The sequence below is a fragment of the Pseudomonas grimontii genome, from assembly GCF_007858185.1.
Taxonomy (GTDB): Bacteria; Pseudomonadota; Gammaproteobacteria; order Pseudomonadales; family Pseudomonadaceae; genus Aquipseudomonas; species Aquipseudomonas grimontii.
On sequence record NZ_VFES01000001.1, the window covers coordinates 792,025 to 847,359 of the forward strand.

Genomic DNA, 55,335 nt, shown 5'->3' on the forward strand with positions numbered 1-55,335 from the left:
CTTGACGAGCCCGTACCAGCGAATCACATCCTCGTTGGAGGGGGTGATGCGTCTGTCGATAACTTCAAAGCCGTTGTCCTCCAGCGCTTTTTGCAAGCTATCCGGTGTCTTGCGATGGCCTGAGGCGGCGCGATCCACCTTGTCGGGGATGAACGACTGGTAGGTCGCCAAGTCCACTGTGTAGAGACTCTCGGAAATGATCACCGTGCCGTCGGTGCGCATGCGTTGTGCCAGCGATTGCATGGTTTCTTGCAGCACCTGCGGTGTGAAGTGGAAGAGGCTGCCTCGGAAAATGGCGAGGTCGTAGGGCAGCTGCGGATCAGGTAGAGCACCGATGTCCTTGGCATTGCAAAGGTACAGCCGAATCCTGTCGGCCAAGTTGCGGGAGATCGTCTGGCTGGCAAACTCCAGCTGAGGGCGACTGACGTTGACACCGTCGATGCGCTCGCAGTGTGGGTAGCGTTTGGCCAGGAAACTAAGCACCGGCCCCCAGCCGCATCCGATGTCGATGGCCCTACGGATGGATTGCGAAGAGACGTCTGCACCAGCCTGTTCGGCCAGTTCGAACTGGTGCTCCATGTGCCGCCGCCCGGACGCGTCGAGCGCAAGGCTGTTCGGATCCATCTTCTCGTCGAACACGCCGTACTGATACCAGAACTCATTGCCTATCACCTTCCGCCATTCTTCTGGAGGATCGGCATAGACGCTTTCGATCTTGCTCTGGTAGTGGTCGGCTGTGGAGCTGCGGATGACGTCGATAGCGATCTTACTCTCGTGTGCTGGCATAGCGGGCTCTCCTGGAAGAGGGGTAGGGGCGCGCAATGACGCTATAGGTCGGTCACGTGATATGGCGGCGCGGCAGGCGAGCCTGCGCGGGTGGCTGCTGTGGTGTGCATCGATTTCTCCTATGAAGGATTCAGGGGTTGGAACGCGTGAGTCCACAATGGCGCTGCGTTTGTTCGACGCGGGGGTGTCAGACATTTGAACTCCGGTAATGAAGGGGCGTGATGACGAAACGCATTCGTTACGTGGCGTTGCGGGCAATGACGCTGTAGGTCGAGAACTGGTTCTTGATCAGCGCCACTGAGACATTCACCGCCATCACGCGCAGTTCTTCCAGCGGTGGCGGTATCGTCTGCGCGGTGAAATTCGCTTCGATGTTCTTCTTGACGTCCATGAACCAGCGCGCAACGTCAATATTCTCGGGCAGGACACGCATGTCCTCCACGCTGAGGCCGCTCTGTTCGATGACTTGGCGGAAATACTCCGGTGTCTTGCGATGTTTGCAGGCGAGGCGATCGACCTCGTCCGAGGTGTCTGACTGATATTGGTCGATCGGCAGGTTGTAGAGATTGTCGGAGATGATCACGGTTGCACCTGGCCTGAGCCGGGCAGCGAGTTTTGCCATCGCACGTTCGTAGAGATCATTCGGGAAATGCGATATGACACCCCGGATCGTGACGAGATCGTAGGGTTCGTCGGCGCCGGGCAAAAGATCGATGTCCTGAGCATTGCAGAGATACAGATTGATCCTTTCGCTCAATCCATGCTCAGCATGATATTGGGTGCAGTACTCCAGTTGCCTCTGGCTGACGTTGATACCGTCCAGCCTTGGGCAAGCGGGAAAGCGCTCGGCCAGATACTTGAGACCGAAGCCCCAGCCGCAGCCGACATCAAGGATCCGCTTGACCGGTCCAAAGTCGCCGCGATCGTAGCCTGCCAACGCCATCTGCTGATCGAAATAGCGCAGTCCCGACTCGTCGGGGGAGATCGGCGATTGCGGGTCTTTATAGATGCCAAACTGAAACATCAGACGATCGCCGATCGCCTTGCGCCAGTCTTCAGGACTGTCGTTATAGGTGTACACGACCTTTTCCTGGTAGGCATCGACGCTGTCCCCTTGGATGACCTGATAAGGCGGATGAATTTCATCGGTAATAACAGGCTGTTTCGCTTGTGTGCTCATTGGTCTCTCTCCTTGTGAACATTCACGTCAGGCTTGTGCCCGCAACCAGATATCGGTCGTTGTGCTACGGCGGTTGGAAAATCCCTTGTCATGGGTGCTCAAAAACGCCTCTATCGAACGGGTGATTCCAGGCGCGTCGAGCCAGCCTATGCTCAACAATTTCTCGGGTGCGCCGTGTTCGATGAACTGATCGCTGAAGCCCAATTGCAGCACTGGCGGTGAGTGGCCGAGTGCCGCCAACTGTTCGAGACACGCCGAGCCGACACCCCCCATTACGCAACCCTCTTCAAGGGTCACCAGCAAGTCGTGGTCCCGGGCCAATTGTTCAACGAGGGCCCCATCGAGCGGTTTGATAAAGCGCATGTTGGCGACAGTGGCGTCGAACGTTTCGGCGGCTTCAAGGGCAGGCAGCAGCATCGAGCCGAACGCCAGGAGGGCGATGCGGTAGCCGGTGGGTTGAGTCGAGGTTCGGCGGATTTCACCTTTGCCCACCGGCAGGGCATGCAAGGCCTGCGACGCAACGATCCCGCTACCCGATCCGCGTGGGTAACGTACGGCGCTCGGGCCGTTCAGGAGGAGAGCGGTGTGCAGCATCTGTCGGCATTCGTTTTCATCCGCCGGGGCCATGACGGTCAGGTTCGGTATGCAGCGCAGATAGGCGATGTCGAAGGCGCCTGTGTGGGTGGCGCCGTCAGCACCGACGATACCGGCTCGGTCGATGGCGAATACCACGGGCAGATTCTGGATCGCGATATCGTGAATCAGTTGATCGTAAGCCCGTTGTAAAAAGGTTGAGTAGATCGCCACCACCGGTTTCAAACCGTCGGCCGCCAATCCCGCGGCGAAGGTCAGCGCGTGTTGTTCGGCAATGCCGACATCGAAGTAACGGTCGGGGAAGCGTCGTTCGAACTCCACCAGTCCTGAGCCTTCGCGCATCGCCGGGGTGATGGCCACGACCCTTGGGTCAACAGCGGCTTCATCGCATAACCAGTCGCCGAATACTTGGGTGTACGTGGGATTGCCGGCCATTGATGGATCTATTCCGTGTGCCGGGTCGAATTTTCCTGGCCCGTGATACAGCACAGGATTCGCCGCAGCCGGTGTATAGCCGTGACCTTTTTCCGTGACGATATGCAGCAGTTGCGGGCTGCGCAGTTTTTTCAGGGTCAGCAGGGCAGCGAGCAATTCGTCGAGATTATGACCGTCGATGGGGCCGGTGTAATTGAAGCCCAAGGCTTTAAAAAAAGTCGCATCGGTGCCTGGCCCTTTTCCCTGCTTCAGTTTCCCGAAGTACTCGCGCAAGGCACCGACCGGCGACGAGATCGACATGTCGTTGTCGTTGAGGATCACCAGAAATGGCAATTCCTTATAGAGGCCGGCATTGTTCATCGCTTCGTACGCCATGCCGCCGGTTACCGCGCCGTCGCCGATCACCGCAATGCAATGACGCTGTTCCGATTGATTGCGAGCCGCCAGGGCCATGCCCAACGCGGCCGAGATGGCGGTGCTGGAATGCGCTGTGCCAAAGGTGTCGAATTCAGATTCGCAGCGGCGGGGAAATCCGGAGATTCCGCCGAGTTGACGGATGTTCGCCATCGCGTCACGTCGGCCGGTGAGGATTTTGTGGGCGTAGGCCTGATGGCCGACATCCCATACGAGCCTGTCGTTGGGCGTATCGAATACGTAATGCAGCGCGATACTCAATTCCACGGTGCCGAGGTTGGCCGACAGGTGCCCCCCGGTTTTCGCGACGCTGTGCAAAATGAACGCCCGCAGTTCGTCCGCGAGTGGGCCGAGGGCGGTGATGGGCAGTGCTCGCAAATCAATGGGGCTGCCGATGGCCTTGAGTAATTCGAACATGCTCGATTCCCTTCCGTGGATGTTGCTCCGGTGCGCTGGCTGAAGAAGCATTCAGTGCAAGCGGTTGATGACCCGATCGACCAGGCCATGCAGCGGGTCGGTTCTACCAGGCAGGAAGACCATCCGCTGGCGGTTGTTCATGGCGTGTTTCTTGTGATCAGGAAAAGGAAACAGCCCGACGGCGGAGTTCTGCGAGTTCTTTCCAGGCGCTGACCCTGGCAGTTCCAGTGGCCTTGAGTATTCGACGGAACCAGAAGGTGAAGCCCTCGGGGGCAGCGCCAATGCGCTCGGCGATTTGCGAAGTCGTCAGCCATTGCCAGGCATGGGCTTGCGCGGGGGTGGCAACGGGATTGCAATCGCTGATACCGGCGAATATGTGGTCGAACTCGTGTTCGATCAGTTGGTTTGAAACCTGTTCTCGGTAAAGCAGAGTGGAGACTTTACGCAGCGAGCAAGTCATGCCCATTTCTTCCTGCAAGCGGCGTTTTGCCGCCGCCGGTGTCCGTTCGCCAAGTCGAGGGTGTCCGCAACAGGTATTGGTCCACAGACCTTGAGAATGGTATTTGCCGAAGGCGCGTTGTTGCAGTAAGAGACGGCCGGCATGATCGAAAATGAAGATCGAGAACGCTCGGTGCAGAAGGCCTTGTCGATGGGGCTGTAGTTTGGGGACACAGCCCTTTTTGCGATCGCGCTGGTCGACCAGAATCAGTAACTCTTCCATAGCAAGACTCCATTTATGTCTTCGCTACTGGGCGTTACTGCTGGCCAGACTATCTAGGGAAATTCAGACGGTGTTCGTGTTGATTCGAATTTAGTTGGTGGTGTTGAGTGCCGCCATTTTTTTTTAGAACTTTTTGTTGAGTGGGATTGTTATAGATGACGTATCAAGTCTATCGACGTCTAACCGGCGGTTGTGACGCTTGCCCCTCCCACTTTAAATAGCAGCAGCCTTGGAAGCGGGAGCAGCCTGCACCGCCGTCTTGCGCCCGAGCATCACCGTCACGATCACCCCACAGGCAAACACCCAGGTAATCGGCTCGATATGTTCACCAAAGAACAACGCCGAAAACGCGATGGTGAAGAAGATCTGCAACAGCTGAATCTGGCTGACCCGCGCAATGCCGCCCATGGCCAACCCGGCGTACCAGGCAAAGAACCCCAGGAACTGCGAGAACAGCGACACATAACCGAACGCCCACCAGGTGCGCATGGAAATCGCGCCTTGGTGCTGCGCCGCCAGGTACCACACCGGGCCGATCAACACCGGAGTGGACAGCACCAGCGCCCAGCAGATCACCTGCCAGCCGCCCATTTCCTTGGCCAACCGGCCGCCTTCGGCATAGCCCAGGCCACCGACGGCGATCGCGCCGAGCATCAATAAATCGCCGGCCTGGATACTGCCGGCGCCGGTGATCAACGCATAACTCAACACCAGCGCACTGCCCAACGCCGCGCAGGCCCAGAAGGCTTTCGACGGCCGCTCATGGGACAGCCACGCCGCATACAGCGCCACGCACAGCGGTTGCAGGCCGTTGACCAGCGCCCCATGGGACGCCGGCAAGGTTTGCATGGCCCACGCCGACAACACCGGGAAACCGAGGATGACCCCGGCGATCACCAGGCACAGACCCCGCACCTGGCGCCAGGTCGGCCAGCGCTCACGGCGCCACAGCAACAGCGCTGCCGCCGGCACCGCCGCGAACAACGCACGGCCCAGGCCGTTGAGCAACGGGTGGATTTCCTGCACCACGATGCGGGTGAAGGGCAGGGTCAGGCTGAAGATGATGACGCCCAGCAGGCCGAGGGCCATGCCGGTGTTTTCGCGCGAGCTCATGGGAGGGATCCGAAATCCAGAGGGCTTCAAGGGAAGCCCATCTAGCCACACCCCCCGCCGATTGCGGGCCTACAGCTGGGTGCGGATTTATCCGTACAGTTTTTCAGAAGAAGCGCGTGACGCTGATCTTGGCGTTGCGCCCTTGGCTGTAGGCACGGTCCCCGCTGAGGGCGGGCCGGTAGTTGTTGTTGAGCAGGTTGTCGACAGTGAAGTTGACCTCGGTGCCTTTAAGACCGGCCTGCTGCGGTTTCCAGTTGGCGAACAGGCCCATGCTGGCGTAGGACTCGTTGGCGTATTGGTCGTAGAACGTGTCGCCCACCGAGCTGTTCAAGCCGCCTGAGTATCTATCGCTGGGCAGGCGGTCAGTCTTGCGCACGAACTGCGCTTGCCATCCGAACTGTGCGTCCCAGCTTGGGATTTTGTTGCCCATCATCACCACCCATTTGGCCGGTGGAATGTCCCGGGCCCAGACGTGGATGTCGGTGGCCCACGGGTTGGTGTAGGGGTTATCGCGTTTGCCTGTGGCGTAGGAGTAGGACACCGAGCCGAACAGGTAGGTCGAGTCGTAGTAGGCCTCAAGCTCGAAGCCCTTGATGGTCATGCCGCCGACGTTGCGGTAGTTGGTCTTGGCGGCCATGTCGGCGCTTGTGCAGACGCTGTCGATGCTCCCCACTACGGTGTTCTGACGGTCACAGCCGATGCCCGTCGCCTTGAAAATCTCGTCCTCGATACGGTTGTGGAATAGCGTCGTACGCAGTTGCAGGTTATCGCCACGGCCGATGAGGTTGGAGAAGTTGGTGACGTTGCCCGCGGTGATGGCGGTGATGCGCTCCGGGTCGAGGTTGAGGCTGGTGGAGGTGCGGCTGCCGACGCCCTGGACTTCGTACTGCTCGTCGATTACCGGGGCGCGCCAGGTCTTGTTCCAGCTGGCAAACATCGCCACGTCCGGCGTGATGTTCCAGTAGGCGGCCAGGCGCGGTGACCAACCGGTATAGGTGCGGTCGCTGTAGTCATGGCCGATGCTCGGGTCCGGGTTGCTGTAGTACGGCGCATCGTTGGCTTCGCCCCGGTTACGTACGTGGTCATAGCGCAGGGACGGCGTGATAGTCACGTCGCCGAGGGTCACCGCGTCCTGCAGGTAGAACGCATTGGTATCGACTTTGCCGTGGGGCATGAAGTACGGCTGGAAGTGCCCGTAGTTGTACTTGGCAGTGTTATAGGTCGCGCCGGGCATCCAGCTTTCGGTTTCACGCTTGTGCTTGCGTACCTGCACGCCGGTGGTCACGGCGTGTTCCAGCGGGCCGGTGCTGAACAGGCTGATGTTGCGCAGTTCCAGAATCTTGTCACCGTAGGCCGTGTCCATCTTGCGCCCACCCGTGGCCAGGGAGAACGACGCGTCGGCCTCGCGCTCATCGGTCTGGTCGGTATGGGACACCGAATAGCTGAGCTTCATGTCGATCAGCGGGTTGTCCAGCGGCTGGTAGAGGTACTTGCCCGAATAGGTGGTGTCGATGGTTTCACGGTTGGCGAGGAAGCGTTTCAAGGCGCCTTCGTAACCATAGCGGTCAATCGCGGATTGCAGCGGCGGGGTCGGATAGCTTTTGGCCGAGAACGGGGTCCATCGCTGGCTGTTGGACCGCGAGTAGGACAGGCCCACGCTGTGTTCGTCAGTGAGGTGGGCGTTGAACTTGAACAGTTTGCCGTCCACATTCTGCGCGCTGTTGGGCAAGCGCTTGGGGTTGATCGGGTAGCGGTTTTCGGGATCGGGCGGGGTGCCGGCCAGCTTCATGTCACCGCCATCGCGCTGGGTCAGGTAGGCGAGTGCATCGAAGCGGCCATCATCGGTACGGCCATACACCGCTGAACTGTAGACCTGTTCGTGGTCGTTGCTGGCGTAGCCATATTTGAGCATGGCCCCGGCGTTGCGGCCGTCCTCCAGCAGGTCTGGGGCATCCTTGGTTTCCATGATGATCGAGCCGCCGAAGCCACCGTTGCCGGTGAAGGGCGAGTAGGGCCCTTTTTCCACTTCGACGTTCTTGATCAGCTCCGGCTCGATAAACACCGTGCCCTGCTGATAGCGCTCAAAGCCACTTTTGGTGGCGCCATCCACCGACATCGGTACATCTTCGGCCTCGCCCATCCCGCGAATGTTGATGGTCTGGCCACCGGGTTTGGGCGAGCCGCCCATGAATACACCAGGCAGGTTCTGCAGCAGCGAGGGGATGTTGTTGGGCTGATAGCGGTCAATATCCGCCTGGTTCATGGTTGAGCGACCGACGGTGCTGGAGTCGACCTTGGTGCCGGTGCCGATCACGCTCAAGGTATCCAATTGTACGGCGCCGCTCTGGGTGGTCTTGGCCTCTTCGGGCCTTACCACGTAGGTGCTGCCGACCTTGATCAAAGTGAACTCGCCGTTTTTCAGCAGGCTGCGTATCGCCACTTCCGGGGTGAAGTCACCGTTGAGCGCCGGAGCCTGCACGTTCTTGAGCAGGGTTTCATCGAACAGCAGCTGGATTTTTGCCTGTTGAGCCACCTGGCTCAGGGACGTGGCCAGCGATTGGGCCGGCAGTTGCAGCTTGAATGACTCGGCCTGGGCGCTGAGGCTGAAGGCCAGGCAGGTGGCGATGAGGGTCGGTCGAAAAAACAGGTGCGAAGCGTGGCAAGGCGCGCGAAACATGAAATCCCCCGGTGCGGCTAAATAGCCAAAAAGGTGTGCGTGTCAAATGCAGACCAGAGGAAGACGGGGCAGGCAAAAAAAACCACACCTGCGAATGCAAAATATTCTCAAGTGTGGTTTTTGGGGGTTATTTGCTCGGTTCGATATGTACGATGCCATCGGCCGAAACCACCGTTTTCACCGGCAACAGGGCGGGCAGGGCGTTGAGCAGGGCGTCGGGGTCATTCACATCCAGGTTGCCCGACACCTTCAGGTGGGCCACGGCGTTACTCACCTGCAACGGTGCCTGCGGGCGGTAGAGGCTCAGTTCGTCGATCAGGCTGGCCAGTTCGCGGTTGCGAAATGACAAGTGCCCGCTGCGCCAGTCGGCGACTTCTTCTGCCGTGAGCGTCTGCTGCTGCAAGGTGCCTTTGGCGTATTGGTAGCTGGCGCGTTGCCGGGCGCCGAGCAGCGCCACGGGGCTTTTCGGGGAAGGCTCGAAAGCGACCTGGCCGTGGGCGACGCTGACCACCAGTTGCTGCTGGCTGCGGCGCACATCGAAGCCGGTGCCGACCACCCGCACACTCGCTTCGCCCGCCTGTACGAACAGCGGCCGCTCTTTGTCGGCCGCCACCTCGATATACACCTGGCCCTTGTCCAGGTGCAGGATGCGCTGGTGGGCGCTGAAATCCACACGCAGGCGGGTGTTGGCATTCACATACAGGGTGCTGCCATCGGGCAGGTTCAGGGTGCGCATGCCTTTGGCATGGGTCGCCACCTGGCTGTGATACAGCTCGCGGGGCGCGCCGAGAGGGGTGGCCAATACAGCGCATAGCAGGGCGGCGGCTACGGCCAGGGCCGGGCGCCACACCGACGGTTTGCGCTTGGGCAGTGCCACGGGTTTGTTCAGTTGCTGCAACTGGGCCAGGTCGTCCCACAGCTGCTCGAATTCGGCATAGGCGCGGGCATGGGCGGGCGTGGCCTGCCAGGCGGCAAAGGCCTTGCGGTCGGCACGGTCCGCGTCGTTACGGTTGCGGGCAAACCAACTGGCGGCTTGGGCGTCGATAGCATCGCTGTCTTCGATATCCAGGCCGTCGGTGTCGCTCAGGCGGTTCATTCTGGCTGCTCCGTGCCGGGGTCGTTTTGAAGGCGTCGCTTGCAATGCAGCAGGGCAAAAGCGATGTGCTTTTCCACCATGCTCGTCGAAATACCCATGCGCTCGGCGATCTGCGCCTGGCTCAGGCCTTCGAAGCGGTGCAGCATAAGGGCTTCTCGCCTGCGGGGCGAGAGTTCGGCGAGGACTTCTTTCAGCTGTTCCAGGCGTTGCATACGAAGCGCGGCGGTCATGGGATCGTTTTGCTCATCGGCGACCGGTTCGGCGTCCATGTCGGCCTGATCTGAGTGAACGGTCTGCCGTACCTTCTGTTTGCGCCAGTGATCACGCAGCAGGTTGCGTGCCATCTGAAACAGAAATGCCCGTGGCTGCTCGACCTTGGCCCGGTCGCGGTAGTCCAGCCATTGGGTAAAGACATCCTGGGTCATGTCCGCCGCGTCGCTGGCGTTGTCCGTGCGTCTGCGCAGGAAATACAGAATATCTGCATAGAACCCGCGAAAGGCATCGGCCGACAACGGGTCGGGCTTGGGACGAGACATGGAGATCCTTCTTGACGAAGCACGACGTGGAAAAGTCATGAATTCTATCGAGAATCATTATCATTTGTCTCTATTTAAAGGATGTACTCGATTTAAATGTGGGAGGGGGCTTGCTCCCACATGTTGCTCAGCGTTCCACAGGTACCGACAGTGCCGGATCACCCAACGGATGCGTGCGCGCCGCAAAAAACTTCAACTGCGCGCCGCTGCCATCAAACAGCTCCGAATACCGCCGCTTCTGCTGGCGAATAAACCCGTCGCTGCGGCCCGATACCGAGATCGCCAGGGTCGTGGGACGGGCCTGGCGAATGGCATCCACCAGGTGTTTATCCTGCGGCCCCAGGTCATGGCCAAAGATGCACAGCGCGCCCTTATGGGTCAGCAACTGCTCATAACAGAACGACAAGTAATCCGAGCTGCGGATGGTCTTGAGCTTCTCTTCCACCTTGCCTTCGTTGATGAACAGCGGCACATCGTCCAGGGTCTTGATCGTGTTGTTGATCGCAAAGCTGCTGAGCAAGGTGCTGTCGGTGCTCGGCAACTTGCGCGCGGTGCCGTCAAGGTTGCGCACCAGGTGCAAGCCGCCGTGCAGGTAGAGGATGCGTGTGGCATCGGTGTGGGTGTTGCGCAGGTCGAAGCTGGCATCGGCGCTGCGGAACAGGTCATCGATGCCCGGCGTGTGCAGGATCGCCCAATAGTTGAGCAGGTCGTAGTTGGTGGTGAACACGCTGGTGTAGTTCGCCAGTTCGCGGTTGATCGTCGCCAGCGTCGACGGCTGCACCAGGCGCCACGGAATGTGCACGGCGTGGATGGTATTGATCAGCGCTTCCTTGATCGCGTAGTAGCGATTACGCGGCGCCGCCGAGCTGACCGCCAGGGCCTTGTTGACCCGACTGGTGGTTTTCAGTGCGCCCAGGGCGTGCTCGAAGCTACGGGTTTGCAGGGCGTCGAACACGCTGAGTTCGGATTGACCGAGGGGTTTTTCTTCGACGGTGCGCGCGTTTTCGAACAGCGAGTCGTAGGCGAAGTCTTCCCAAATCGTGCGGCTCGCGCCATTGCCGATCAGAATCCCACTGAAGGCAGTGCTGCTGCGCAGGGCGCTCCAGTCTTCAAGGTGGGCGTCAATATCCTGGAAATCCTTCATTGCGGCGGGTCTACTCGAAATCGGCTGGATGGCGACTTTATCACGAGTGGGTGTTGATCCTGATCAAGGTGCCGCAGGCAGGTGAGGTTGATGCTGTAGGCATAAACGTCATCCGAGGATTCGCCATGAGCAGCACCTTCTTCATTCCCGCCGTCAACATCATGGGCATCGACTGCCTCGACGAAGCCATGAATGCCATTCGCAACTATGGTTTTCGCAAAGCACTGATCGTCACCGACGCGGGTATGGCCAAGGCGGGCGTGGCCGGCATGATCGCCGAGAAGCTGGCGATGCAGGACATCGACTCGGTTATCTACGACGGCGCCAAGCCCAACCCCAATGTGGAAAACGTCGAGAAAGGCCTGGCGTTGTTGCAGCAGAGTGCCTGCGATTTCGTGGTGTCCCTGGGCGGCGGTTCGCCCCATGACTGCGCCAAGGGCATCGCCCTGTGCGCTACCAACGGTGGGCATATCGGAGACTACGAAGGCGTCGACCAATCGAGCAAACCGCAGATGCCCCTGGTGGCGATCAACACCACCGCCGGCACCGCCAGCGAGATGACGCGTTTCTGCATCATCACCGACGAAACCCGCCACGTAAAAATGGCCATCGTCGACCGCAACGTCACGCCGCTGCTGTCGGTCAACGACCCGAGCCTGATGGTCGGCATGCCCAAGGGCCTCACCGCCGCCACCGGCATGGACGCCCTGACCCACGCCATCGAAGCCTACGTCTCCACGGCGGCCACCCCGATCACCGACGCCTGCGCGATCAAGGCCATCGAACTGATCAGCGCCAACCTGCGCCTGGCGGTACGCGACGGCAGCGACAAGGTCGCGCGGGAAAACATGGCGTATGCCCAGTTCCTCGCGGGCATGGCGTTCAACAATGCCTCCCTGGGTTTCGTGCATGCCATGGCCCACCAACTCGGCGGTCTGTACGACCTGCCCCACGGCGTGTGCAACGCGGTGCTGCTGCCCCACGTGCAAAGCTTCAACGCCAGCGTCAGTGCCAAACGCTTGAGCGACGTCGGCCGTGCGCTGGGTGTCGACGCCAAGGGCACCACGGACGAAGAGGGCGCCCAAGCCGCTATCGCCGCCATTCGCAGCCTGTCCCAGGACGTTGAAATCCCCGCCGGCCTGCGCGAACTGGGCGCCAAGTTGCAGGACATTCCGCTGCTGGCCACCAATGCATTGAAAGACGCGTGCGGGCTGACCAACCCACGGCGCGCCGATCAGCGTCAGATTGAGGAGATCTTTCGCAGCGCTTTCTGACGGGGCAGCCTCAAGCTGCAAGCGTTAAGCTACAAGCTGTTAAGGTGCGAATCTCGCACTGCATTCAACTTGAGCATGAAGCTTGCGGCTTGCCGCTGAGGTCCCCTTATGAGAGTTCTGTTATTCGGTGCCACCGGCATGGTCGGCCAGGGCGTCCTGCGCGAGTGCCTGCTGGCCGCTGACGTACAGGAAGTCGTCGCCGTCGGCCGCACGCCCCTGACCCAGGAACACGGCAAGCTGCATCAGGTGTTGCACAGCGACATGCTGGATTTCCACCCCCTGGAAAACCTGCTGCAAGGGTTTGACGCGTGTTTCTTCTGCCTCGGTGTCTCCTCGACGGGCATGAATGAAACCCGGTACACCCACCTCACTTATGACATGACCCTCGTCGCGGCCAGCACCCTGGCGCGGCTTAATCCGCAGATGACCTTTATCTACGTGTCCGGCGCCGGTACCGACAGTTCCGAGGCGGGCAAGTCGATGTGGGCGCGGGTCAAGGGCAAGACCGAGAATGCCTTGCTGCGCCTGCCGTTCAAGGCGGTGTACCTGTTCCGGCCGGGGATCATTCAGCCGTTGCATGGCGTGCGTTCGAAGACGCCGCTGTATCAATCCTTTTATTCTGTGCTCGGGCCAGTGCTTTCGTTGGTGCGTCGGGTCAAGCCGGCCTGGGTGGTGAGCACCGAGACCGTCGGCCGTGCGATGTTGACGGCGGTGCGGCATGGCGCGCCGCAACCGGTGGTGGAACAGGCGCAGATTAATCGCCTGGCATCCGAGCGCGCCTGATGCTGCACAAAAGCCTGGTGCGTCGCCTGGATCTGATCACCCTTCAACTGTTCGTCGCGGTGTTCGAAGAGGGCACCCTGACCCGCGCCGCCGCCCGCGAAGCCATCGCCGTGTCGGCGGCCAGCAAGCGCTTGATGGAGCTGGAGCAGGTATTGGGGGTGAGCCTGTTCGTGCGGCGGGCCAAGGGCATGGACCTCACCGCCGCTGGCGAAACCCTGCTGCACCATGCCCGGCAGATGCTGTTCAACGTGGAAAAAATGGGTCTGGAACTCGGCGAACACAGCCACGGTGTGCGCGGTTATGTGCGGATGCTGGCCAATCTCTCGGCGATTATTCAGTTTCTTCCGGAAGACTTGCGGGATTTTTCCGAGTTGCATCCTGAAGTGAAAACCGACCTCGAAGAACGTCCCAGCAAGGGCGTGGTGCAAGGCGTGCTGGATGGGGTGGCGGACCTGGGGATCTGTTCCAGTGACACCGACACCAAAGGTCTGCCCAGCGTGACGTATCGCCACGACAAGCTGGTGGTGCTGATGCCGGCGGATCACCCGTTGGCGCCGCGCGAAAGCCTGGCATTCGCCGAAACCCTGGACACCGACTACGTTGGCCTGCACGCGGCCAGCTCGATCAATATGCGTACCCACGCCGCCGCGCGCGAGGCCGGCAAGCTGCTGCGCCTGCGTATTCATGTGCCGGGCTTTGATGCGATGTGCCGGATGGTCCAGGCGAACATGGGCATCGGCATCCTGCCGCTGAAGGCCTATGAATTGTTTGGCCGTGCACTGGGCCTGCATGCCGTGCCGCTGACCGATGCCTGGTCGGATCGCAGTTTGATCCTGGTGGTGCGCGATGAGGCGCAGTTGTCGCCGGTGAGTCGGTTGTTGTTCGATTACCTGAGCATCACGGCGCCTTCTCTGGAGCGGCCTGACAGCCTCATCCGACAGGCAAATCGCTAAGCGTTCGCGTTTTGCGAACGCTCCTTGCCAACTGACGGTTGGATTTATCCTGTCCCTGTCCTCTAGCCTTGGCCGCAAATTCCAAGAACAAGAGGTACACCCCATGACGGCTCCCCTGACCGGTATCAAGGTGATCGAGATCGGCACCCTGATTGCTGCGCCGTTCGCCGCCCGGCTGATGGCCGAGTTCGGCGCCGAGGTGATCAAGATCGAAGCCCTGGGGCAGGGCGATCCGCTTCGTAAATGGCGAAAGCTGCATGAAGGCACTTCGCTCTGGTGGTACCTGCAATCACGTAACAAGAAATCCCTGGCCCTGGACCTCAAGTCCGCTGAAGGCCTGAGCCTGATCAAGCAGTTGCTCGGCGATGCCGATGTGCTGATCGAAAACCTGCGCCCCGGTGGCCTGGAAAAACTTGGCCTGGGCTGGGACGTACTGCACGCGCTTAACCCCCAGCTGACCCTGGTGCGTATCTCCGGCTACGGCCAGACCGGCCCGTACCGCGACCGCCCCGGCTTCGGTGCCATCGGCGAGGCCATGGGCGGCATTCGCTACACCACCGGCAACCCGGACTCGCCTCCGGCGCGGGTCGGCGTGAGCCTGGGCGACTCCCTCGCGTCGTTACATGGTGTGATCGGCGCGCTGATGTCGTTGCTGCGGGTCAAGACCGGCCAGGGCGACGGGCAGATTGTCGATGTGTCCCTGGCGGAAAGCGTGTTCAACCTGATGGAAAGCCTGGTGCCCGAATACGACATGCTCGGCCATGTGCGCGAGCGCAGCGGCGGCGCCTTGCCCGGGATTGCGCCCTCGAATACCTACCTGACCGCCGACGGCGCCTATGTGGTGATCGCCGGCAACAGCGACCCGATCTACAAGCGCCTGATGACCACCATCGGCCGCGTCGACCTGGCCGAAGCCGCCGAATTCGCCCACAACGATGGCCGCGCGGCGAAAAGCGGTTTGCTCGATGCCGCCATCACCCATTGGACCAGCAGCCTGCCTATCGAGCAGGTGCTCAGCGCCCTGGAAGCCGCCGAAGTGCCGGCCGGGCGCATCTACTCCGTGGCCGATATCGTCAGCGACCCGCACTACCAGGCGCGCGACATGTTGCTCGATGCGCAGTTGCCCGGCGGTGTGTCGGTGAAGATGCCCGGCATCGTGCCCAAGCTCTCGGAAACCCCCGGCGCCGTGAACTGGCAGGGCCCGAGCCTGGGCCAGCACACCGATGACATCCTCGGCAGCCTGGGCCTTACGGTTGCCGACATCCAACGCCTGAAAACCTCGGGAGTGGTGCAATGATCACTGACTATTGCGACCCGCTGATCGTGCAGGAAGTGTCCCCGCGCGATGGCCTGCAAATCGAACCGACCTGGGTCGAGACCACTGACAAGATAGCCCTGATCGACCAGCTTTCCCTCGCCGGTTTTTCGCGGATCGAAGCCGGTTCGTTCGTGTCGCCCAAGGCCATCCCCGCATTGCGCGATGGCGAGCAAGTGTTCCAGGGCATCCAGCGTAAAGCCGGTGTGATCTATGTCGCGCTGATCCCCAACCTCAAGGGCGCCCAGCGTGCCGTCGAGTCTCGCGCCGATGAACTGAACCTGGTGATGTCGGCCAGCCAGACCCATAACCTGGCGAATATGCGCATGCGGTGCGAGGCGTCGTTGGCGGCATTCGGCGATATCGTCAGCTTTGCCGCTGACCACCCGGTACGCCTCAATGGCAGCATCGCCACCACCTTTGGCTGCCCGTTCGAAGGCAAGATCGATGAAGACCGCGTGCTGCAGCTGGTCGACGCCTATCTGCAACTAGGCATCCAGGGCATCAGCCTCGCCGACACCACCGGCATGGCCAACCCGCGCCAGGTGGAGCGCCTGGTCAAGCGCGTGTTGCAACGCGTGCCGGCCAGCGACCTGACCCTGCATTTCCATAACACCCGCGGCCTGGGCCTGTGCAATGTGCTGGCTGCCTACGAAGCCGGGGCCCGACGCTTTGATGCGGCGCTGGGGGGCCTGGGTGGGTGCCCGTTTGCGCCGGGGGCGTCGGGCAATATCTGCACCGAAGATCTGGTCAACCTGTGTGAAGAGGTTGGCATTCACACCGGAATCGACTTGCCGCATCTGCTGAACCTGTCCCGCCGCTTGCCGGCCTTGCTGGGCCATGAGTTGCCCGGCCAGGTGGCCAAGGCCGGGCGCAATTGCGACCTGCATCCGCCGCCGTATTACACCGCCACGCTGTAACGCCTTACCAGACAACAAAAACAATCGGACGCCTGTGAGCAGTCCGCTGGAGAGAAACCCATGAGCACTAATACGTTGGAGGTCGGCGCGCGCCCGACCGCTGAAATCGATGCCGAAAAAGCCCTGGTCAGCAAGGTCGCCTGGCGCCTGATGCCGCTGATCATGGTGTGCTACCTGTTCGCGTTTTTTGACCGTATCAACATCAGCTTTGCCAAGTTCCAGCTGCAGGCTGACCTCAGCCTGAGCGATACCGCCTACGGCCTGGGCGCCGGATTGTTCGTGGTGGGGTATGTGATCTTTGAAGTGCCGAGCAACATGATGCTGTACAAGGTCGGCGCGCGGCGCTGGATCGCGCGGATCATGATGTCGTGGGGTCTGGCCACGGCGGCCATGGTGTTCGTCACGGCCGAATGGCAGTTCTATGGCCTGCGTTTCATCATCGGCGCGATGGAGGCTGGCTTCGCCCCCGGCGTACTGTATTACCTGACGTTGTGGTTCCCGCAGCACTTCCGTGGGCGCATTACTTCGATGTTGTTCCTGGCTTCTGCCTTTGCAGGGTTGGTTGGCGCACCGTTCTCCGGCCTGGTGCTGGAACATCTCGACGGTGTGCTGCAGATGCGCGGCTGGCACTGGTTGTTCCTGCTCGGCGGCTTGCCCTGCATTGGCTTGGGCTTCCTGGTGCTGACCCTTCTCAAGGACCGTATCGAAGATGCGCACTGGCTGACGCCGGCGGAGAAGACCCTGCTGTCGAGCCGTATTGCCCAGCATGAGCCGAACAAACATGGCGGCTCGCTGCTGTCGGCGATCCGCATTCCCGGCTTTTTGATGCTTGGGTTTATCTACTTCCTGATCCAGGTGGCGTCTTACGGCCTCAACTTCTGGGCGCCGCAACTGATCCGCAGCGCGGGCACCCAAAGCCCGGTGATGATCGGCCTGCTCACGGCCATTCCCTATGTGTGCGGCGCGATCAGCATGGTGGTGATCGGGCGGCTGTCGGACGCGACCGGCGAGCGCCGCAAGTTTGTCTGCGGCCTGGTGGTGCTGGGCGCGGTGGGCTTCTTCAGTGCCGGGATCTTTGCCGACCACACCACCTTCCTGATCATCGCCCTGGGCATGTTGGGCGCCGGCATCATCGCTTCGATCCCGACCTTCTGGACCCTGCCCCCCAAGTTGCTGGCCGGTGCCGGCGCAGGCGCGGCGGGCGGGATTGCGGTGATCAACACCCTCGGGCAGTTCGGTGGCATTGTCAGCCCGGTGATGGTGGGGCGGATCAAGGACCTCACCGGCAGCACCACCCCGGCACTCTATGTGATCGGCGTGTGCGCGTTGTTGGCGGCGGCGCTGCTGTTGTGGGGCCTGCCGCAAAAGCTGCGCACCCTCGACAAGGCCTGATCAGCCTGCCGCACTGGGCGTGGCACCGCCGTTTCATATTCCATCGTTTGCCTTCGAGCTGGCATGGCATGCGCGACGGGGCGGGGATTCGGGGTTGCAGTGGTTGATTGGGCAGGTGCAGGGTATGTTGTCCGAAGGCCGCAGATAACAGGAAAAAAAACATGTTCTCAGGCTTCAACCACTTGACCCTGGCCGTCACCGACGTGAGTCGCAGCGTCGGCTTTTACCATGAGTTGTTGCAACTCAAGCTCGAGGCTACTTGGGATTCCGGCGCCTATTTGTCGTTGCCGGGCCTATGGCTATGCCTCTCGCTTGATCCTCTACGCGAGTCGAAGCCAGGGGCCGATTACACCCACTATGCGTTTACAGTCGGAACGAGTGAGTTCGCTGCGCTGGTCTCGCGTCTGCGCGCCGCCGAGGTGCAAGAGTGGCGCGACAATCGCAGTGAAGGCGCCTCGTTCTATTTCCTCGATCCCGACGGCCATAAGCTCGAAGCCCATGTCGGCGACCTGGCTTCGCGTCTGCTGGCTTGCCGCGACAAGCCTTATGCGGGAATGAGGTTTTACCCATAGCGCAGGAACGTGCAGAATCCGTCCACCTTCCCACGCTTTGTCAGAGTCACGCCCATGACCCCCTCCTTGCTGCTCGCCGTCCTCGCTTCGGGTTTTATCTACGGTATTACGCCTGGTCCGGGGGTACTGGCGGTGTTCGGCATCGGCGCTGCCCGTGGCCGACGTGCCGGGGCGGGTTTTTTGTGCGGGCACTTGCTTGGCGATGTGCTGTGGTGCAGCACCGCGTTGATCGCGATTGTGGGCGCGCGGGAAGTCGGCAGCAGCGCGTTCGATGTGCTCGGCGTGCTCAGTGGGCTGTACCTGTTCTGGCTCGGCTGGCGCGCGATTCGCACCCAGCATCGCAGCAGTGATGCCCCTCAGGGCGCAGCGCGGCATCCGTTCTGGCACGGCATTCTGTTCGGCTTGACCAACCCCAAGGCGTACCCGGTCGCGGTGGCGACGTTTACGGCGTTGCTGTCCAGCCGTGCCGAGTTGTTGACTTGGTCGATGCTGCCGGCGTTGATCTTCCTGAGCTTCGTCGGTGGCCTGTTGGCCTACGCGATCCTGATCGGCGTGGTCGGTGCCCAGCGGGTGCGCACGGTGTATCAGCGCCATGAAATCCTCATCACCAGGCTCTGCGGCGTGATGTTTATCGGCTTCGCCATCAATGCCCTGGCCCATGCGTTGCCAGGCCTGTTCGGCAGCAAACCGGCCTGATCGGCCACGACCGTTCGTCGCACGGGCAAGTTTTTTCTAAACCTTTGTCGCCCTGAAAATTCGAATCCAGGGCGGGGTGTATTTCCCCGCACCTATTTTTGCCCTGGAGGAACCCATCATGAGCCGCATGGCTATCCGGTTACGCACCGCCAGTTTCGCGATGCTGCTGGGCCTCGGCGCCAGCAATGCTTTCGCCCAGTCACCTGCCGAATTCATCGAGCAGGCTTCGGCCAAAGGCATGGCCGATATCGAAACCAGTCGCATGGCCCACGCCAAAACCTCGTCCCAGGAAATCAAGGACTACACCATCGAGGTGATCAACGAGCGCACCCTGGCCAACCAGCACTTGGCGGCGATCGCCAAGAAGCTTGACCTGCCCGTGGCTCCACGGGAGAAGATCGTCGATAAGGCCGAAACCCTGATGCCCGAACTCAAGGACGGCGATTCCTTCGACGCGGCCTACACCGCGCAGCAAGTGAAGGAAAACGAAGACGCCATTGCCCTGTTCAAGCGCGAAGGTGCGGCCTCGGATGTGCCGGAAATCAAAGCACTGGTGGATGAGACGCTGCCCAAGCTGGAAGAGCGCCTGCAAAAAGCGCGTGCCCTGGCGTCGACCTACGGCAAGGGCCATCAAGGCGACGGTTGAGACGTTCACTTGATATAAAAAACGGCGGTTGGATCATATCCAACCGCCGTTTTTTTACGCCTGGTTCAGGTCGGTCTTGTTCGGTGCGGCATCGTCGGCGGCGTGGCCGCAACTGCTGTTCAGGCTCACGGTGCCGGTGTTGCCGATGCTGCGATATTCCTGGCGCAGTTTTTCCAGTTCTTTGCGGTCCAGGCCATCGAGGCTCAGCACGGCATTCTGCGCATCCTTGGTCACTCGTAGCAATTCGTCGATCTTGATATGCAGGATGTCGTTATCGCGGTTTTGCGTGTTCTGGATCAGGAACACCATGAGGAAGGTGATGATGGTGGTCGAGGTGTTGATGATCAGCTGCCAGGTGTCGTTGTAGTGGAAGTACGGGCCGCTCAAGCTCCACAGGAAAATCAACGCGACCGCCGCATAGAACGTCCGGGCACTGCCTGCCCAACGGGACAAGGATTGTGAGACTGCGGAGAATTTCATGACCGTTTTCCTTAAAGGGTGGGTGATGAAAGGATGGACCGCAGCGCTGCGCTGAAATTTCTTTTTACAAAAGCCGCGCCGAGCAACGTTGTACGTTTTTGTCGACAGACGCTTAAAAAGCCAGCTCCGCCTGGCCGGTGCCTTCCAGTGCGAGCAAATACTGCTTGGCCTCCAGCCCACCGGCAAACCCGGTCAGCCCACCCGAGGCGCCAATGACCCGATGGCACGGTGCAACGATCGAGATGGGATTACGCCCATTGGCCGCACCCACGGCGCGTACGGCTTTTGGGTTACCGATTTGTTGGGCGATCTGACTGTAGCTGCGGGTTTCGCCAAAGGGGATGGTCAGCAGTGCCTGCCAGACTTGCTTCTGAAAGTCGGTACCGGTGAAGTCCAGTTCCAGCTCGAACTGATTGCGGGTGCCGGCGAAGTATTCCTTCAACTGGCGCTCGGTTTCCAACAGCACCGGGCTGTCGTTGGCTTCGTGCAATTGACCCAGGCGCACACGGTTGGCGCGTTCTACCTCCCACAGGATGGCGCTGAGCTTGCCATCGCGCGCCACCAGAGTGAGCTCACCGACAGGGGAGGGCATGAGCGTGTATTCGTAGGGCATGAGCGGGCTCCTCGAAGGGCAGGCATTAAACGGTACGGGGGTGACTGTAGTGCCGGGGCCGCTGTCGAAAACTACGTTTCTTGCGGTGGAATTCTTCACCACCTTGGACGTATCCGTAAACTCGGTATGAAGCGGCATGATCACGCCATGGATGTAGTGCTGCGTTCAGACTTTGCTCCCGTTGCAGCTACCGATCCTGTTGCAGCACTTTGAGCGCCGCCGACGCGAGGAAGCCCGAACGGCTTTTCTCCTCAGGATGGTGCAGTACATATTCATCGATGCGGTTGAGCAGGTAGCCCGGCAACGTAATGTTGAGCTTTTGCGCCTTGCCCAGGTATTTGGTGACATCGATGTCTACCACCGCCCAAGTGCAGCCAGCGTACTGCGGGTTGGCTGCATGCACGGTGACCTTCTGGGCACTCGGGATCGGCGCGCCGTCTTCCGCGAGAATTTCGAAGTGCCCTTCGATGGCTTCACGCGCCATGGCCATGGCGTCGTCCAGATCGTCACCGGCAGAGTAGCAACCGGGAATATCCGGGACTTCCACGCCCCAGGCGTGGTCTTGGTCACCGGTTGAAATTGCGATGGGGTACAGCATGTTCGTTGTCCTCCAGGGACGATTAACTCAACAGAGCTTGTTTCAAAATGCTCTTGGCGGTTTTGTCCAACAGGTCTTTCTTTGGATGGGGGATCGTCACCAGGCCAGGCTTCGTCGGGTGCTTGAAATGGTGATGACTGCCTCTGATGCGCACCAGGTACCAGCCGTCTGCGACGATGTGACCTATCAAATATCGGCTATCCACAGCACCTCCTTGTGGTGTGTGATGGTGGTGACTATAACTACTGAAAATAAATTATCAACACTCTACCTACCCGTCTTCGATGACCGGTATTTCGGCAGGTGGTGAATGCAATGTAAGAGCGAGTGGGATAGGCGCTGCGGGGAGGTATTCCGAGGTTTTTCGGGTCATTGCCGGATGTGTAATGCCTCTCCGATAACGGCAAGAAACGCATCAATCAACACACTTGGTCTTTCGGTCGGCGTCAGCACCAACAACCGCGCACACGCATCCGCCTCCACCAAAGGCCGATAAGTCACGCCCTTGTTCATCAAACTCCGGGTACAGGCCGGCACCAGCGCCACCCCTTGCCCGGCGGCCACCAGCGCAATGATCGAGGTAATCTGCCGTCCGGTCGGTCCGGTATGCAGTGGCACGCCATGGTGGCGGTAAAGCTGCTCGATGGACTGGTTCAGCCCCGAGCCGTAATCGGCTGGAAACAGAATCAAAGGATAGGCACTGAGCTGCGCCAGGCTGATGTCGGCCTGGCTGGCCAACGCGCTGTCACTCGACACCGCTGCCACCAAGCGCTCCTCGCCCAACGACAGCGCTTGTACCTCGTCGTTTTGTGGCAACAACCGGCTCAAGCCAATATCCAGGCGTCCGTCGGCCACGTGCGCACCGAGGCTGCCGGAGGCGCATTCCACCAGGGTCAGGTGCACATCGGGAAAACGCTGGGCAAAGGCCTGGATCGACTGGCTGAACAGGTCCGACAGGGCAATCGAGCTGACGTAGCCCAAGGCCAATTGACCCGCTGTCCCTGCTGCCAACTTACCGGCAATCACCTGAGCCAACTCCACCTGTTCCAACACGCCACGTGCGTAGGGCAGGAACGCGCGGCCCTGTGCGGTGAGGGTCACGGTGCGGCTGGTGCGATCGAACAGCTTGAAACCCAACTCTGCCTCCAGCGCTGAAATCTGCCGGGTCAAAGGCGGCTGGGCGAGGTGCAGGCGCAGGGCGGCGCGACCGAAGTGCAATTCTTCGGCAACCGTCAGAAAGTAACGCAGCTTGCGTAGGTCGAGCATCCTGATCCCTGGGTATCAATCGGTCGGAATTCGGTATTGGTTTAAGACCTGCCGGCCATTCTATAAAGACCTTTCAAAATAAAACGAGAGGTTTCATGAAACCGCGCCTGCATTGTGCCCGCCTTGCCCTGTTCCTGTGTGGCTGCGCGGCGTTTCTCAACCTCTATGCGACCCAAAGCATTCTCCAGACGTTTGCCGCGCACTTTCATATCAGTGCCAAGGAGGCGGGTTGGAGCATCACCGTCACCACCCTGGCCGTGGCGATCACCGCACCTTTCGTCAGTCGCCTGACCGGACGTTTTGCGCAACGCACGGTGATCTCGGTGGCGGCTGTGCTGCTGGCGGGGCCGGCGTTGATGACCGCTTATGCCGACAGCTTTGCCGAAGTGCTGGTGTGGCGCTTTGTCGAGGGCATGCTGATCCCGGTGCTGTTCGCCACCAGTGTGGCCTATATCGGCGACCGCTGGAGCGGCGGCACGGTCACTGAGGTGATGAGTCTCTACGTCGCGGGCACCGTGTTGGGCGGGTTCGCCGGGCGCTTCGTTACCGGGGTGATGACCGAATATGTGGGCTGGCGTGAAGCCTTTGAGTTACTCGCGGTACTGAGCTTGATGGTCGGCGGGTTTATCCAGTTTCTGTTACCGGCCAACCGCCCACGGACCGTGCAGGCTAAAGCCTCGTCGTCAGGTGTATTTCGCCGGCCGTTGTTGGCCGCTTACGCCGTAGGTTTCTGCGTGTTGTTTTCGCAAGTCGCGGCATTTACCTACGCAGGTTTGTACTTGGGCCTGCCGCCGTTCAACCTTGGGCCTGCAGCGTTGGGGACGTTGTACATGGTGTTCCTGTTGGCGTTGATCGTGATCCCCATCGCCGGGCGCCTCAGCAAAGCCCGCCCGCATGCCGAATTGTTGAGTGTTGCCGCCGTGCTGGGCGTCAGTGGTTCGGCGTTGACCCTGATGCCGTCCCTGTGGTGCATCGTAGTCGGCCTGGCGCTCAGTTCCACCGGTGTGTTCCTCGCCCAAGCTGCCGCCAATGCGTTTATCACCGCCACCGCGCACGATAACAACACGGGCGCTGTCGGGGTTTATCTCACTTGTTATTACCTGGGCGGCAGTGGCGGCGCCATCGTCCCGGCGCTGATCTGGGAACGCTGGGGCTGGGCCGGTTGCGTGGTGCTGATCATCGGTTTCCAGCTGCTGACCTTGTTGATCGCCTTGACCGGCTGGAAGCCTCTTCGGCCTGAGCTGGTTCCGACACCATGAACGACACCGTGTCTGCGTTATCCACCCGCCGTCGCGCCTTGTTCGCCGGTTGCAGTGCCCATGCCGTGCACGATGGGCTCACTGATGTGATCTACGTTCTGCTGCCTGTCTGGCAGGCTCAGTTCGCCTTGTCCTACGCCCAGGTCGGCCTTTTACGTGGCGCCTATTCCGGGATGATGGCCGTGTTCCAACTGCTGGCCAGCCGCGCCGCCAGATGCTGGGGCCGCACACCGATGCTGGTGGGCGGCACGGCGCTGGCGGGTGTTGCCTACCTGTTGGTGGGGCAGGCGACAGGGCTGGCTTTGTTGCTGGTGGCGCTGCTGCTCGGCGGCCTGGGCGCCAGCACCCAACACCCACTGGCCTCCTCGATGATCACCGACGCTTACGAGGACAGTGGCGGGATCAAGCAGGCGCTGTCCCAGTACAACTTCTCCGGTGATATCGGCAAAACCTTGATTCCTGGCTTGGTCGGCCTGCTGCTCACCGTCATCAGCTGGCGGGCCAGTGCCACGTTGCTGGGCCTGCTTGGCCTGGCGGCGGCGGGGCTGTTGTGGTGGCTGATTCCTGCTCGATCATCCGAATCCACCACCCTGAAAAAAGCCAAGCCCCAAAGCCGCAACGGTTCAGCCACCGGCCTGCGCGCGCTGATCCTCACCGGCACCCTCGACAGCGCCGTGCGCATGGGCTTCCTCACCTTCCTGCCGTTCCTGCTGCAAGCCAAAGGCGCCGGTACCGCCGGGATCGGTCTTGCGCTGACCCTGCTGTTCATCGGCGGCGCCTTCGGCAAACTGTTCATCGGCTACCTCGGCGCACGCATCGGCATGATGAAGACCGTATGGATCACGGAAACCAGCACCGCACTGCTGATCGTCGCGGCGGTGTACCTGCCGCTCAGTGGGTTGATGGTGATGTTGCCGCTGTTGGGGCTGGTACTGAATGGCACCTCCTCGGTGCTGTACGGCGCCGTGCCCGACCTTGCCGGCGCGGGCAAGCGCGAGCAGGCGTTTGCGCTGTTCTACACCGGCACCATTGGGGGTGGCGCGTTGGCGCCGGTGGTGTTTGGTGGCGTGGGGGATGCGCTGGGCGTGCCGGTGGCGGTGATGGTGTTGGCGGGGATATTGGGTGTGACGTTGCCGTTGGCGTGGGTGGTGCAGAGGAGGGGAGGATGAGTGAAAAGTGAGGTGTCAGAACGTAGAGTTGAACCTTGCGGCATTGCCTACACAACGATCAGACTCGTCCGAGTTGTGCGCCTTGGGCGACCTCTTTAAGGTTCGTCAGCCGCTGCCCATCAGCGGTCGGGTTTAGTAGCCCGATACGATCAACGGCGTACAGCTGCTCTTATGGTGGCTGCACGCAGGGCGTCTTCGGGCGCGCCGGTTTCGTTGATTCGCCGGTCTACTAACCTGCGTACAGCCGCCACCCATTGTTTAGTAGCTCTGGTATGCGGTCCCTAACGAGGATCAACAGATGTGTACTGACTCCTGCAATCCATCCGTAAAACTGTTCAGCGTCCGTCCCGAAATCGACACTCAAGCGCTGCTCGCCAACGCCTACGAAACCATCGCCGGTGCAGGTGCCATGACCCACGAGTTCGTCGAAAGCCTGCCCTCTCAACAACGCTACCTGGCCCTGGCCATTCAGCAGATGATTGAACTGGGCCTGCTGCTGGTCGAGGCTGTTCAGGACCGCGTGGACCGAGCCGCGTAGGTCCCCCGTACGGTGTAAACGGCTTGCCTTCCCAGGCCGCCCATACCACGGGGGAGGGGAGCCAGAATTTACAGTGTCGCCGCCAGCGAAAACGGAATGCGCAACGCACCGATAGGCCCTTCACGCGTGCCGCACATTTCATCGTGAACGCAGTGCTGCACCAGTACGCAAGGAAACGGCGGGACCCGCTGCAACAGGTCGCGTAAATGCGTGGTGGACCCGATGCGCAGCGGCTTGCCGTGATCGTCCAGTAACGTCGCCTCGACGTGCTCCAGCCTGACGCGAGCGATATAGAAACCGCCCTCCAGGGACAGCAACTCCAGCTCACGTATTTCGCCTTTCTCGGCCAGTTCGCTCAGCATTTGCATATTCATGATTGACCCTCGCTCGTGGCTCATTGGCGACGAAAGAACAACGTGACCTGACCCCACTCGACACCGAACTTGGACATGCTCGAGCGGTTGATCAAGGTGTCCTCGTCCATCAGGTACATCCAATCGTCAAAGCTGACTTCGTACACCGAGCCATCCACCGGCAGATTGAGCCGGTAGCGCCAACGCAGCGCATTACCCGCCACTTCGCCGATCGCCTCGCCCACCACATCCCCGGCTCGTCCGCGCCAGCGTCCTGGGCCGTCCGGCGTCAGTGTCCACACCCGTTGCTGGCGCGTGCCATCGCTGTACAGGAAACGCTCATCCAGAATCAACGCGTTGCCCTCGCGCCGGCTGGCAATATCGACCTCAAAGCGCTTGGCCACTTCCCCCGAACGCTTCTGGAAGATGCCCCAGGCTTTCACGGGTTTACTGAAGAAGCGCTCCAGGTCCAGTTTCGGTTGCTGGTCGGCGTAGTGCTCGACCTCAACGTTGCTGCAACTGGCCAAGCTCACTATCAGCAACAGTGAAAACAGTAGACGTGTCATGGCCTGGCTCTTCGAAGGTGCGGGGCGAAGTGCCTCCGCTCGAAGCATGATACTTGTACAATAAAAATAATTTGTACAGGTTTGTGCGCGCTTTATTTTTTGAATCTCAAATCCCACCCATAAAAAAACCGGCCACCAAGGACCGGTTTTTTTATGCATCCCCCGCCAAAACCCTGCTGGCGTGGAATCTATGTCTGAGTGGAGCGGGTGAAGGGAATCGAACCCTCGTTATCAGCTTGGGAAGCTGGAGTAATGCCATTATACGACACCCGCTCAGAGCGGCTGACTTTGTACCAGATGTGCGCTTGGATTTGAAGTTTTTCTTCGAAAAATGTGCGAGTTGCAGGCACTTGCCCTAGCGACGAACGGAGCCGATGTAGGAGCGAGCTTGCTCGCGAAGAATTCAAGAGCGCCGCGTTCAACCAGGGAGCGCACGTCATCGTTGGCGATCTTCGCGAGCAAGAACTAGGCGTCCCCCTCGCTCCTACACGGTATTTCAGATGGCAAAGGCATGCTGCGTCTGACCCTGGTGATAACGCAATCGGCTGACCTGCCGTTCCGGTTTCAAAAAGCCCACCACCGCGTCCCGGCTGTCCCGGCAGGCGGCCTTGTGCTCCATGTCCAGGAAGTGCCCTGTCGCCTGGATGGTGCTGAAGCTGCTCTTCGCCACGTACTGTCCGAACTGCCTGGCGTCTTCGGCGCTGGTGTACTCGTCCCATTCGCCGTTCAAAAACAGCACCGGCACGTCGATCTGCCGCGCGGCCTTGAGGTAGCACAGGCGGTCGCTGTGCAGCACCTGGCTGATGTGAAAGTGCATCTGCCCGTATTCGTGCTCGGCCAGGCTGCTCACATGCTTGTAGTTGAAACGCTTGAACAGCGACGGCAGGTGTTTGCCGATGGTGCTGTTGACCAGGTGGCCGACGCGGTCGCGGTCGAGGTTGCCGAGGTAGTCGACGCCACGTTCGAGGTAGTCGCGCATCGGCGCGTTGATCACCGGCGAGAACGAGCTGATCACGGCCTTTTCCACACGGCGTGGCTGGTGGGCAAGGGCAACCAGGGTGGCGGCGCCGCCCCAGGAGAAGGACAGCACGTGCTCGGCGGCGAAGTGGTCGATAAGCTCCAGGAGGATCTGGCCTTCGACTTCCTTCGTCAGCATTTGCTCATGACGGTTATGGATTTTGGAACGACCGGCGTAGGGCTGGTCGTACAAAACCACATTGAATTGCGGGTACAGGCTTTTCACGGTTTGGGCGAAGGAGGCCGTGGTGGCCATCGAGCCGTTGACCAGGATGATGGTCTTTTCAGCAGCATCCGCGCGATAGAACTCCGTGTAAACCCGATACTGACCCTGTATATCCAACACAGCGATTTCTGGCCTCATGTCGTAAGACTCCTGGCAAGCGGGTAGGGCGCGCAGATCACTCTGCACGAGCTTTGTGACAGGTAGGCATACGCCTGGAAGATGAGGGCCCATGTCGGTCCGATGACGGCTGGCCGACGGGTGTTGTTATGGCGGGCTGTTTGCCTGGGAGGCCCGTAGATCAAGCGCGGGCGGGGCAAGGTGGTTCTTGGAGGTTATAGGCGACTCGTCAGTCATAATTTGGCTGACGGTTTGATTCAAGCAGTAGACCGGGGATGCCGCAAGTCGCAGAAATGGGTTTTTGCCATCACCGGCCGAACGGTCATCAGACCTGTCGGATTTCTTCCTCGGACAGCGCCCGATACTCGCCCGGCGCCAGGGCCATATCCAGTAGCAATGGGCCCATTCGCTCACGGTGCAGGCCGATCACTTTGTTGTTGAAGTGCCCGAACATGCGCTTCACCTGATGATAGCGGCCTTCGATGATGCTCAGTCGTGCCAGGCGTGGCCCCAACAGCTGCAGTTCGGCCGGTTGCGTCGTCAGGTCTTCAAACGCGAAATACAGGCCCGCCGCAAAGGTTGCCGCGTAGTCGGGGCCAATGTCCTGCTCCGTCTCTACCCGATAAACCTTGGGCAGCTTGGTCTGCGGTTGCGTCAGGCGCCTCGACCATTGGCCATCGTTGGTGATCAGCATCAGGCCGGTGGTGTTGAAATCCAGGCGACCGGCGATATGCAGCTCGCTTTTGTCCGGCTCATCCAGCAGGTCCAGGACCGTCGGGTGTTGCGGGTCCGAGGTAGCGCTGACGCAGCCCTGGGGTTTGTGCAGCATGAAATAGCGCGCCGCTTTGCCCGCCTGCAGCACGTCATCGTCAACGCACACGCGGCTGAATTCGCGCACTTCATGCTGAGGGTCACTGACTGCCGCACCATCCACCGTCACCCGCCGCTCCACCAGCAACATGCGCACTTGCTGGCGATTGAAACGCGGCAGGTTGCTGAGGAAACGGTCAACGCGCATGGCGAAGCTGCTCATCCACTTGGGCACAACGCGGGCACAGGCAGGCCTTGTTGCGCACTTCATCGGGCAGCGCTTCAAGCACCGATGAGTCGATGGTGACGCTGTAGCACCAGCAAGGTTGGTCGGCGGTGCGTGGGTCGGCCAGGGTGCAATCGTTGCGGGCACCGCAGGCGGGGCAAAGGGTTGGCGTGGTCATGGTCGGTGGGGGCAGGGCCTCGGAAGTCCCTGCACGATACAGCGCCGGTCAGTCCCGTTCCAGCACCACGACCCGTTGCCCGGCGCCAATGCCGCTGCCCGGTTGCACCGGGATTTCCCGCACCACCCCGGTAAAGGGCGCCAGCACCGGGATCTCCATTTTCATCGACTCCAGGATCACCAGCACGTCCCCGGCCGCCACCCGCGCACCCACGGCCACCTGCACCTGCCAGAGGTTGCCGGCGATATGGCTGTCGATGCTGTATTCATTGGCCGTAAGCGGGGTGTCTTGGCCCGGTGGCGCCGCGAGCTCTTCGCTGTCGAAATGCGCTTGGCCGCTGGCAATCCAGCGCTCGCGCTCAGCGTTGAAGGCGTGCTGCTGGTGCTCACGAAACGCGCCAATGCTCGCGGCTTCCCGCGCCAGAAACGCTTGGTAATCCGCCAGGTTCAGCGTGCTTTGTTCGATGCTCAGCTCGAAGCGTCCCAGGGGGAAATCCCGACGAATCCGCACCAGCTCATCCGCGCTCACGGGATAGAACCGAATCTGATCGAAGAAGCGCAGCAGCCAGGGTTTGCCGTCAAACGCCGCCACTTCGCGATAGCGGTTCCACATCTGCAAGGTGCGCCCGACAAACTGATAACCGCCGGGCCCTTCCATGCCGTACACGCACAAATACGCGCCGCCGATGCCCACCGAATTTTCGGCGGTCCAGGTGCGGGCCGGGTTGTACTTGGTGGTCACCAGACGATGACGCGGGTCCAGCGGCGTGGCCACCGGCGCGCCGAGGTAGACGTCGCCCAGGCCCATCACCAGGTAGCTGGCGTCGAACACGGTGTGGCGCACTTCATCGAGGTTGGCCAGGTCGTTGATGCGACGGATGAACTCCAGGTTGCTCGGGCACCACGGGGCGTCCTTGCGCACGGTGGTCATGTATTTTTCGATGGCCAGCTGGCACGCCGGGTCGTCCCAGGACAGCGGCAGGTGCACGATGCGCGAGGGCACTTGCAGGTTTTGCCGGGTGCACACGGTGGTCCATTCGTGGCTGATCAGTGCCAGCAGGTCGGCCAGGGGCAGTTGTTCGGGCTGGTAGTGGATCTGCAGCGAGCGGATGCCCGGGGTCAGGTCGATCACACCCTTCAACGCATGGGTTTCCAGGGCCTGCATCAGGGCATGGCCGCGAAAGCGCAGCACCAGGTCCAGCTCGGGCGCACCGATTTCCAGGAGCAGGTGGGTGTCGCCGGCGAGGCGGGCGACCAGGCGGGTGTCGGCGTGGCCGATGTCCAATACCACCGGTGATTCAATCGCACAGTGAGACCGAGTTGCCTGCATCGCGGGCAAGCCCGGCTCCCACGTTTGATCCCAGTTCAGGGCGAGGTCGCGGGCGGTCCTGAGGTCCACGGGATCAAAGCGAATCTTGTCACCGGCCTTGAGCTGGCCGAGTTGCCAAAGGTCCGCCTCGATCACCGTCACCGGGCATACAAAACCGCCCAGGCTTGGCCCATCCGGCCCGAGGATCACCGGCATGTCCCCGGTGAAATCCACCGCGCCGATGGCATAGGGGTTGTCATGGATATTCGACGGATGCAGCCCCGCTTCGCCGCCATCCGTGCGTGCCCAAAGCGGCTTCGGCCCGATCAACCGCAAACCGGTGCGGCTGGAGTTGAAATGCACTTCCCATTGCGTGGCGAAGAAGGTGTCGATGTACGCCGGCAGGAAATATTCCGGCGCGCCATGGGGGCCATAAATCACCCGTAATGTGCGGACCTCTGGCAGCGGTTCAGCGCCTGATTGTTGCCCGGCGCTCAGGTCTTCCAACGGCAACAGATGCAACACATCGCCCGCCCGTAAAGCACGACCACCATGCCCGCCAAACTGGCCGAGGGTGAAGGTGCTTTTGCTGCCCAGGTAGTCCGGCACTTGCAGCCCGCCCCGCAGGCACAGGTAACTGCGCGCACCGGCTCCGGCGATGGTGCCGAGGCTCAGGACCGACCCGGCCTCAACCAACAGCGCGGTGTTCATCGGCACTGTTTGATCATTCAACAGCAGCGGGATTTGCGCTCCGGTCACCGCAACAACGGCCGCGCAATTGAAGCGCAACATCGGCCCGCTCATGGTGATTTCCAGCGCCGCTGCCCCCTCGTCGTTGCCCAGCAGGCGATTGCCCAGACGCAGCGCGCGGCTGTCCATCGGCCCCGACGGCGGCACGCCCACGGCCCAGTAGCCGAGGCGGCCGGGATAGTCCTGCACACTGGTTTGCGTGCCCGCGCTGATCACTTCAAACGTGTTGGCCACGTAGACCAGGTCTTCCAGGCACCGCGTCCACGGCCGGCCATTGGCGAAAGGCGGGGCCAGCAGGATTTGGCGCAGGTAATCGCGGTTGGTTTCCACGCCGTACAACTGACTGTCACTCAACGCCTGATGCAGGGCCAGGCGCGCCTGTTCGCGGGTGGGCGCCCAGGTGATGAGCTTGGCGATCATCGGGTCGAAGTAGGGCGGGATCTCGCAACCGGCCTCCACCCAGGTGTCGATCCGCAGGCCCTCGGCCTGTGGGAAATCCACACAGGTCAGCAAGCCGGGGCTCGGCTGGAAATCGCGGCCCGGGTCTTCGGCATACAAGCGTGCCTGGATCGCGTGGCCTTGGGGGGTTAACTCGAGTGTGTTCAGCGGCGGCATTTCCCCGGCCGCCAGTTGCACCATCCAGCGCACCAGGTCCACGCCCCACACCTGCTCGGTGACGCCGTGCTCCACCTGCAAGCGCGTGTTCACTTCGAGGAAGTAGAAGCGCCCGTCAGCACTGTCATAGATAAATTCCACGGTGCCGGCGCTGCGGTAATTCACGGCCTTGGACAGGGTGATGGCGGCCGCGCACAAGGCCTCGGCCATGCCGTCGGGCAGGTTCGGCGCCGGGGTTTCTTCGAGGACTTTTTGGTTGCGCCGTTGCACCGAGCAGTCGCGCACGCCGAGGGCGATCACTTCACCCGCGCCGTCGCCGAACACCTGCACTTCCAGGTGGCGCGCGTGCTCGATGTACTTCTCGATAAACACGCCGGCATCGCTGAAATTGTTCTGCCCCAGGCGTTTGACGGCCTCGAAGGACTCACTCAACTCCACGCTGCTGCGGCACACGCGCATGCCGATACCGCCGCCACCGGCGGTGCTTTTGAGCATCACCGGGTAGCCCACGGCGTCGGCGGCGAGCAACGCAGAGGCGAGGCTGTCGAGCAGTTCGGTGCCTTCCAGCAGCGGGATCTGGTGCTGCTTGGCCAAGGCGCGGGCGGTGTGCTTGAGGCCGAATACACGCAGCTGTTGCGGCGTTGGCCCGACAAAGGCGATGCCCGCGTGTTCACAGGCCTCGGCAAACGCGGCGTTCTCCGACAGGAAGCCGTAGCCGGGATGAATCGCCTTGGCCCCACAGGCCTTGGCGGTGGCGAGGATTTTTTCCACCGCCAGATACGTACTGGCCGCCGCGCCTTCGCCAAGGCTGTAGGCCTCGTCGGCTTGCTGGATATGCAGGCTCGCCGCATCGGCCTCGGCGTACACGGCGATGCCCTTGACCTGCAGCTCGCGCAAGGTGCGCAGGATGCGGCAGGCGATGGCGCCACGGTTGGCGATCAACAGTTTTTCGAACATGGCAAAACCCTGCGGGCCGTCCCGCAAAGTGGGGGAGCACTGCGGTCGTCCGCAGTGCGTGCAGTCAGTGTGGATCCCACATTGGCGCTCTATTGTTTTCGGATGCACTGCCCGCTGCGGGATTGGCACAGGGCAAATAACCAATGGCGCAGGCGCTTGAGTTTCAGTTCCATACCAGCAGCTCCGCAGGGGTGGGGTTGTAGGCGTTGCACGGGTTGTTCAACTGTGGGCAGTTGGAGATCAGCACGATCACATCCATCTCGGCGCGCAGGTCGACGTACTTGCCGGGGGCGGAAATGCCGTCTTCGAAGGTCAGCCCACCGTCGGCCGTTACCGGTACATTCATGAAGAAATTGATGTTCGGCCCGATGTCGCCTTTGCCCAGGCGGCCGTCGTGGGCACAGGCGCGCAGATAGTTGTCACGGCAGCTGTGCATGTAGCGTTTTTCCAGGGCGTAGCGCACGGTGTTGCTCTCTTGGGCGCAGGCGCCGCCAAGGGTGTCGTGACGCCCGCAGGTGTCATCGACGATGGTCAGCATCGGCTGGCCGAGGTTGGAATACAGCACGCTGCCGGTGCCCAGGTACACGCTGTTTTGCCGGCGCAACGTGCGTTGTACGTCGTAGCGTTCACGCGGGTTTTTCACGCTGTAGAACAACGTGTCGACGGCCTGGTTGCCCTCCAGGTCGAGGATGCGCAGGGTCTGCCCGGCCTTGACCTCCATCAGCCACGGCTCGCCGGCGGGGATGGTTGTGCGGTAAACGGCCGCGTCCGGTTGTTTCAGTGCGATAGACATGGCAGCTCCTCAGGCGAACAGGCGGTCGGTGTTGATAAAGCCGCGCTCGTTTTCCGGGCGCGAGGTGCGGCAGTGTTCGGCGACGCTTTTGTCGGCGTTCATCCAACTCAGTTTCAGCGGTTGCGGCGCGTACTGTGGGTTGGGGTCCATCGGGTGTTGCAACGCAGTGAGCACCACCAGGGTGTCCATCGGCGCGTAGAGTTCGATGTAGTCGCCGGCCTTGGAATTGCCCGGTACAAAGTGCAGGCCACCGTCGCTGTCCACCGTGACTTTGCTGAACAGGTTGAGGGTCATCAGCAGGTCGGACAGGCCCAGCCCCCACTTGCCCAACTCCACCAGCAGGTTGTCGGTGCCGTTGCGGAAGAAGCCGTTGCGCAGTTCCTGATAGCGGCCCTGGCCGTACTTCTCGGCGACTTCGGCGGCGCACAGCACACCGCCGATGCTGTCGCTCCAGCCGCAGGTGTCGGCGGTGATCGCGGCCAGCACGCGGCCCATGTCCGAGTACAGGCAATGGCCGGTGGTGAGCTTGGCGGTGTGTTGGCATTTGAGGCTGTCGGGCAGGTTCAGGCGCTCGGTTTTTTCGTTGGCATTGAGCAGGGTCAGGCTGACGTTGGCGCCGCCGCGAAGATCGGTAAGGCGCAGCAGTTGGCCGCGCTTGAGCACGAACGAACGGTGGCCGCCGCCGGGCAGCATTTCTTCGGCGAAGGGTGGGAACAGTTGGGTGGAATCGGTCATTTGGAAGAGGCTCCAAGTTCGGCGGCGAGCGCCTTGCGGCGTTCGCTGTTCAAAGGGATGTCGTAGGTGATGCGCGCGCCGTAGGCGCCGGGGGCGTGGGGGTCGACGCGGACCTTGTCGAACACCAGCAGGCGCGTGCCGAGGCTGAAGCCTTCGCTCAGGTCATGGGTGACCATGAACACCGTCAACCGGGTTTCGCGCCACAGTTCCAGCAGCAGCTGGTGCATGTCTTTGCGAATACCGGGGTCGAGGGCGCCGAAGGGTTCGTCCAGCAGCAACACGCGGGGTTTCATGATCAGGGCCTGGGCGATGGCCAGGCGTTGTTGCATGCCGCCGGAGAGTTGCGCGGGGTACTTGTCCAGGGCGTGGCCGAGGCCGACTTTGTGCAACAGCGCGGCAGCCTGTTCGCGGGCGTCCTTCTTGGCTCTACCGAACAGCCGTCCCAGCAAACGCGAGCGCGGCAGTTCCAGGCCGAGGGCGACGTTGTCGAGCACAGTCAAATGTGGGAACACCGAGTAGCGCTGGAACACCACGCCGCGGCTGGCATCCGGCTCGGCGGCGAGGGCCTGGCCGTCCAGCAGGATCTGGCCCTTGCTCGCGGTTTCCTGGCCCAGCAGCAGGCGCAGGAAGGTCGACTTGCCACACCCGGACGTACCGACCAGCGTGCAAAACTCACCCTCGGCGACGTGCAGGTTGAGGCCTTCGAGTACCACTTGGTCGCCATAGCGCTGCCACACATTATTGACGCTGATAAAGCTCATGCCCGCGCTCCTTCGTACCAGGGGAACGCACGCCGGGTCAGGGCCTTGAGGCCCCAGTCCATCAGCCAGGCGAGCAGGGTGATCCACACCACGTAAGGCAGGATCACGTCCATCGCCAGGTAGCGGCGCACCAGGAAGATCCGGTAGCCCAAGCCGTCGGTGGAGGCAATGGCTTCGGCGGCGATCAAAAACAACCACGCCGAGCCGAGCATCAGCCGCAGCGAGATCAACAGGCGCGGCAGCAATTGCGGCAATACCACACGCAGCATCAGGGTCCAGGTGGAGGCGCCGAGGGTCTGCGCCTTCACCAGCAACTCCACCGGAATTTCCCGCGCGCGCTGTTCAAGATCACGCGCCAGGCAGGGGGTGACGCCGATGACGATCAGCATCACCTTGGACAATTCCCCCAGCCCGAACACGATGAACAGAATCGGCAGGATCGCCAGCGGCGGCACCATCGACAGCACCGTCAGCAGCGGTGACAACGGTGCGCCAAACAGCGGCAATGTACCGGCGGCGATCCCCAGGCACAGGCCGGCGAGAGCGCTGATGCCCAGGCCGATGGCGAGGCGGCGCAGGCTGGCGGCGCTGTCCTGCCACAGCACGTATTCGCCAGTGCGGGTGTCGGCGTTGAAGGCCAGGCGCTTTACCGCATCAATCATTTGTCCGGCGCCGGGCAGCAGCTTGTCGTTGGGGTTGTCTGCCAGGCGCTCGGCCGAGCCCACGAAGTAGGCGAACAGCAGCAGGGCGAACGGCAGCAGCACCAGCAACAGGCGGCTGGAGCGGTCCGGGTGACGGTTGATCAGGCGCATGGCCGGGTCCTCTTACAGCTTGCCGTCGGCGGCCATCTGCACGTAGCTGGGGTCGAATTGCAGCTTGAGGTTGGCCTTGTCGCCGCTGGTCACGCCGTTTGCGAAGCTCATGCCCACGGCGCTGGTGTCCTTGGCGCCCTCACCCAGCAGGCCGTGTTTAAACGAGAACTCGGCGACTTTGCCCATGGTGGCGGGCAACTGCGCACTGGTGGCGAAGGCCAGGGCTTCCTTGGGCGTGGCGAACAACTTGGTGGTGTCCAGTTGCGACTGGAAGCCCGCAAGGTCAGTGCCGGAAGCCTTGGCCATATGTTCCAGGGCTTCGGTGCTGGCGGCGCCCTTGGCGTTCATCAGCGCGACCACTTCGAACCAGGCGCCGGTCAGCGCTTTACCTAGCTTGGGGTTGTCTTTGAGGACCTGGGTGTTGACCACCATCATGTCCATGATTTCGCCGGGCACTTTGCTGGAGTCGAACACTTGGCTCACGCCAGGCTTGGCCTTGATCTCCGAGAGCATCGGGTTCCAGGTGGTCACGGCCTGGACCTGTTCGGTGTTGAAGGCCGCCGCGATGTCGGCATCGGACGTGTTGACCACCTTCAGGTCTTTTTCGCTGAGGCCCGCCGATTCCAGCGCGCGGGCCAGCAGGTAGTGGGACACCGAGAGTTCCACCAGGTTGACGTTCATGCCCTTGAGGTCGGCCACGGTCTTGCCGCTGCCTTTGATCACTACGCCGTCGTTGCCGTTGGAGAAGTCGCTGACCACCAGTGCGGTGCTGTCCACGCCACCGGCGGCGGGGATGGTCAGGGCGTCCATGTTGGTCATGGTGCAGCCGTCGAACTGGCCGGCGGTGTACTGGTTGATGGATTCGACGTAGTCATTGAGCTGCACCATGTCGATGGTGATGCCGTATTTCTTCGCCCACTTGTCGAGGATGCCTTGGCTGCCGGCGTATTCCCACGGCATCCAACCGGCGTAGATTGTCCAGCACACGCTGAAGTGGTTTTTGGGGGCGGCTTGGGCCTGGAAGCTCAGCACGGCGGCAAAGGCGGCGGCGAGCAGGGCGGGTAAACGGATTGAGGGCATGGGGCTTCTCCAGTTGATCAAGGGCGAGCAGGAGCAACGCGGCACCGTGAACGGTGGCTTGTCTCCCGGGCTTTTATCCCGCCGTGTAACCTCAACTGGAGGTCGCCAACTCTCGGACCAGCCACTCGCTTTTGGCGAGCCGGAACCCTAGTCGGCCATTGCAAATTGTGGTGCCGCGAACCTGTATCAATCCTGCACGCAAGAGATAAAGCGAGAGTCGTGCCAAGTGGCTGCGACGCCCGGCTGTTCAGCCGCGTGGGCGGGAGAGGAGGGCGTAGAAGAGGGGGATGTGCGCCACGCGGGTGCGTCGGCGCACTGCTATGAGGCGATTATAACTGGAACTTGCTGACCAACATATTGAACGAGGTGGCCAGCCGCGACAGGTCCTGGCTCGAGGCGTTGGTCTGGTGGGCACCGGCGGCGGTCTGGGTCGACAGGTCCTGGATGTTGAGCAGGTTGCGATCCACTTCACGGGCCACCTGGGCCTGTTCCTCGGATGCCGAGGCGATCACCAGGTTGCGCTCGTTGATACTGGCCACGCTGGCGGTGATGCGCTCCAGCGCCTGGCCGGCGTTTTGCGCCAGGGTCTGGGTGTTGTTGGCCCAGTTCAGGCTCTTGTTCATCGCGGCCACGGCACCATCGGCGCCTGCCTGCACTTCACCGATCATTTTCTCGATGTCGACCGTGGAGGTCTGGGTGCGATGGGCCAGCGCGCGAACCTCATCGGCCACCACCGCAAAACCACGACCTTGCTCACCGGCACGGGCGGCTTCGATGGCGGCATTGAGGGCCAGCAGGTTGGTCTGGTCGGCAATGCCACGGATCACATCAATCACTTTGCCGATTTCGCGCACCTGGCCGGCGAGGTCGGCGACCGATTGGGTCGAATCGTTGATCTCCACCACCATCGACGACATGCCCGACACCGCCTGCTCCACCTGCTGGCGGCCGTCCTCGGCTTCGGTGGTGGCCTGACGCGAAGCTTCCGAGGTCGACACGGCGTTGCTCGCCACTTCGTCGACCGCTGCGGTCATCTGGTTGACGGCGGTGGCGGCTTGTTGGATTTCGTCGTTCTGGCGGGTCAGCCCACGGGTGCTTTCATCGGTGACCGCACTCAGCTCTTCGGCTGCCGAAGCGAGCTGGTCGGAAGCGTTGGCGATTTCCATCAGCGTGCTTTTCAGGCCGCCTTGCATATCGGACAACGCCATCAGCAGTTGCCCGGCTTCGTCGGTGCGGTCGGTGGTGATGGCTTGGGTCAGGTCACCCTTGGCAATGCGCTGTGCGTTCTCAACCGCTTGTGCGATAGGACGGGTGATCAGGCGTGTGATCAGCACGCCGATGATGACGGCAATGATGAAGGCCAGGACAATGCCGCTGATCATCCAGATCAACGCGCTGCTGCGAAGGTCCTCGGCGGCGATGGCGCCTTCCTTGATCTGGCGGTTGTTGGACTCGATCATCACGCGGATCAACTCGCGCGCCTGGCGGAACAGTTCATTGTTGGTGCTGTTGAGCTGCGCGCGGGCCTGCTCGATCTGGCCACTGTCGAGCAGCGACATGATGCGGTCGGCGCTGCTGATGTAGTTCGGCCATATCTGGTCAAGCTTGTCGCCTGCCGCCCGTTCATCGTCTGCCAGCAGCGTGGCGCGATAGGTGGCGTAGGCACTCTGGCTGCGTTTGAGTTCGTTGGCGATGTCCTGGCGCACACGGTCACGGTCTTGTTGGGCCACGTCGCCGTTGCTCGCATCCATCAAGCGGTACAAACCACGGTTATGGGCGACCAGGCCGTTGAGGGTGGAGGCGGTGTTGCTGACGGACACCAGGTTATTGGAGAACGTCAGTTCCAATGCATTGGCGAGGCGTACCACGCTTTTGATACCCAGCAGGCCGACCCCGAGGGTGACCAGTGCACACAGTAGAAATGAAAGCAGCAGTTTGGTTGAGATTTTCATGGCTCGGATCCGGCGAAAGTGGCGAGGGATGCACGTTAGAGCCTCCCTGGCTCATGCGATGCCATAGTGACATCATCGCAATCGGGAAAGTTTCGGGCCAGAAAAAATTACTGAATCGATAAAGCTACGCGATGGGTGAAGTGCTGTTGCGCAGTAAGCCTGGAGCTGGGTAGCGGTTCTTTGTATTGGTGTATCAAGTTGTTACCAAAACGCACCAGATTCGGTTTTTGATGTCAGATATTTCGTCATTCAGTGAAAGCTGAATGCCGCCCCCCAGCGTCGCTGGAGGTGCTCTTTCGCGGTCCAGGAGGCCGCCATGTATCGACGACTGCTGCTCAGCGCTTTACTCGGTCTGACCCTTTCCGCTTGTGTGCCCTACTACGATGGAGGCCAGAGCTATTACCGTTCCGAGGTCTACACCTCACCGGCACCGGCGTATTACTACGGCGGCGGTACGGCGTATCAATATCGCCGTGATTACTACCCGTCGCCGCGCTACTACGCACCGGCACCGCGTTACTACTCGGCGCCGCGTTATTACCAGCCAGCACCTCGCTATTACCCGTCAGGGCCAAGGGCGGGTTACCGGCCTTACCCGAACCAGGGCTGGGGTGATCGTTGGAACAATGGCGGGCATGGACGCGGTGGCGATCATGACCGTGGAGGTGGCCGCGGCGGTCACCGTTGACAGGCCCACAAAAAAGCGGCGCATGAAGCGCCGCTTTTTTATGCGTGCAAAACGTCAGTAATCGGACAAATCCGCCAGCGGATGCCGGCCTTCCCACGCCTTGGTGAAATGCGCCTGCACCACGGCGTCCGGGACCGTGTTGATGTTCGGCCAATGCCAGTGGGGCGTCTGGTCCTTGTCGATCAACCGCGCGCGCACCCCTTCGCTGAACTCCGGATGGCGGCAGCAGTTCAGGCTCAGGGTGTATTCCATCTGGAACACCTCGGCCAGTGACAGGTGCCGGGCACGCTGGATCTGTTCCCACACCAGGTGCGCGGTCAGCGGGCAGCCTTCGCTCAGTGTCTTGCCGGCGCGGTTGAACAGCGGGTCGGCGTGGTCACACAGCGGGCTCAAGGCGCGCCAGGCGCTGCGCACATCAGCGACGTCCAGCCATTCGTCGACCTGTGCCCGGCGTGGCAGCCATTGCGCTTCAGGTTGTTGAGCCACGGCTTCCTGGGCCATGGCCTTGAGCAGGCTGTTGAGCTGTATCGCGGTCTGTTCCTGCCAGTTCAGTTGCAGTAAGCCATCGAGCAGCTCGTCTTGTTGATCGTCGCGCAGGAAACGGTCGGCCAGGCCCAGGTCGAGGGCGTCACGGCCGTTGATATGGGCGCCGGTGAGGCCAAGGAATAAACCCAGCTTGCCGGGCAGGCGCGACAGGAACCAGCTGGCGCCCACATCCGGGTACAGGCCGATGCTGATCTCGGGCATGGCCAGGCGGCTGCTCGGCGTGACAATTCGTATGGCCGCGCTTTGCAGCAGGCCCATGCCACCGCCCAGCACGTAACCGTGGCCCCAGCAGATCAGCGGCTTAGGGTAAGTGTGCAAGCGGTAGTCGAGGCGATATTCCGCGGCAAAAAACTGTGCGGCCAGGGCGGGGACTTCACCCGGCTGCTCGCGGCAGGCCTGGGCCAGGCTGCGCACTTCGCCGCCGGCGCAAAATGCCTTGGGCCCGTTGCCACGCAGCAGCACGCAGGCGATGTTCGGGTCTTTGGCCCAGGCCTCCAGGCGATCAGTCAGGGCCAGGATCATCGGCAGGGAGAGGGCATTGAGGGACTTTTCAGCGTCAAGACTGGCGATGCCAATGCGGGCACCGTCGCTGCCGGTCAGTTCTTCGAAGTGCAGATTCATCGTGACCTCAATCGAGAAGGTGAAGGATCAGTATGATCGCTTCGTGGGAAAGTGCCGCTGGTGTGTCAGATCAATTGACAAGCAGGGCCGGCTTTCCTAGGGTTCGCCTCATTCTTTTTTACAAGACAATTCGACTATGACTGAAGGCGACCGTATCAAACTCGAACCCAGCTGGAAACACGCCCTGCGTGATGAGTTCGATAAGCCCTACATGGGCCAGTTACGCGAGTTCCTGCGCCAGGAACATGCCGCCGGCAAGGAGATCTACCCGCCCGGTCCGCTGATCTTCAACGCGCTTAACTCAACGCCGCTGGACAAGGTCAAGGTGGTGATCCTCGGCCAGGACCCGTACCACGGCCCCGGCCAGGCCCACGGTCTGTGCTTCTCGGTGCAACCAGGCGTGCCGGCGCCGCCGTCGCTGGTCAATATCTACAAAGAGCTCAAGCGCGACCTGAACATCGACATCCCCAACCATGGCTACCTGCAAAGCTGGGCCGACCAGGGCGTGTTGATGCTCAACACCACCATGACCGTCGAGCGGGCCAACGCCAACGCGCATGCGGGCAAGGGCTGGCAGTTCTTTACCGATCGAGTTATCGAAGTGGTCAGCGAGCACCAGCCGCATCTGGTGTTCCTGTTGTGGGGCGCCCATGCCCAGGGCAAGCAGAAGCTGATCGATGCCACCAAGCATTTGGTGCTGACGTCGGTGCACCCCTCGCCGTTGTCGGCGTATCGCGGGTTCCTGGGCTGCGGGCATTTCAGCCGCACCAACAAGTTTCTTGAGCAGAATGGCGAGACGCCGATTGAGTGGCGGTTGCCGCCGCTCTAAGGCCAGGCACATTCAAATCTGGGAGGGGACTTGCCCTCGATAGCGGTGTATCAGAAACATATTCAGTAACTGACACTCCGCCATCGGGGGCAAGCCCCCTCCCACATGTTGAACTGTGTCGAAGGTTTAGAATTTTTCCGGCTGACGGTTCCAATGCCGAAACAACGGCTCCGCCAAAAACAGCACAAACAACAACCGCATTACCTGCATGGCTGTCACCAACGGCACCGACAGTTGCAGGGTCTCGGCCGTCAGGCTCATCTCGGCAATCCCGCCGGGCATCATGCCCAGGGTCAGCGAGCGCAGGTCCAGATGGGTCAAGGCACTCAAGCCCACCGCTGCCAACGTCGCCAAGGCCATGGTCAAGGCCGTGCCGATCAAGGTGCGAACCATGAACGACGGTGCACGACGGAAGAACTCCCGATTGAAGTGACAGCCCAACCCGCTGCCGATCAGCCACTGGCCAATCTGGCTGCCGCCGTCGGGCAGGCCGATATGCAGCTCCCACACCACGCTGGCCGTCGCACTCACCAGCAATGGGCCGAACAGCCATGGGTTTGGCTGACGCAAGCGCTGCCATCCCCAGGCCACCAACGCGCCGATGGGAAACAGCAACGCCAGCCACGCCCAGCTCACCGGCGCCGGATGAAACTGCGGCGCACCGCCGTCCAGCAAATACTTGAAGATCGCCGGCACGCACAGCACCACCACCAGCACGCGCAGACTCTGCCCCGCCGCGACACGGCTGAGCACCGCGCCATTGCGTGCGCCGAGGTTGACCATCTCGCCGGAACCGCCCGGCATGCTGGAGAAAAATGCGGTGGCGCGGTCTTCACCGCTGCGGCGCATCAACCACACGCCGACCACGCTCGACAGGCTGGTGACCAGCGCGCCGAAGAAGATCAGGCCGAAATGGCTCATCACCTGTTCGATCACCACCGGAGTGAAGTGCAGGCCGATGCCGATGCCCACCACCCATTGGCCGCATTTGCGCCCGCCGGGAATCTCCGCCAACTGCCACGGCGTTAGGCAACGCACGAGGATGATCGCCAGCAACGAGCCGACCATATACGGCAACGGCCAGCCGACCAGGCTGGCCAGGTAACCGCCGGCCAGACCGACCAGCGGTGTTCCCCACCAATGTTTAAAGGTGACCTCAGACATCGGCCACGGCACGACGCTGTTGGGCACGTTTACGCCAGATACGCAGCAACGGTACAAACAGCATGATGGCGGTCAGCACCCAGACGCCAAAGGTGATCGGGCTCGACCACAGGATTTCCAGCGCACCGTTGGAGATCGACAGTGCCCGGCGCAGGTTCTGCTCCATCAGGCCGCCGAGGATAAAGCCCAGCAGCACCGGCGACAGCGGGAAATCCAGCTTGCGCAGGATGTAGCCGAAGATACCGATACCGACCATCAGGAACAGATCGAAGGTGGTGGCGTGCACCGCGTACACACCAATCGCGGTGATGATCGCGATCACCGGCACCAGCGCCCAGTTCGGCACGGCGAGGATGCGCGTGAAGATGCGGATCATCGGAATATTGAGGATCACCAGCATGATGTTGGCGATAAACAACGACGCGATCAGGCCCCAGACAATGTCGGGTTGCTGTTGGAACAGCAGCGGGCCGGGGGTGATGTTGTACAGCGACAGGGCGCCGATCATCACCGCGGTGGTGCCCGAACCAGGTACACCGAGGGTCAGCATCGGCACCAGGGCGCCACAGGCGGACGCGCCGATCGCGGTTTCCGGTGCAGCCAGGCCGCGCATGTCGCCCTGGCCGAATTTACCGCTGGCACCAGCCAGGCGTTTCTCGGTCATGTAGGCAACCGCCGAGGCCAATGTGGCACCTGCGCCGGGAAGCACGCCCATGATGAAACCGAGCAGGCCGCAGCGGATGTTCACCACGAACACCGACCCTGCTTCCTTCAGGTTGAACATCATCCGCCCGGTGGCTTTCACTGCTTCCTGGCCACGGTGGGTTTTTTCCAGCAGCAACAGGATCTCGCTGATGGAGAACAAGCCCAGCACCAGCACCACAAACTGGATGCCGTCGGTCAGGTGGATGTTATCGCCGGTAAAACGGTACACGCCGCTGTTGGCGTCGATGCCGACGGCCGAAAGGAACAGGCCGATCAGCGCCGCCACGAAGGTTTTCAACGGTTTGTCGCCGGCCATGCCGCCGAGGCAGACAATCGCGAACACCATCAGCACGAAGTATTCCGCCGGGCCGAAGGCAATCGCCCATTTGGCCAGCAGCGGCGCAAACAGCACCATGCCGCAGGTGGCGATAAACGCGCCGATGAACGAACTCCACGCCGACAGCGACAGCGCCACGCCGGCCAGGCCTTTGCGGGCCATCGGGTAACCGTCGAGGGTGGTCATCACGGTGGAAGCTTCGCCCGGGATGTTCAGCAGGATCGAGCTGATACGGCCGCCGTATTCGCAGCCCAGGTACACGGCCGCCAGTAGGATCAACGCCGATTCCGGCGGCAGGCCCAGGGCGAACGCGATGGGGATCAACAGCGCCACGCCGTTGATCGGGCCCAGGCCCGGCAACAGCCCGACCACGGTACCGATCAGGGTGCCGCACAGGGCGGTCACCAGGTTGTAGGGGGACAGTGCAACGCCGAAGCCCTGGCCCAAATAGCCGAAAGTATCCATATCAGTTCTCCAGAACGTCGAGCAGGCCGAGGGGCAGCGGAACATCCATGGCTTTATCGAACAGCAGATAAAGACCGATGGCTATCAGGCTGACGATCACCACACTGGGCACCCAGCGGCCGCCATACAGGCGTGCCATGGGGATGCCGATCAGCATGCTGCTGAGGATGAAACCCAGGGGCTCGAAGGTGGCGGCGAACACGATCAACAGCGCCACGCAGATGCTGATCTTGACCAGCGTCTGGCGGTCGAGCGCGGGTTCTTCTTCGGTGTGTTGGGTCGGTTGTGGGCGGATCAGCATATAGATCAGCGCCAGGCTCATCAGGCCGAGCATCAGCAACGGGTAGGCCCGAGGCCCGACCGGTTCGTAGGAAAACGCTGCCTGATACGGCCAGGCCATCAGTGCCAGGCCGGCGCAGGCCAGCAACAGCACAGCGGCAAAAATGCGTTGTAAGAGCATGTAGAACTCCTGGGCCACGCCCGCTGTGGAGGAGGGCGTGGCCGCGCAAGGAAGAAGGGGCGATTACTGGATCAGGCCGAACTCTTTGGCCAGCACTTTGTAGTCAGCCACCTGTTTCTTCACGTAGGTGTCCAGCTCCGGGCCGGTCATGGCGAACGGGAACAGCTCGCGCTGGTCACGCAGCTTGGCGAAGTCCTCGGAGGCCAGCAGTTTGTCGAAGGCATCTTTCCACCAGGCGTAGTCGGCATCGCTGACTTTTGGCCCGAGGTAGAAGCCACGCACCACCGGCCAGACGATGTCGTAGCCTTGCTCTTTGGCGGTCGGAATATTCTTCATTTCCGGCTCGTCCAGGCGCTCCTCGGAGAACACCGCCAGCAGGCGCATGTCACCGCTGAGGATGTGCGGCATGGAGTCGGAGATGTCGGTACTGCCGACCTGGATATGCCCGCCGAGCAGTGCGGTGGCGATTTCACCGCCGCCTTCGAGCGCCACATAGCGCAACTCGCGCGGGTTGATCCCGGCGGCCTTGGCGATCAGGGCGGTTTGCATCCAGTCCTGGCTGCCGACGGTGCCGCCGGAACCGATCACCACGCTGCCCGGATCTTTCTTCAGGGCTTTGACGAGATCATCGAGGGTCTTGTAGGGCGAATCGGCTTTCACCGCGATGGCGCCGTAGCTTGTCCCCACGGCGGCCAACCAGCGTACGGCGCTCTCATCGAAGCGCCCGAACTTACCCTGGGCCAGGTTCAGCAGCGAACCGCTGGACCAGGCCACCAACGTACCGCCGTCCGCAGGACGCTGGGCCACCACCGCGTTGTAGGCCACCGCGCCCACGCCGCCCGGCATGTAGGTCACGCGCATCGGCTTGCTCAGCAACTTCTCGTTGACCAGCGCGCTTTGCGCCAGTTTGCAGGTCAGGTCAAAACCGCCGCCAGGGGAGGCCGGGGCGATGCACTCCGGGCGCTTGGGTTCGTCGGCGGCCAGCAGGTGGCCGGCGAACAGCATGCAGCCGGCGGCGAGGGCAAATTTACGCAGTGAAGGGGTCATGGTTATCTCCGTCATTGTTGTTATGAGTGGCTTACCAGGCACTACTTACCAGAGTGCAACGCTGTAGCTGACCAGCACGCGCGTTTCATCCGCATCACGGGCTGAGTAGTTGGAGCGGTACGTCGCGTTGCGCAGGCGCACGGCCACATCCTTGAATGTGCCGCTTTGCACCACGTACTTGATCTCGCTGTTGCGTTCCCATTCCTTGCCGGTGTCGCCGTTCCTGAGCTTGATATTGTCACCCGAGAGGTAACGGCCCATGAAACTCAGGCCGGGAATGCCCAGCTTGGCGAAGTCGTAGTCGTAGCGCGCCTGCCAGGAGCGCTCTTCGGCGCCGGCAAAGTCGTTGATCTGCACGAAGTTGACCAGGTACGGGTCGCTGCCATCCACATACGGAAACGCGCTGTCGCCGGACATATGCTGATAGCCGGCGCTGAGCTTATGGCCATTGAGGGCATAGCTGAACAGGCCGTTGAGAGAGGTGTTGTCGATCTTGCCGCCACGGGCGCTACCGGTGTCATCGCTGATCGCCAGGCGCAGGTCGGTGGCGAAGGTACCGGGGCCCATCGGGCGCGCGGCGACCAGGCCGAGGAAGTGCTGGCGATACACGTCGTCGAGTTGGGCGAAGTGGTAGCTGCCGGTGATCTTGTCGGCGAACTTATAGTCGACGCCGCCGAAGTTGAAATGCTTGCCGGTGGCGCCGCTGAGGAAGCGGCTGTTCTTGTTATTGAGGGCGATGTCTTCGTAGTTGCTGTCGTCGCGGTCCTTGGCTTTGTCGAGACGGCCGCCGGTGAAGACCAGGTTCTTGAATTCCTTGGAGGTGATCAGGCCACCGTTGAAGGTCTGCGGCAGGATACGCCCGTCGTTGGGCTTGAGGATCGGCAGCTCGGGCATCAGCGAACCGATCTTCAGCTCGGTAGCGGAAATCTTCACTTTGCCGGTCAGGCCCAGCTTGGAGTACTCGTTGGCGGCGCGGCCATCGTCGTGGGTAGGCAGCAGGCCGGTGCCGGTGCGGTCGGGGCTGGAGTCGAGCTTGACCCCGAGCATGCCCAGCGCATCCACGCCAAAGCCGACGGTGCCGTCGGTGTAGCCCGATTGCAGGTTGAGCATGAAGCCCTGGGCCCATTCGTCGCGCTTGGATTGCTGCGCGCTGGTGCCGTCGCGAAAGTCGCGGTTGAAGTACATGTTGCGGGTTTCCAGGGTCGCGCTACTGTCTTCGAAGAAGGCAGCCTGGCTAAGCGGCGAAAAGCCGGCAAGGGCAGCGGCACTGGCAAGGGCGGTGTGGGTCAGGCGGGAAATACGAACAGGCGGGCAAGCCTGGGGCTGTGTCGACAGCATCGTGGTGCACTCCGTTATTGTTCTTATTTTGGCGAAAACGCTTCGAGGCGTTTTTCGGGCGCGACCCATCAGGTCGCTCGGCAGGCATGACCTACCGTGGCTGGATGCTAAAGGGCGAAGCTTTCACTAACCTTTCAGCTGCCTTTCAATGTTTTCAGGCTTCACAGGGCAGTCGGCGCCTGTAAACTGCCCGGCAAAGCGTGGCGTCGACCACGTCCGAATAAGGTGGAAATCCATGCGTGTCCTTCTGGTTGAAGACCATCTGCAACTCGCCGAAAGCGTCGCTCAAGCGCTCAAGAGCACGGGTTTGACCGTTGACGTATTGCACGACGGCGTGGCCGCCGACCTGGCCTTGAGCAGTGAGGATTACGCGGTCGCCATCCTGGATGTGGGCCTGCCGCGCATGGACGGTTTCGAGGTGCTGGCGCGCTTGCGGGCGCGTGGGAAAAACCTGCCGGTGCTGATGCTGACCGCGCGCAGCGATGTGAAGGACCGCGTGCATGGCCTGAACCTGGGCGCCGATGATTACCTGGCCAAGCCGTTCGAACTGACCGAGCTGGAAGCGCGGGTCAAGGCGCTGCTGCGCCGCAGTGTATTGGGCGGCGAACGCCAGCAGGCCTGCGGTGTGCTGGTCTATGACCTCGACACCCGCCGTTTCACCGTGGGCGGCGAGCTGATGACGTTGACCTCCCGCGAGCAAGCCGTGCTTGAAGCGCTGATCGCCCGCCCAGGCCGGGTGATGAGCAAGGAGCAACTGGCCTCCCAGGTGTTCGGCCTGGACGAGGAGGCCAGCCCCGATGCCATCGAAATCTACGTGCACCGCCTGCGCAAGAAGCTCGATGGCCAACCCATCGCCATCGTGACTTTCCGTGGCCTCGGCTACCTGCTGGAAGCCCGCGATGCATAAGCCCAGCAGCCTGCGCTGGCGCCTGCTGTGGAACCTGGCGCTGTTGCTGGTGCTGTTGATGCTTGCCAGTGGCATGAGCGCCTATTGGAATGGTCGCGAAGCGGCCGACACCGCCTACGACCGCACGCTGCTCGCCTCGGCGCGGACCATCGCCGCCGGCTTGACCCAGGTGGACGGCACCCTCAGCGCCAACGTGCCCTATGTCGCCCTGGACACCTTTGCCTACGACAGTGCCGGGCGCATCTATTACCAGGTCAATGACATTAATCAGAAGCTGATTTCCGGCTACGAAAATCTTCCCGGCCCGCCCCCCGGCACACCGCGCACCGACGATTACCCGGCGCTGGCGCGTTTCTACAACGCCAAATACCAGGGCCAGGAAGTGCGGGTGGTCAGCCTGCTCAAGGCGGTCTCCGAACCGAACATGAACGGCATGGCGGAAATCCGCGTGGCCGAAACCGATGAAGCTCGCGTGAGCATGGCCCGCAGCCTGATGGCCGACACTTTGCTGCGCCTGGGCATGCTCGCCATCGGCGCCTTGTTGCTGGTGTGGTTTGCCGTCAGCGCCGCCTTGCGCCCGCTGGAGCGCCTGCGCACGGCGGTGGAAGAGCGCCAGCCCGACGACTTGCGGCCGTTGCCGCTGGTGGAGGTGCAGCATGAGTTCGGCCCGCTGGTGCGTTCCCTCAACCACTTCACTGAACGTCTGCGCGGCCAGTTCGAGCGTCAGGCGCAGTTTATTGCCGATGCATCCCACGAACTGCGCACTCCGTTGGCGGCGCTGAAGGCGCGCCTGGAACTGGGCCTGCGCGCCGAAGATCCAGCGACCTGGCGCAGTACCCTGGAAACCGCCGCCCAAGGCACCGATCGCTTGACCCATCTGGCCAATCAGTTGCTGTCCCTGGCGCGCATCGAAAACGGCGCGCGGGCGATTGCCGAAGGCGGCGCGCAGTTGCTCGACCTCAGCCAATTGGCCCGTGAACTGGGCATGGCCATGGCGCCGTTGGCCCACGCGCGCGGCGTGGCGTTGGCGCTGGAGGCGGATGAACCGGTGTGGTTACGCGGCGAGCCGACGCTGCTCAACGAGCTGTTGAGTAACCTGGTGGACAACGCCCTGGCGCACACGCCACCTGGCGGCAACGTGATCCTGCGGGTGACGGCGCCGGCGGTACTGGAGGTGGAAGATGATGGCCCGGGTATTCCGCAGGATGAGCGCGACCGGGTGTTCGAGCGCTTCTACCGTCGCAGCCAGCAAGGCATGGGCTCAGGCCTGGGGTTGGCGATCGTTGGCGAAATCTGTCGCGCGCATCTGGCGCAGATCAGCCTGCATGACGGCGAGCAGGCGGGGTTGAAGGTGCGGGTGAGTTTTATCGCCGGTTGATCAGTAGAACATCGAGCGGGCTTCATCCAGTTCGGCGCGCAGGTTGTCGCTGCCGGGGTCGAGGCGCAGCTTCTTGATCGCGGGCAGACTGGCGATCGACACGTCTGCCAGCGGATGATCGGTGCCACGATGGCAATACACGACGGCGATCTGCACCAGGTCGATGTAATCGAGGCTGGCGGAGTCGCGCGCCAGGTTCAGGTATTGGCCGGGTAGTTTCGCCAGCATCTCCGGGAAGTCCCAGCCACTGAGCAGCTTGTCACCCAGTGCCGGGTGGATGCTGTCGATCACGTGGTTGAGGCTGACGGGGTCGGAAAGCAGCTCGTAGTGGTCTTCGGCGTAAGTCAGGATCGGCAACACGCCGATCTGGTGCACCAAGCCGCCCAGGGCGGCCTGGTCCGGCTTGAGTTGGCTATGGCTGCGGCACAAGGCGTAGCTCACGCCTGCCACTTCGAGGCTGCGGCGCCACACATCGCGCATCTTCTTTTCGACCACGTCCGAGCGGGCATGGAAAATTTGCTCCATCACCAGGCCGATGGCCAGGTTGCTGCTGTAGTTGGTGCCCAGCCGGGTAATGGCGGTGTGCAGGTCGGTCACTTCCTGGCTGGCGCGCAACATCGGGCTGTTGACCACTTTGATCAGGCGCGCCGACAGGGCAGTGTCGCGCCCGATCACCTTGCTCAAGTGGCTGATGCTGATTTCCGGATCTTCCGCGGCCTGGCGAATGTTCAGGGCCACTTCCGGCAATGTCGGCAGAACCAGGTCATCGTTGTCGATGGCCTTTACCAACGCCTGTTGGACTTTTTCCGCCAGTTCGTTCATTCATGCTCTCTAGGGTATTGCAAAAAAATACGGCGACTAACGCTGGATCTCGCGATCGCGGTCAAGCGTGTAAGGCAGGTCAAGCAGTCGCAAGCCGGGGCCTTCCAGCGTGCCTAAGTGCACATCGCCACTATCGGCAGCTTCGGCTTGCAATACCGCCAGAAGTTCAATCACCTGGTCAGCTTTTGCTGCGATCACCACTTCGCCGATTGAACTGTTGTGGCTGGGGGAAAACAGCGGGGTGCCTGGCTCGGGCATTTGCGCCGCGTTCAGGCTCAAGCGGTACAGGCGACGCTTGAGTTTGCCCAGGTACTGCATGCGCGCGACGATTTCCTGGCCGGTGTAGCAGCCTTTCTTGAAGCTGACGCCGCCCACGGCCTGCAGGTTGAGCATCTGCGGGATGAACAGTTCGCGGGTCTGGGGCATGACCTGGCCGATACCGGCGCGGATCTGGCCCAGTAGCCAATGATTCAAGTCGGTTTGTGTCAGCTGCGCGGCCAATTGGCTGCGCACGTTGTCGGCTTGCTCGGCAGGTACCCAGAGTTCGGCGCGGGCAGGGGAGACGCGGATGGCGATCAGGTGTTCGGTACGGGCAACGCTGTCCGTCTCGGCCGGCACCTCAAGGCCAAGGCTGGTGAGCGCCTGATCGCCACCGATCACACCGAAACGCACCCAGGCGGCGCTTTCGTCGGTGAGCTTGGACTTGGAGAACACCGCATATTTCTTCAGGTCCGCCAGTTGCGGTTCGAGCAGTTCGGTGGCCATGGCCAGGAGTACGCCGTCGCCCTGCAAAAGAATGCGGAAGCTCGACTGCATGCGGCCTTTTTGCGTGCAGCGCGCACCGAGGCTGGCCTGGGTGTCGCTCAGGTAATTGAGGTTGCAGGTGAGTTGTCCCTGCAGGAACTTGGCAGCGTCGGAGCCGCGGACGGCGAGAACGCCTTCGTGGGACAAGGGGCAGAAGAAAGCAGAGTCGGCCATGGGTCATCGCAGGTCAAAAAGTCATGGGTGCATCATAGAGGGGCGCCCGGCAAATGGATAGTTTCCGTATGGGGCGACCAAAGCCGACTGTTCCGGTGCCGTCGGGCCTGTATACTTGCGCTCTATTTGAGGAGCGCTCCATGGTCGAAGATGTAGAAATCAATCGTCTCTACTGGCACAGCCGTCGTGGCATGCTTGAGCTTGATGTGTTGTTGGTGCCTTTTACCAAAGAGGTGTACGCGACGCTCAATAAAGAAGATCGCGATCTCTACGTCAGGCTGCTGACTTGCGAAGATCAGGACATGTTCGGCTGGTTCATGGAACGCGCAGAGTCCGAAGACCCGGAGCTGCAGCGCATGGTCCGGATGATCCTGGATCGTGTCCAGCCCAAGTAATCGTTTCGAATGCCGCTGGCAGGCCTCACGGTTGCTGCTGGCGGCGTATCTCCTTGCCCAGCTGTTCGCGCTGGGTGCGCTGTTGTTTATCGATCTGCCCTATTCAAGCCTCGGCATGCTGTTGTGCCTGGCTCACGCCGGGTGGGTGCTGCCGCGTCATATCCTGCTGACTCACCGTTCATCGATTCGTGGCCTGCGCCGCGATGAAGACGGCTGGCAGTTATGGAGCGCAGCGCTGGGTTGGCACAGCGTGCAACTGCGCCCCGACAGCCTGGGGTTGCCGTTGATCGTGGTGCTGCGTTATCGGCTGCCGGGGGCGTGGCGGGTGCGCTCGGTCTGCGTGCCGACGGATGCGCAGGCCGCCGATGTGCACCGGCGCCTGCGGGTTCGCTTGAAGTTCAGCCGCCGTAGGTGGTTGGCACCAGAATAGTGTCGCGGGCCTCGGGCAGCATCTGCGGGTAGTCGAGGGTGTAATGCAGGCCCCGGCTTTCCTTGCGCTCCATGGCCGAACGGATCATCAGCTCCGCGACTTGGGCCAGGTTGCGCAGTTCGATCAGGTCACGGCTGACCTTATAGTTGCTGTAGAACTCATCAATCTCATCCAACAGTAATCGCACCCGGTGTTGCGCTCGTTGCAGGCGCTTGTTGGTACGCACGATCCCCACGTAGTCCCACATGAAGCGCCGCAGCTCGTCCCAGTTGTGGGCGATGATCACGTCTTCGTCCGAATCGGTGACCTGGCTGGCATCCCAGCGGGGCAGGGCGGCCGGCACCGGGATGCGCGGCAGTTGTTCGAGAATGTCCGCCGCCGCCGAGCGGGCGTAGACGAAGCATTCGAGCAGCGAGTTGCTGGCCATGCGATTGGCGCCGTGCAGCCCGGTGAAGCTGGTTTCGCCAATCGCATAGAGGCCAGGTACGTCGGTACGGCCATGCTGGTCGACCATCACGCCGCCGCAGGTGTAGTGCGCGGCCGGTACCACGGGGATCGGGCCTTTGGTGATGTCGATATTGAAGGCCAGGCAGCGCTCGTAGACCGTCGGGAAGTGGGTCTTGATGAACGCTTCGGGCTTGTGGCTGATGTCCAGGTAGACGCAGTCGACGCCCAGGCGCTTCATTTCATGGTCGATGGCGCGGGCGACAATATCCCGTGGCGCCAGCTCGGCGCGCGGGTCGAAGCGCTGCATGAAGCGTTCACCGTTCGGCAGCTTGAGGTGTGCACCTTCGCCGCGCAGGGCTTCGGTGATCAGGAAACTCTTGGCTTGCGGGTGATACAGGCAGGTGGGGTGGAACTGGTTGAATTCCAGGTTGGCCACCCGGCAGCCCGAACGCCAGGCCATGGCGATGCCGTCGCCGCAGGCGCCGTCGGGGTTGCTGGTATAGAGGTAGACCTTGGCCGCGCCGCCTGAGGCGAGGATGGTGAAGCGTGCACCATAAGTATCCACTTCGCCGCTGGCGCGGTTGAGCACATAGGCGCCGAGGCAGCGTTCGCCCGGCAGGCCCAGGCGCTTTTCGGTGATCAGGTCGACGGCGACGCGTTGTTCCAGCAGTTCGATGTTGGGGCGTTGGCGGGCCTGGTCGAGCAAGGTCTTGAAGATGGCGGCGCCGGTGGCATCCGCGGCGTGGATGATACGGCGATGGCTGTGGCCGCCTTCACGGGTCAGGTGGAACTCGAAGCCGCTGTCATCGCTGCCTGCGTGTTCATCGCGGGTGAAGGGCACGCCCTGGTCGATCAGCCATTGGATCGCCTCGCGGCTATGCTCGACGGTGAAGCGCACCGCGTCTTCGTTGCACAGGCCGCCGCCGGCGTTGAGGGTGTCTTCAACGTGGGATTGCACTGTATCGGTGTCGTCCAGCACGGCGGCGACACCGCCTTGGGCCCAGAATGTCGAACCGTTGGCCAGGTCGCCTTTGCTCAGGACGGCAATGCGCAGGTGGCTGGGAAGGGTCAGCGCAAGGCTCAAGCCGGCCGCGCCGCTACCGATCACCAGGACATCGTGTTGAAACTGTTGGCTCATTTGAAGGATTCCGCAAAAAGCGATCCACAGGGCTGGCGCAAACAGGACGCCTGGATCGGCGAATCAAAGGGTCACACGGGCCACTAGTATATAGAGGGGGGGAGCGGCACAATAGCCGGGCATTCGTGGCAATGTGAGATTACGGTGCACGGCTCGGGTAAAATCGGCTGGTTATTGAGGCGGGAACTTTTTGCATAAGCCTCGACTCAATAGCAGGTTGCCCGAAAGCTGGGAAAACGTTGAGTTTATTGGCCCGTCGGGAGCATTGGACGCGTCAGAAAACCGACGACAAGATTATTCGCGCAGCCGGCGTTGCCCGCGCTGCGTTTTTCGTGTGTGCCAAATCAGTGCGTACCGGAAACTTGCTTGAAGGGGGAGAACTTTTGCGAAAAGTCCGAGTCTATGTTTGCAAGCCTGATCGTTTAGTTATGCAAGCCTCCTTCAAGTACAACGAGGAGTGTTCATGCTAACCCAGGAAGAGGATCAGCAGCTGGTCGAGCGCGTTCAGCGCGGTGACAAGCGAGCATTTGATCTGCTAGTGCTGAAATACCAGCACAAAATTCTCGGGTTGATCGTGCGGTTTGTGCACGACACCCATGAAGCGCAGGACGTTGCACAGGAAGCCTTTATCAAGGCATACCGTGCACTAGGCAATTTCCGCGGTGATAGTGCGTTTTACACGTGGCTTTACCGCATCGCCATTAACACGGCGAAGAACTATCTGGTGTCTCGCGGACGCCGCCCACCGGATAGCGATGTCAGTTCAGAAGATGCAGAATTTTACGATGGTGATCACGGCCTCAAAGATCTCGAGTCGCCGGAGCGTGCATTGCTGCGCGACGAGATCGAAGGCACCGTTCATCGCACAATTCAGCAACTGCCAGAAGATTTGCGTACGGCGTTAACTTTACGTGAATTCGATGGTCTGAGTTACGAAGACATTGCGAGCGTCATGCAGTGTCCGGTGGGGACTGTAAGGTCACGGATTTTCCGGGCCCGGGAAGCCATCGATAAAGCCTTGCAACCGTTGTTGCAGGAAAACTAAAGACAGCGGCGACAGCCAAGAGAGGAACCGCCATGAGTCGTGATGCCCTGCAGGAATCGCTGTCCGCAGTGATGGATAACGAAGCGGATGAACTGGAACTTCGTCGAGTGCTCAACGCATTTGATGATGCCGAAACCCGTGATACCTGGTCTCGTTACCAAGTCGCTCGGGCGGTGATGCACAAGGATCTTCTAATCCCTCGTCTGGATATTGCTGCGGCCGTTTCTGCCGCGCTGGCTGATGAAGCCGTTCCGGCAAAAGCTACTCGTGGCCCTTGGCGTAGCCTGGGTCGCCTGGCAGTGGCTGCCTCGGTGACTGTTGCAGTGCTGGCCGGTGTTCGCCTGTACAACCAGGACGAAATCGCCGGTGCCGAACTGGCCCAGCAGACTCAGCAACCGGTCATGGCCGGTCCGCAAGTCAAAGGCCCGGCGGTACTGGCCGGCTACAAGGAAAGCTCCGACACCACCGGGCCTATGGCCAACGGTGTGCTTCAAGGGCAATCCGGCTGGCAGGACCAGCGTCTTCCAGGCTACCTGCGCCAACACGCACAGGAATCCGCCTTGAAAGGCACTGAAAGCGCTCTGCCATACGCTCGCGCTGCAAGCCTGGAAAACCGCTGATACGTTAAGGAGCCCTATGCGCGCCATACCGCTCCTTACGTTATTGCTCAGTGGTTGGTTTGCACTCCCCGCCCATGCCGATGAAGCCCAAGACTGGCTGACTCGACTTGGGCGTGCAGAGCAGCAGCAAAG

56 protein-coding genes, 1 tRNA gene, 1 pseudogene and 1 riboswitch (2 of these 59 cut by a window edge) are annotated in these 55,335 nt (G+C 61.5%); of the genes and pseudogenes, 22 read left to right on the top strand and 36 right to left on the bottom strand.

What is annotated here, in order from left to right:
- The 9 genes from FIV39_RS03780 to FIV39_RS03820 form a co-directional block, all read right to left on the bottom strand.
- A protein-coding gene (locus FIV39_RS03780) for an SAM-dependent methyltransferase (RefSeq protein ID WP_090408240.1) crosses the window boundary here: on the bottom strand, positions 1-786 show its 5' portion. Its footprint begins 135 nt before the window's first position; only the first 786 of its 921 coding nucleotides appear in the window; it begins with the start codon at positions 784-786; its stop codon lies beyond the left edge, outside the window.
- A 238-nt stretch (positions 787-1,024) separates the two neighbouring features.
- Positions 1,025-1,966, bottom strand: coding sequence for an SAM-dependent methyltransferase (locus FIV39_RS03785; protein WP_146371476.1), 942 nt, complete (start codon positions 1,964-1,966; stop codon positions 1,025-1,027).
- Between the two features lie 27 nt (positions 1,967-1,993).
- Positions 1,994-3,826, bottom strand: a complete 1,833-nt coding sequence (gene dxs, locus FIV39_RS03790) for a 1-deoxy-D-xylulose-5-phosphate synthase (protein ID WP_090408234.1) — start codon at positions 3,824-3,826, stop codon at positions 1,994-1,996.
- Positions 3,827-3,983: 157 nt separating this feature from the next.
- The gene (idi, locus tag FIV39_RS03795) at positions 3,984-4,547 is read right to left on the bottom strand and encodes an isopentenyl-diphosphate Delta-isomerase (protein WP_090408231.1); all 564 of its coding nucleotides are present in this window, start codon (positions 4,545-4,547) and stop codon (positions 3,984-3,986) included.
- A gap of 213 nt (positions 4,548-4,760) precedes the next feature.
- Positions 4,761-5,660 (bottom strand): DMT family transporter, encoded by a 900-nt coding sequence (locus FIV39_RS03800; RefSeq protein WP_090408227.1) that lies wholly within the window; start codon positions 5,658-5,660, stop codon positions 4,761-4,763.
- 103 nt (positions 5,661-5,763) lie between these two features.
- Positions 5,764-8,337, bottom strand: coding sequence for a TonB-dependent receptor (locus FIV39_RS03805; protein ID WP_090408224.1), 2,574 nt, complete (start codon positions 8,335-8,337; stop codon positions 5,764-5,766).
- A gap of 127 nt (positions 8,338-8,464) precedes the next feature.
- A complete protein-coding gene (locus FIV39_RS03810; protein WP_090408220.1) occupies positions 8,465-9,433 on the bottom strand; it encodes a FecR family protein in 969 nt (322 codons plus the stop codon).
- Positions 9,430-9,969 carry an RNA polymerase sigma factor gene (locus tag FIV39_RS03815; RefSeq protein ID WP_090408217.1) on the bottom strand — a complete coding sequence of 180 codons (540 nt, stop codon included), beginning with the start codon at positions 9,967-9,969 and terminating at the stop codon, positions 9,430-9,432. The genes FIV39_RS03810 and FIV39_RS03815 overlap by 4 nt, the downstream gene beginning before the upstream one ends.
- 127 nt (positions 9,970-10,096) lie before the next feature.
- A complete protein-coding gene (locus tag FIV39_RS03820) occupies positions 10,097-11,113 on the bottom strand; it encodes a DUF4917 family protein (RefSeq protein WP_090408214.1) in 1,017 nt (338 codons plus the stop codon).
- 125 nt (positions 11,114-11,238) lie between these two features.
- On the opposite strand from FIV39_RS03820, the gene yiaY reads away from it, so the two are divergent.
- The 10 genes and pseudogenes from yiaY (at position 11,239) to FIV39_RS03870 (ending at position 19,664) form a co-directional block, all read left to right on the top strand.
- Entirely contained in the window at positions 11,239-12,387 is a 1,149-nt protein-coding gene (yiaY, locus tag FIV39_RS03825) for an L-threonine dehydrogenase (RefSeq protein WP_090408211.1), read from the top strand.
- Positions 12,388-12,495: 108 nt separating this feature from the next.
- A complete protein-coding gene (locus FIV39_RS03830) occupies positions 12,496-13,170 on the top strand; it encodes an NAD(P)H-binding protein (protein WP_090408208.1) in 675 nt (224 codons plus the stop codon).
- Entirely contained in the window at positions 13,170-14,123 is a 954-nt protein-coding gene (locus FIV39_RS03835) for a LysR family transcriptional regulator (RefSeq protein ID WP_090408205.1), read from the top strand. Before FIV39_RS03830 ends, FIV39_RS03835 begins: the two co-directional genes overlap by 1 nt.
- A gap of 103 nt (positions 14,124-14,226) precedes the next feature.
- A complete protein-coding gene (locus FIV39_RS03840; protein WP_090408202.1) occupies positions 14,227-15,420 on the top strand; it encodes a CaiB/BaiF CoA transferase family protein in 1,194 nt (397 codons plus the stop codon).
- Positions 15,417-16,358, top strand: a complete 942-nt coding sequence (locus FIV39_RS03845; RefSeq protein WP_090408199.1) for a hydroxymethylglutaryl-CoA lyase — start codon at positions 15,417-15,419, stop codon at positions 16,356-16,358. The genes FIV39_RS03840 and FIV39_RS03845 overlap by 4 nt, the downstream gene beginning before the upstream one ends.
- A gap of 60 nt (positions 16,359-16,418) precedes the next feature.
- Positions 16,419-17,750: an MFS transporter gene (locus FIV39_RS03850; RefSeq protein ID WP_090408196.1), complete on the top strand. Its 1,332-nt coding sequence runs from the start codon at positions 16,419-16,421 to the stop codon at positions 17,748-17,750.
- Positions 17,751-17,763: 13 nt separating this feature from the next.
- Positions 17,764-17,898: pseudogene (locus tag FIV39_RS33255) on the top strand (LysR family transcriptional regulator); the annotation flags it as partial.
- Positions 17,899-17,911: 13 nt separating this feature from the next.
- Complete coding sequence (gene fos / locus FIV39_RS03860; protein ID WP_090408193.1) at positions 17,912-18,322, top strand: fosfomycin resistance glutathione transferase; 411 nt, start codon at positions 17,912-17,914, stop codon at positions 18,320-18,322.
- Between the two features lie 54 nt (positions 18,323-18,376).
- Positions 18,377-19,018 carry a LysE family translocator gene (locus FIV39_RS03865; protein WP_090408191.1) on the top strand — a complete coding sequence of 214 codons (642 nt, stop codon included), beginning with the start codon at positions 18,377-18,379 and terminating at the stop codon, positions 19,016-19,018.
- Positions 19,019-19,136: 118 nt separating this feature from the next.
- Complete coding sequence (locus FIV39_RS03870; RefSeq protein WP_027604356.1) at positions 19,137-19,664, top strand: DUF4142 domain-containing protein; 528 nt, start codon at positions 19,137-19,139, stop codon at positions 19,662-19,664.
- A gap of 54 nt (positions 19,665-19,718) precedes the next feature.
- On the opposite strand, the gene FIV39_RS03875 is transcribed toward FIV39_RS03870, so the two are convergent.
- The 5 genes from FIV39_RS03875 to FIV39_RS03895 form a co-directional block, all read right to left on the bottom strand.
- The gene (locus FIV39_RS03875) at positions 19,719-20,144 is read right to left on the bottom strand and encodes a low affinity iron permease family protein (RefSeq protein ID WP_090408188.1); all 426 of its coding nucleotides are present in this window, start codon (positions 20,142-20,144) and stop codon (positions 19,719-19,721) included.
- A gap of 112 nt (positions 20,145-20,256) precedes the next feature.
- Positions 20,257-20,757, bottom strand: a complete 501-nt coding sequence (locus tag FIV39_RS03880; RefSeq protein ID WP_090408185.1) for a methylated-DNA--[protein]-cysteine S-methyltransferase — start codon at positions 20,755-20,757, stop codon at positions 20,257-20,259.
- A gap of 187 nt (positions 20,758-20,944) precedes the next feature.
- The gene (locus FIV39_RS03885) at positions 20,945-21,355 is read right to left on the bottom strand and encodes a type II toxin-antitoxin system HicB family antitoxin (protein WP_053136883.1); all 411 of its coding nucleotides are present in this window, start codon (positions 21,353-21,355) and stop codon (positions 20,945-20,947) included.
- A 22-nt stretch (positions 21,356-21,377) separates the two neighbouring features.
- Positions 21,378-21,560, bottom strand: coding sequence for a type II toxin-antitoxin system HicA family toxin (locus tag FIV39_RS03890; RefSeq protein ID WP_003189411.1), 183 nt, complete (start codon positions 21,558-21,560; stop codon positions 21,378-21,380).
- Between the two features lie 164 nt (positions 21,561-21,724).
- Complete coding sequence (locus FIV39_RS03895; RefSeq protein WP_090408182.1) at positions 21,725-22,621, bottom strand: LysR family transcriptional regulator; 897 nt, start codon at positions 22,619-22,621, stop codon at positions 21,725-21,727.
- Between the two features lie 95 nt (positions 22,622-22,716).
- Between FIV39_RS03895 and FIV39_RS03900 the strand changes: the two genes are divergently transcribed.
- The 3 genes from FIV39_RS03900 to FIV39_RS03910 all read left to right on the top strand — a co-directional run bounded on the left by FIV39_RS03900 (position 22,717) and on the right by FIV39_RS03910 (position 25,587).
- Positions 22,717-23,880, top strand: coding sequence for an MFS transporter (locus FIV39_RS03900; RefSeq protein ID WP_090408179.1), 1,164 nt, complete (start codon positions 22,717-22,719; stop codon positions 23,878-23,880).
- A complete protein-coding gene (locus FIV39_RS03905; protein WP_090408176.1) occupies positions 23,877-25,049 on the top strand; it encodes an MFS transporter in 1,173 nt (390 codons plus the stop codon). The genes FIV39_RS03900 and FIV39_RS03905 overlap by 4 nt, the downstream gene beginning before the upstream one ends.
- Positions 25,050-25,347: 298 nt before the next feature.
- Complete coding sequence (locus FIV39_RS03910) at positions 25,348-25,587, top strand: DUF6124 family protein (protein ID WP_027604347.1); 240 nt, start codon at positions 25,348-25,350, stop codon at positions 25,585-25,587.
- Positions 25,588-25,655: 68 nt separating this feature from the next.
- Here FIV39_RS03910 and FIV39_RS03915 read toward each other — a convergent pair whose 3' ends face one another.
- From FIV39_RS03915 to FIV39_RS03985, 13 genes are all read right to left on the bottom strand, one after another.
- Positions 25,656-25,961, bottom strand: coding sequence for a DUF6482 family protein (locus FIV39_RS03915; protein ID WP_090408173.1), 306 nt, complete (start codon positions 25,959-25,961; stop codon positions 25,656-25,658).
- Between the two features lie 20 nt (positions 25,962-25,981).
- Positions 25,982-26,506, bottom strand: a complete 525-nt coding sequence (locus FIV39_RS03920) for a DUF3833 domain-containing protein (RefSeq protein WP_090408170.1) — start codon at positions 26,504-26,506, stop codon at positions 25,982-25,984.
- A gap of 199 nt (positions 26,507-26,705) precedes the next feature.
- Positions 26,706-26,779, bottom strand: a tRNA-Gly gene (locus FIV39_RS03925).
- A 223-nt stretch (positions 26,780-27,002) separates the two neighbouring features.
- Entirely contained in the window at positions 27,003-27,887 is an 885-nt protein-coding gene (locus tag FIV39_RS03935; RefSeq protein WP_090408167.1) for an alpha/beta fold hydrolase, read from the bottom strand.
- Positions 27,888-28,191: 304 nt separating this feature from the next.
- Complete coding sequence (locus FIV39_RS03940; RefSeq protein ID WP_090408165.1) at positions 28,192-28,884, bottom strand: pseudouridine synthase; 693 nt, start codon at positions 28,882-28,884, stop codon at positions 28,192-28,194.
- Entirely contained in the window at positions 28,874-29,080 is a 207-nt protein-coding gene (locus FIV39_RS03945) for a cysteine-rich CWC family protein (protein WP_090408162.1), read from the bottom strand. The genes FIV39_RS03940 and FIV39_RS03945 overlap by 11 nt, the downstream gene beginning before the upstream one ends.
- Positions 29,081-29,128: 48 nt before the next feature.
- Positions 29,129-32,710 (bottom strand): urea carboxylase, encoded by a 3,582-nt coding sequence (gene uca / locus FIV39_RS03950; protein ID WP_146371478.1) that lies wholly within the window; start codon positions 32,708-32,710, stop codon positions 29,129-29,131.
- A 163-nt stretch (positions 32,711-32,873) separates the two neighbouring features.
- Entirely contained in the window at positions 32,874-33,503 is a 630-nt protein-coding gene (locus FIV39_RS03955) for an urea amidolyase associated protein UAAP2 (RefSeq protein ID WP_090408158.1), read from the bottom strand.
- A gap of 9 nt (positions 33,504-33,512) precedes the next feature.
- Positions 33,513-34,238 (bottom strand): urea amidolyase associated protein UAAP1, encoded by a 726-nt coding sequence (locus FIV39_RS03960; RefSeq protein WP_090408155.1) that lies wholly within the window; start codon positions 34,236-34,238, stop codon positions 33,513-33,515.
- Positions 34,235-34,999: an ABC transporter ATP-binding protein gene (locus tag FIV39_RS03965; RefSeq protein WP_090408152.1), complete on the bottom strand. Its 765-nt coding sequence runs from the start codon at positions 34,997-34,999 to the stop codon at positions 34,235-34,237. Before FIV39_RS03965 ends, FIV39_RS03960 begins: the two co-directional genes overlap by 4 nt.
- On the bottom strand, positions 34,996-35,811 hold the full coding sequence (locus FIV39_RS03970) for an ABC transporter permease (protein ID WP_090408149.1): 816 nt from the start codon (positions 35,809-35,811) through the stop codon (positions 34,996-34,998). The genes FIV39_RS03965 and FIV39_RS03970 overlap by 4 nt, the downstream gene beginning before the upstream one ends.
- A 12-nt stretch (positions 35,812-35,823) precedes the next feature.
- Positions 35,824-36,891: a putative urea ABC transporter substrate-binding protein gene (locus FIV39_RS03975; RefSeq protein ID WP_090408146.1), complete on the bottom strand. Its 1,068-nt coding sequence runs from the start codon at positions 36,889-36,891 to the stop codon at positions 35,824-35,826.
- Positions 36,892-36,951: 60 nt separating this feature from the next.
- Positions 36,952-37,053, bottom strand: a riboswitch (guanidine-I (ykkC/yxkD leader).
- A 167-nt stretch (positions 37,054-37,220) separates the two neighbouring features.
- Entirely contained in the window at positions 37,221-38,843 is a 1,623-nt protein-coding gene (locus FIV39_RS03985; RefSeq protein ID WP_090408142.1) for a methyl-accepting chemotaxis protein, read from the bottom strand.
- Between the two features lie 316 nt (positions 38,844-39,159).
- Here FIV39_RS03985 and FIV39_RS03990 point away from each other — a divergent pair, with 316 nt between their 5' ends.
- Positions 39,160-39,531, top strand: coding sequence for a hypothetical protein (locus FIV39_RS03990; RefSeq protein WP_081744398.1), 372 nt, complete (start codon positions 39,160-39,162; stop codon positions 39,529-39,531).
- A gap of 54 nt (positions 39,532-39,585) precedes the next feature.
- Here the strand turns inward: FIV39_RS03990 and FIV39_RS03995 are convergent, their stop codons facing one another.
- Entirely contained in the window at positions 39,586-40,698 is a 1,113-nt protein-coding gene (locus FIV39_RS03995; protein WP_090408139.1) for an enoyl-CoA hydratase/isomerase family protein, read from the bottom strand.
- A gap of 136 nt (positions 40,699-40,834) precedes the next feature.
- On the opposite strand from FIV39_RS03995, the gene ung reads away from it, so the two are divergent.
- Positions 40,835-41,527: a uracil-DNA glycosylase gene (ung, locus tag FIV39_RS04000; protein WP_090408136.1), complete on the top strand. Its 693-nt coding sequence runs from the start codon at positions 40,835-40,837 to the stop codon at positions 41,525-41,527.
- A gap of 126 nt (positions 41,528-41,653) precedes the next feature.
- Here the strand turns inward: ung and FIV39_RS04005 are convergent, their stop codons facing one another.
- The 5 genes from FIV39_RS04005 to FIV39_RS04025 form a co-directional block, all read right to left on the bottom strand.
- Positions 41,654-42,691: an AbrB family transcriptional regulator gene (locus tag FIV39_RS04005; RefSeq protein WP_090410125.1), complete on the bottom strand. Its 1,038-nt coding sequence runs from the start codon at positions 42,689-42,691 to the stop codon at positions 41,654-41,656.
- On the bottom strand, positions 42,684-44,198 hold the full coding sequence (locus tag FIV39_RS04010; protein ID WP_032888527.1) for a tripartite tricarboxylate transporter permease: 1,515 nt from the start codon (positions 44,196-44,198) through the stop codon (positions 42,684-42,686). Before FIV39_RS04010 ends, FIV39_RS04005 begins: the two co-directional genes overlap by 8 nt.
- Position 44,199: 1 nt before the next feature.
- Positions 44,200-44,658: a tripartite tricarboxylate transporter TctB family protein gene (locus FIV39_RS04015; protein WP_090408132.1), complete on the bottom strand. Its 459-nt coding sequence runs from the start codon at positions 44,656-44,658 to the stop codon at positions 44,200-44,202.
- Positions 44,659-44,721: 63 nt separating this feature from the next.
- Positions 44,722-45,705, bottom strand: coding sequence for a Bug family tripartite tricarboxylate transporter substrate binding protein (locus FIV39_RS04020; RefSeq protein WP_090408129.1), 984 nt, complete (start codon positions 45,703-45,705; stop codon positions 44,722-44,724).
- A 45-nt stretch (positions 45,706-45,750) separates the two neighbouring features.
- Entirely contained in the window at positions 45,751-47,043 is a 1,293-nt protein-coding gene (locus FIV39_RS04025) for an OprD family porin (protein WP_090408123.1), read from the bottom strand.
- A gap of 235 nt (positions 47,044-47,278) precedes the next feature.
- Between FIV39_RS04025 and FIV39_RS04030 the strand changes: the two genes are divergently transcribed.
- A complete protein-coding gene (locus tag FIV39_RS04030) occupies positions 47,279-47,950 on the top strand; it encodes a response regulator (RefSeq protein ID WP_027604325.1) in 672 nt (223 codons plus the stop codon).
- Positions 47,943-49,328: a sensor histidine kinase gene (locus FIV39_RS04035; RefSeq protein WP_090408120.1), complete on the top strand. Its 1,386-nt coding sequence runs from the start codon at positions 47,943-47,945 to the stop codon at positions 49,326-49,328. Before FIV39_RS04030 ends, FIV39_RS04035 begins: the two co-directional genes overlap by 8 nt.
- On the opposite strand, the gene FIV39_RS04040 is transcribed toward FIV39_RS04035, so the two are convergent.
- Both FIV39_RS04040 and ygfZ read right to left on the bottom strand, forming a co-directional pair.
- Positions 49,329-50,150, bottom strand: a complete 822-nt coding sequence (locus tag FIV39_RS04040) for an HDOD domain-containing protein (protein WP_090408117.1) — start codon at positions 50,148-50,150, stop codon at positions 49,329-49,331.
- Between the two features lie 36 nt (positions 50,151-50,186).
- Positions 50,187-51,128, bottom strand: a complete 942-nt coding sequence (gene ygfZ, locus FIV39_RS04045; RefSeq protein WP_090408114.1) for a CAF17-like 4Fe-4S cluster assembly/insertion protein YgfZ — start codon at positions 51,126-51,128, stop codon at positions 50,187-50,189.
- A 140-nt stretch (positions 51,129-51,268) separates the two neighbouring features.
- On the opposite strand from ygfZ, the gene FIV39_RS04050 reads away from it, so the two are divergent.
- Positions 51,269-51,523, top strand: a complete 255-nt coding sequence (locus tag FIV39_RS04050; protein WP_027604321.1) for an FAD assembly factor SdhE — start codon at positions 51,269-51,271, stop codon at positions 51,521-51,523.
- Positions 51,507-51,953 (top strand): hypothetical protein, encoded by a 447-nt coding sequence (locus FIV39_RS04055; RefSeq protein ID WP_090408111.1) that lies wholly within the window; start codon positions 51,507-51,509, stop codon positions 51,951-51,953. Before FIV39_RS04050 ends, FIV39_RS04055 begins: the two co-directional genes overlap by 17 nt.
- Here the strand turns inward: FIV39_RS04055 and nadB are convergent.
- Positions 51,922-53,538: an L-aspartate oxidase gene (nadB, locus tag FIV39_RS04060; protein WP_090408108.1), complete on the bottom strand. Its 1,617-nt coding sequence runs from the start codon at positions 53,536-53,538 to the stop codon at positions 51,922-51,924. The two genes, FIV39_RS04055 and nadB, sit on opposite strands and share 32 nt — an antisense overlap.
- Positions 53,539-54,001: 463 nt before the next feature.
- Between nadB and rpoE the strand changes: the two genes are divergently transcribed.
- The 3 genes in view from rpoE to FIV39_RS04075 are tightly spaced (at most 32 nt apart) and all read left to right on the top strand, a layout consistent with a single transcriptional unit that may run on beyond the window.
- On the top strand, positions 54,002-54,583 hold the full coding sequence (gene rpoE / locus FIV39_RS04065; protein ID WP_003172477.1) for an RNA polymerase sigma factor RpoE: 582 nt from the start codon (positions 54,002-54,004) through the stop codon (positions 54,581-54,583).
- Between the two features lie 32 nt (positions 54,584-54,615).
- Positions 54,616-55,203, top strand: a complete 588-nt coding sequence (locus tag FIV39_RS04070; RefSeq protein ID WP_012722767.1) for a sigma-E factor negative regulatory protein — start codon at positions 54,616-54,618, stop codon at positions 55,201-55,203.
- A gap of 16 nt (positions 55,204-55,219) precedes the next feature.
- A protein-coding gene (locus tag FIV39_RS04075; RefSeq protein ID WP_090408105.1) for a MucB/RseB C-terminal domain-containing protein crosses the window boundary here: on the top strand, positions 55,220-55,335 show its 5' portion. 847 nt of this gene lie beyond the right edge of the window; only the first 116 of its 963 coding nucleotides appear in the window; its start codon is at positions 55,220-55,222; the stop codon falls past the right edge of the window.

Excerpts from the sequence above, each read along its gene's own strand:
- FIV39_RS03785 (WP_146371476.1), bottom strand. The coding sequence starts at position 1,966 with ATGAGCACACAAGCGAAACAGCCTGTTATTACCGATGAAATTCATCCG.
- dxs (WP_090408234.1), bottom strand. The coding sequence starts at position 3,826 with ATGTTCGAATTACTCAAGGCCATCGGCAGCCCCATTGATTTGCGAGCA.
- idi (WP_090408231.1), bottom strand. The coding sequence starts at position 4,547 with ATGGAAGAGTTACTGATTCTGGTCGACCAGCGCGATCGCAAAAAGGGC.
- FIV39_RS03800 (WP_090408227.1), bottom strand. The coding sequence starts at position 5,660 with ATGAGCTCGCGCGAAAACACCGGCATGGCCCTCGGCCTGCTGGGCGTC.
- FIV39_RS03805 (WP_090408224.1), bottom strand. The coding sequence starts at position 8,337 with ATGTTTCGCGCGCCTTGCCACGCTTCGCACCTGTTTTTTCGACCGACC.
- FIV39_RS03810 (WP_090408220.1), bottom strand. The coding sequence starts at position 9,433 with ATGAACCGCCTGAGCGACACCGACGGCCTGGATATCGAAGACAGCGAT.
- FIV39_RS03815 (WP_090408217.1), bottom strand. The coding sequence starts at position 9,969 with ATGTCTCGTCCCAAGCCCGACCCGTTGTCGGCCGATGCCTTTCGCGGG.
- FIV39_RS03820 (WP_090408214.1), bottom strand. The coding sequence starts at position 11,113 with ATGAAGGATTTCCAGGATATTGACGCCCACCTTGAAGACTGGAGCGCC.
- yiaY (WP_090408211.1), top strand. The coding sequence starts at position 11,239 with ATGAGCAGCACCTTCTTCATTCCCGCCGTCAACATCATGGGCATCGAC.
- FIV39_RS03830 (WP_090408208.1), top strand. The coding sequence starts at position 12,496 with ATGAGAGTTCTGTTATTCGGTGCCACCGGCATGGTCGGCCAGGGCGTC.
- FIV39_RS03835 (WP_090408205.1), top strand. The coding sequence starts at position 13,170 with ATGCTGCACAAAAGCCTGGTGCGTCGCCTGGATCTGATCACCCTTCAA.
- FIV39_RS03840 (WP_090408202.1), top strand. The coding sequence starts at position 14,227 with ATGACGGCTCCCCTGACCGGTATCAAGGTGATCGAGATCGGCACCCTG.
- FIV39_RS03845 (WP_090408199.1), top strand. The coding sequence starts at position 15,417 with ATGATCACTGACTATTGCGACCCGCTGATCGTGCAGGAAGTGTCCCCG.
- FIV39_RS03850 (WP_090408196.1), top strand. The coding sequence starts at position 16,419 with ATGAGCACTAATACGTTGGAGGTCGGCGCGCGCCCGACCGCTGAAATC.
- fos (WP_090408193.1), top strand. The coding sequence starts at position 17,912 with ATGTTCTCAGGCTTCAACCACTTGACCCTGGCCGTCACCGACGTGAGT.
- FIV39_RS03865 (WP_090408191.1), top strand. The coding sequence starts at position 18,377 with ATGACCCCCTCCTTGCTGCTCGCCGTCCTCGCTTCGGGTTTTATCTAC.
- FIV39_RS03870 (WP_027604356.1), top strand. The coding sequence starts at position 19,137 with ATGAGCCGCATGGCTATCCGGTTACGCACCGCCAGTTTCGCGATGCTG.
- FIV39_RS03875 (WP_090408188.1), bottom strand. The coding sequence starts at position 20,144 with ATGAAATTCTCCGCAGTCTCACAATCCTTGTCCCGTTGGGCAGGCAGT.
- FIV39_RS03880 (WP_090408185.1), bottom strand. The coding sequence starts at position 20,757 with ATGCCCTACGAATACACGCTCATGCCCTCCCCTGTCGGTGAGCTCACT.
- FIV39_RS03885 (WP_053136883.1), bottom strand. The coding sequence starts at position 21,355 with ATGCTGTACCCCATCGCAATTTCAACCGGTGACCAAGACCACGCCTGG.
- FIV39_RS03895 (WP_090408182.1), bottom strand. The coding sequence starts at position 22,621 with ATGCTCGACCTACGCAAGCTGCGTTACTTTCTGACGGTTGCCGAAGAA.
- FIV39_RS03900 (WP_090408179.1), top strand. The coding sequence starts at position 22,717 with ATGAAACCGCGCCTGCATTGTGCCCGCCTTGCCCTGTTCCTGTGTGGC.
- FIV39_RS03905 (WP_090408176.1), top strand. The coding sequence starts at position 23,877 with ATGAACGACACCGTGTCTGCGTTATCCACCCGCCGTCGCGCCTTGTTC.
- FIV39_RS03910 (WP_027604347.1), top strand. The coding sequence starts at position 25,348 with ATGTGTACTGACTCCTGCAATCCATCCGTAAAACTGTTCAGCGTCCGT.
- FIV39_RS03915 (WP_090408173.1), bottom strand. The coding sequence starts at position 25,961 with ATGAATATGCAAATGCTGAGCGAACTGGCCGAGAAAGGCGAAATACGT.
- FIV39_RS03920 (WP_090408170.1), bottom strand. The coding sequence starts at position 26,506 with ATGACACGTCTACTGTTTTCACTGTTGCTGATAGTGAGCTTGGCCAGT.
- FIV39_RS03935 (WP_090408167.1), bottom strand. The coding sequence starts at position 27,887 with ATGAGGCCAGAAATCGCTGTGTTGGATATACAGGGTCAGTATCGGGTT.
- FIV39_RS03940 (WP_090408165.1), bottom strand. The coding sequence starts at position 28,884 with ATGCGCGTTGACCGTTTCCTCAGCAACCTGCCGCGTTTCAATCGCCAG.
- FIV39_RS03945 (WP_090408162.1), bottom strand. The coding sequence starts at position 29,080 with ATGACCACGCCAACCCTTTGCCCCGCCTGCGGTGCCCGCAACGATTGC.
- uca (WP_146371478.1), bottom strand. The coding sequence starts at position 32,710 with ATGTTCGAAAAACTGTTGATCGCCAACCGTGGCGCCATCGCCTGCCGC.
- FIV39_RS03955 (WP_090408158.1), bottom strand. The coding sequence starts at position 33,503 with ATGTCTATCGCACTGAAACAACCGGACGCGGCCGTTTACCGCACAACC.
- FIV39_RS03960 (WP_090408155.1), bottom strand. The coding sequence starts at position 34,238 with ATGACCGATTCCACCCAACTGTTCCCACCCTTCGCCGAAGAAATGCTG.
- FIV39_RS03965 (WP_090408152.1), bottom strand. The coding sequence starts at position 34,999 with ATGAGCTTTATCAGCGTCAATAATGTGTGGCAGCGCTATGGCGACCAA.
- FIV39_RS03970 (WP_090408149.1), bottom strand. The coding sequence starts at position 35,811 with ATGCGCCTGATCAACCGTCACCCGGACCGCTCCAGCCGCCTGTTGCTG.
- FIV39_RS03975 (WP_090408146.1), bottom strand. The coding sequence starts at position 36,891 with ATGCCCTCAATCCGTTTACCCGCCCTGCTCGCCGCCGCCTTTGCCGCC.
- FIV39_RS03985 (WP_090408142.1), bottom strand. The coding sequence starts at position 38,843 with ATGAAAATCTCAACCAAACTGCTGCTTTCATTTCTACTGTGTGCACTG.
- FIV39_RS03990 (WP_081744398.1), top strand. The coding sequence starts at position 39,160 with ATGTATCGACGACTGCTGCTCAGCGCTTTACTCGGTCTGACCCTTTCC.
- FIV39_RS03995 (WP_090408139.1), bottom strand. The coding sequence starts at position 40,698 with ATGAATCTGCACTTCGAAGAACTGACCGGCAGCGACGGTGCCCGCATT.
- ung (WP_090408136.1), top strand. The coding sequence starts at position 40,835 with ATGACTGAAGGCGACCGTATCAAACTCGAACCCAGCTGGAAACACGCC.
- FIV39_RS04005 (WP_090410125.1), bottom strand. The coding sequence starts at position 42,691 with ATGTCTGAGGTCACCTTTAAACATTGGTGGGGAACACCGCTGGTCGGT.
- FIV39_RS04010 (WP_032888527.1), bottom strand. The coding sequence starts at position 44,198 with ATGGATACTTTCGGCTATTTGGGCCAGGGCTTCGGCGTTGCACTGTCC.
- FIV39_RS04015 (WP_090408132.1), bottom strand. The coding sequence starts at position 44,658 with ATGCTCTTACAACGCATTTTTGCCGCTGTGCTGTTGCTGGCCTGCGCC.
- FIV39_RS04020 (WP_090408129.1), bottom strand. The coding sequence starts at position 45,705 with ATGACCCCTTCACTGCGTAAATTTGCCCTCGCCGCCGGCTGCATGCTG.
- FIV39_RS04025 (WP_090408123.1), bottom strand. The coding sequence starts at position 47,043 with ATGCTGTCGACACAGCCCCAGGCTTGCCCGCCTGTTCGTATTTCCCGC.
- FIV39_RS04030 (WP_027604325.1), top strand. The coding sequence starts at position 47,279 with ATGCGTGTCCTTCTGGTTGAAGACCATCTGCAACTCGCCGAAAGCGTC.
- FIV39_RS04035 (WP_090408120.1), top strand. The coding sequence starts at position 47,943 with ATGCATAAGCCCAGCAGCCTGCGCTGGCGCCTGCTGTGGAACCTGGCG.
- FIV39_RS04040 (WP_090408117.1), bottom strand. The coding sequence starts at position 50,150 with ATGAACGAACTGGCGGAAAAAGTCCAACAGGCGTTGGTAAAGGCCATC.
- ygfZ (WP_090408114.1), bottom strand. The coding sequence starts at position 51,128 with ATGGCCGACTCTGCTTTCTTCTGCCCCTTGTCCCACGAAGGCGTTCTC.
- FIV39_RS04050 (WP_027604321.1), top strand. The coding sequence starts at position 51,269 with ATGGTCGAAGATGTAGAAATCAATCGTCTCTACTGGCACAGCCGTCGT.
- nadB (WP_090408108.1), bottom strand. The coding sequence starts at position 53,538 with ATGAGCCAACAGTTTCAACACGATGTCCTGGTGATCGGTAGCGGCGCG.
- rpoE (WP_003172477.1), top strand. The coding sequence starts at position 54,002 with ATGCTAACCCAGGAAGAGGATCAGCAGCTGGTCGAGCGCGTTCAGCGC.
- FIV39_RS04070 (WP_012722767.1), top strand. The coding sequence starts at position 54,616 with ATGAGTCGTGATGCCCTGCAGGAATCGCTGTCCGCAGTGATGGATAAC.